Raw genomic sequence first — 52854 nt, 5'->3', positions numbered from 1 at the left:
TTTTTTATTAACCCGCTAAATACGCGGCTCGGGTTTCGGGTTCGAATTTCGCGCGAAATTCGAATCCCACCTCGAAAGCTGCTGCTCAGAGGTGGTTCTCGGCCAGCGTTGCGGCGAGGGTCGTCAGGATGGGGGCCGGGTCGGCCATGCAGCGCTGCGGGTCGGGTTCGACGTCGAGGAGGGCGTAGGCCGCGTCGATCCCCGCCTCCGCCAGCCGCTCCCGGGTGAGATCGCAGCGGCCCGCGATGGCGATGACCGGGATTCCCGCTTCGATGGCGCGAGCCGCGACCCCGGCCGGGGCCTTGCCGTGCAGGGTCTGCTCGTCCAGCGCGCCTTCGCCGGTGATGACCAGGCCCGCGCCGTCGAGCTGGGAGTGGAAGCCGACGAGGTCGAGGACGACGTCCACGCCGGGCCGCATCGTCGCGCCCAGCGCCGCCAGAGCCGCGAAACCGACCCCGCCTGCCGCGCCCGCGCCGGGCTGCTCGGCGACGTCGCGTCCGCCTGCGTCTCGCATGACCTGCGCGTACCGGGCCAGAGCGGCGTCGAGCAGCTCCACCTGCTCGGGGTTCGCGCCCTTCTGCGGGCCGTAGACGTGGGCGGCGCCGTCCGGTCCGGTGAGCGGGTTGTTCACGTCGGACGCGAGGATCAGCTCGACCTCACCGATCCTGGGGTCCAGCCCGGACAGGTCGATCTCGCCGACGTTGGCCAGCGGGCCGCCGCCGGGTGCGACCGGATTCCCGTTCGCGTCCAGGATTTTCGCGCCGAGGACGGTGAGCAGCCCGGCACCGCCGTCGGTGCAGGCGCTGCCGCCGACACCGAGCACGATCCGCCGGGCGCCGGTGCTCAGCGCCGCCAGCAGCGCCTCGCCGGTCCCGTCGCTGGAGGCGCCGAGGGCGTCGAGGTCGTCGGGGTCGAGCAGCGCGAGGCCGGAGGCGGAGGCGAGTTCGACGACGGCGGTCTCCCCGTCGTAGGCGATCTCGGTGTCCACCGGGTACCCGGTGGGGCCGCTGACCGGCACGGTCATCCGGGCGTACCCGGCGGCCAGAGCGGCGTCGACGGTGCCGTCACCGCCGTCGGCGACGGGGGCGAGCCGCAGTTCCAGGTCGGGGCGCGCCTGGCGCAGCCCGGCGGCGACCGCCTCGGCCACTTCCGGTGCGGTGAGGGTGCCTTTGAACTTGTCCGGTGCGATGAGGACGGGGCCGGGCAACGTGACGCCTCCTTGGTTCAGCTCGCGATCCAGCCGAAGGATTCGGTGCTGGCGCCGCTGGGTTTGTATTCGAGTCCGATGTGGCCGGTGTAGCCGACCTCGTCGAGCCGGCTGAAGTAGTGCGCGAAGTCGATCGATCCGGTGCCGGGTTCCCCGCGTCCCGGTGAGTCGGCGATCTGCACGTGCCCGATCGCTTCCGGGCGTCGGTCGAGCACCGAGTTCGGATCGTCGCCGTTGGTGACCAGGTGGTACAGGTCGAACAGCAGGTGGACGTCGTCCACCTCGCCGGCCTCGCGCACCCGGTCGACGACGGCGAGCCCGTCGGCGGAGGTCCGCAGCGGATAGCTCGGGATCCCGCTGACCGGCTCGATGAGAACGGTACCGCCGATCCGGGCGACGGCGCGGGCGGCGCGCACCAGGCTCTCGGTGGCGGCCTCGTCCTGGGCGCGCGGGTCCACGCCGTCGATGCGGTTGCCGTAGAGCGCGTTGAACGCGCGGCAACCGAGGCGCTCGCCGATCTCGCAGAGCACGTCGATGTTGGCCGCGAACTGCCCGGCCCGGTCCGGATCGGACAGCACTCCTCGCTCACCCGCGGCGAGGTCGCCGCCGTAGAAGTTCAGTCCTACCAGCGACACACCTGCGTCGTCGATGGCCCGGATGAACTTCTCCACGTCGGCTTCGGCGGGCACGGCGGTCTCGAAGGGCCACCAGAACTCCACGCGGTCGAACCCCGCGGCCTTGGCGGCTGCCGGTCGTTCCAGCAGATCCAGCTCGGTGAACAGGATCGACAGATTGACGTCTAATCGGTCGGTCTTCATCGGCTTCCCGTCTGGGTCGTGGTTGCACGCGGACGCTACCGTCTCGGTCAGGGAGGTCGGTCCGATGATGCTGCGCGCAGAGTTCACCACGGAACCGTTCGAGGGCGAGGGCGAGCCACCGGCGCACGCGCTGGCGGCCCGGGACTGCCTGTTGGCGGCGGGCCTGGATCCGGACTTCGGCCCGCTGGGCACGGCGATCAGCGGCGACCGCGAGCGGCTGCTGCCCGCGCTGGCGGAGGTGCTGGACAAGGCGCTGGCGGCGGGAGCGAGCCGGATCACCCTGCAGGTCACCGCCGAGGACGACCGGGTCTAGGCTGGTCACGATGCATCCGCTGGCCAACGCGATCGCCCCGCTGCTGGAACACATCGGGGCCACAACCGTGCCCGTGGACCAGCGGGAACCGGGCGACATCGTGCTGAACTGGGAAGGTTCTCCGGCGGTCGCCGTGCGCGTGCCGGGCCAGGAGCTCACCAGCGCCCTGGACCGCCTGATCCGCGAGGTGGAGTCCGAGCTCGGCGCGAAGCTGCCCGACCTGCCCCGCCCGGAGAAGCAGAAGGCGGTCCGGCTGCTGGAGGAGCGCGGCGCGTTCAGCATGCGCAAGTCCGTCGAGACCGTCGCCAAGGCCCTCGGCGTCAGCCGCTTCACGGTGTACAACTACCTCAACCGCGACCAGGCGCGGGACTGACCTCACGCCTGCCGCTCAACTCCCAGGGCAGTGCTGACCTGGCTCTTTCAACAAACTGTTGACACCCCGTCGGGGTGGTCGTAGCTTTTTGCGCACCGGACCGGACCTGCGGTCACCGAGTTCTCTCGGCACGATCGAACCGGCATGTGAACCACTTCAGCGGAGAAGCGCATGGCTACCACCACCGGTGTGCGACGGCTCAACGAATCACCTCGGGCCGAACTCATCGACAGGCTGCTGAACTGCCTGGACATCACCCGATGGGCGGCCGACATCGCCGATGCGCGCCCCTTCGCCGACGCCGAGGCCGTTCAGCGGACCGCCGCGAACGCCGCCCCGGACCTCACCGACTCGGAGATCTTCCAGGCCCTGGCCGCTCACCCCCGCATCGGCGAACGACCCGCCGACACCGGCCGCGGCGCCGAGTTCTCCCGCCGCGAGCAGGCCGGGGTCGGCGACGACCTCGCCGAGGAGCTGCGGGCCGCCAACCTGGAGTACGAGCGCCGCTTCGGGCACGTCTACCTGGTGTGCGCCAGCGGACGCAGCGGCGAGGAGCTCCTGGAGATCCTGCGCTCCCGGCTGGACAACAAGCCCGACGACGAGCTGCGCATCGTCGACTCCGAACTCCGCAAGATCGCCGCGCTGCGGCTGGCGAAAGTGATCGAACCATGAGCGCTGTGACCACCCACGTCCTCGACGCCGCCCTGGGCAAGCCCGCAGCGGGCGTCGCCGTCCGACTGGAGACCGCCGACGGGGAACCCCTGCCGGGCGGAGCTCCGTCGGCGACCGGCCGGACCGACTCCGACGGCCGCTGCCGCGACCTCGGTCCCGACCGCCTCGACGCGGGCGACTACCGGCTGACCTTCGACACCGGCGCGTACTTCGACCAGCGAGGAACCGCCGCGTTCTACCCGGAGGTGTCCATCACCTTCCGGATCACCGATCCCGAGCAGCATCACCACGTTCCACTGCTGCTGAGCCCGTTCGCCTACTCCACCTATCGAGGGAGCTGAATCATGGGCATCTCCATGGGCCCGAACCAGTACGGCAAGGCCGAGGTCCGCATCGTCACCGTGGACCGCTCGACGCCGCGCCACTCCATCAAGGACCTCAACGTCAGCACCTCGCTGCGCGGCGACCTCGACGAGGTGCACCTGTCCGGCGACAACGCCAGGGTGCTGCCGACCGACACGCAGAAGAACACCGTCTACGCCTTCGCCAAGCAGCAGCCGATCGGTGAGATCGAGGACTTCGCGCTCCGGCTGGGCAGGCACTTCGTGTCCTCCGCCGAGGGCATCAACGGCGCGCGGATCCTCATCGACGAGTACGGCTGGCAGCGGATCCCCGTCGAGGGCACCGGTCACGACCACTCGTTCTCCCGGGCGAGCGACGAGAAGCGCACGACGGCGGTCACCATCGACGGCGACCAGGCGCACGTGGTCTCGGGGCTGAAGGACCTGGTGGTGCTCAAGTCGACCGGCTCGGAGTTCTGGGGCTACCCGAAGGACCAGTACACGACGCTGGCCGAGACCACCGACCGGATCCTGGCGACCGCGGTCACCGCCCGCTGGCGCTACCTGCACACCGACGTGGACTGGGCCAAGAGCTTCGAGTCCGTCCGCGCCACGATGCTGGAGGCCTTCGCCACCACGCACAGCCTCGCCCTGCAGCAGAGCCTCTACGAGATGGGCAAGGCCGCGCTGGAGGCGCACCCGGAGCTGGCCGAGGTCCGGCTCTCGCTGCCGAACAAGCACCACTTCCTCGTCGACCTCTCGCCCTTCGGGCTGGAGAACGACAACGAGGTCTTCTTCGCCGCCGACCGCCCCTACGGCCTCATCGAGGGCGTCGTCCGCCGCGACGACGTCGATGACGCGCCGATGGCGTGGTACAGCACCGCGGAGTTCTGAGAACTCCCCGCTGACGGGATCGCCGTGCGCAGCGGTGCGGGCTGCGGTCGTGGTGCCCACGACTCGCGGCCACGCCGCTCACCCAACGCGGATCCGTCGAAATCCCCTGAAGTTGAAGGCGTTCCTGGTGGGACGCCCGGTCCATCGTGCCCAAAAGTCCATCGTGGACCGAAATAGCGTTGCAACACAACGAAAACCGGGAAAGAACAACTCGTGCCGATAGTGACGTGACGACGTAGCCCTGCGGGTTTGGGAGCGAAGAACATGGCCACAACCGACAGCACCACGCACCCGTGCGACGAGGTGCTACCGCCAACCCGGATGATCGCCTTCGGCATCCAGCACGTCGCGGCGATGTACGCCGGCGTCGTGGCACCACCGCTGATCGTCGGCGAGGCCATCGGGCTTCCACCGCTGCAGATGACGTTGCTGATCGGCGCGAGCCTGTTCACCGCAGGCCTGGCCACCGCCTTGCAGGCACTGGGGGTGTGGAAGATCGGCGCCCGGATGCCGTTCGTCAACGGTGTGACGTTCGGGTCCGTGGCGCCGATCCTCGCCATCGTCGCCCAGCAGAGCGGATCGCAGAACCCGCTGTCGGTGGTCTACGGCTCCGTGCTCATCGCCGGAGTGCTGGCGTTCATCGCCGCGCCGTACTTCTCCCGGCTGGTGCGGTTCTTCCCACCGGTGGTCAACGGCACCGTGATCACCCTGATCGGGCTGTCGCTGATGCCCGTGGCGATCAAGTGGATCGCCGGGCAGGACAGCGACGCCCCCGACTACGCGGCACCGCAGAAGGTCCTGCTCGGCGCGGTCACCTTCGTGCTGGTGCTGCTGTTCAACCGCTTCCTCACCGGCTTCCTCAACCGGATCGCGCTGCTCATCGGCCTGCTCGTGGGCAGCCTCATCGCCTGGCCGATGGGCCTGGTCGACACCTCGACCTTCGAATCGGCGCCGCTGTTCAACCTCCCGGTGCCCTTCGAGCTCGGGGCGCCGGCGTTCAGCCTCACCGCCACGCTGTCGATCTGCATCGTGATGCTGGTGGCGATGATGGAGAGCACCGCCGACATGATCGCGCTCGGCGAGATCGTCGACCGACCCGCCGACGAGAAGACCATCGCCGCCGGCCTTCGGGCCGACGGTGCGGGCAGCGCCATCTCGGCGATCTTCGGCGGATTCACCTGCAGCGCGTTCGCGCAGAACATCGGCCTGGTCGCGCTGACCGGCGTGCGCAGCCGGTTCGTGGTCGCCACCGGCGGCGGCGTGCTGGTGCTGCTGGGCCTGTTCCCGGTCGCAGGCGCCGTGGTCTCGCTGGTGCCGCAGCCGGTGCTCGGCGGCGCCGCGCTCGTGCTGTTCGGATCGGTTGCCACCAGCGGCATCCGCACCCTGAGCAAGGCCGGGCTCGGCGACCCGCACAACGCGCTGATCGTGGCGGGAGCGCTCGGCATCGGGCTGATCCCGGTCGTGGCGCCCTCGTTCTACGACCACTTCCCCGAGGCGCTGCGCACCGTTCTCGACTCCGGGATCAGCACCGGCTGCATCGCCGCCCTGCTGCTGAACCTGCTGTTCAGCAAGCCGCGCGAACCGCACATGTCGTAATTGCGGGGCTGCGACCGCTTTTCGAACTCACCTAATTGGAATGATCACATTCCGCATTGCTCCGGCCGAAGGAACTTGGCTCGGTGAACGGTCCAATCACGGTTGCGAGTGAAACTATTCGCCGACCGGCTCGTTGATCCGCCGAACGCCGAGCCAACCCAATGGGAGTCGCAATGCGCATGCGGACCCTGGTCACCGCGAGCCTGGTCGGCTTATCGCTGGTGGCAACGCAAGCGAGTGCCGGCGCCGCCGCCGGTGACCCGCTGATCGACAAGCAGTGGGGCTTGCAGCAACTGCACGCGCCAGAAGCCTGGGCCGGCAGCACCGGCGGAGGGCAGACCATCGCCGTCGTGGACACCGGCCTTGACCTCGGACATCCCGAGTTCAGCGGCAAACTCGTCCCCGGCGCCACCTTCTCCTGCGGCGGAGCACCGGGGCCGTGCGGCAACGGTGACTGGACCGGTGCCGACGGCCTCGGCCAGGAATCCGACGTGCACGGCACGCACGTCGCCGGAATCGCGGCGGCCGCCGCGGGCAACGGCGTCGGCATCGCCGGCGTCGCGCCGGACGCCAAGATCATGCCGATCAAGGCTCTGGAGAACGGCTCGGGCACGTTCGAGGAGATCGGGGCTGGTGTTCGCTACGCCGCCGATCACGGTGCGAACGTCATCAACCTGAGCCTGGGCGCCCAGCCCGGCATCCAGGTCCTGACCCTGCTGGGCCTGCAGTCGGCCACCAAGGAGGCCATCGCCTACGCCCGCGAGAAGGGCGTCGTCGTGGTGGCGTCGGCGGGCAACGAGACCGCGCCGCTGTGCGACACCCCGTCCTGGGAGGAGGGCGCGCTGTGCGTCGCGGCGACCGACGCCGACGAGATGCACGCCGTGTACTCCAACCTCGGCGTCAAGCTCAACCTGCGGGCGGTTTCCGCCCCGGGCGGTTCGTCGCTGGGCGACTGCGACGGCGACGTCTGGTCGAGCGTCCCCCGCGGGATGGGCAGGCCGGAGTGCGGTCAGGCCGACTACGACGCCCTCGCCGGGACGTCGATGGCCGCCCCGCAGGTCGCCGGGGTCGCCGCGCTGCTGGGCGCGCAAGGACGTGACGCCGCCGGTGTCGAGGACGCGCTGATCTCCACCGCGCGCACCCCGATCGCCGGTCTGCGCGGGGTGTACAACCCGGTGTACGGCTACGGCGTCGTCGACGCCGCGGCCGCCGTCGCGTCCCAGGGCTGAGCCCGGAGAACCGGAATACCGCAGTATTCGGGTTCCCGATTACCGCGGTATTCCGGGTCCCGTCCAGGTCCGGGCTGGTTCGGGTTGAGCCGGGTTGGGCCGGGTTGGGCTGAAGTTCTCCTCGAACCGCGGCTGGTGATGGCATTCGCCATTATCAGCCGCGGTTCTTCATTCGCTGTGTGAAGCCCTTTTCATCCGAAACCGGTCGCATCGGCCACTCGATCTACGGAACAATGGTCTGATGGGCTGCCCCCGCGGTGGCCCGAATGATCACCGGACCTTCGGGAGCGCGCAGTGGACCTTTCCAAGCTTTTCCAGATGGTGTCCCCGGCGAAACAGCACCATTCGCGCGGCAGCAGCGACCACCACCGCCGACACCGCGACAGCAGCGACCACCGACGCCGACGGGACAGCAGCGACGACCACCGCCGTCGCCGGCGCGACAGCAGCGACCACCGACGTCGTCGCGACAGCAGCGACGACCACCGCCGCCGGCACCGCAGTCACAGCTGACCGCAGCGGTGCTGACAGATTCGTTGACCTCGTCCTACTACTTCGGCGAACCGGAGCAGAGCTGGGGACCGCCCGGAGCGCCGCTGGCGCCCGGCGACACCCTCGCCTCCGGCTACCGGATCGTCGACCACCTGCGGCGCGGTAGCCGGCTCGATGTCTACGACGTGTGGAGCGAGCAGCGGTCCTGCCGCTGCATCGCCAAGACGATCAGACCGGAGCGCGCCGCCGACGAACGCGCGATCGCCTGGCTCCGCAACGAGGGCGTGCTGCTGACCCAGCTCACCCACCCGCACCTGCTGCGCGGCTACGAGATCGTGCGCACCGCCGAGCCCGAGCGCCCGGCGGTGATCACCGAAACGCTGCCCGGCCACACCCTCAGCTACCTGATCGCCGAGCTGGGCAGGCTCCGCCCGGTCGACGCGGCGGTGCTCGGCATCCAGCTGTGCTCGGCGCTGCACTACCTGCACGGGCACGGCTGGGTGCACCTGGACGTGAAACCGTCCAACGTCGTCGAGATCGGTGGCCGCGCGGTGCTGCTGGACCTGAGCCTGGTGTGCCGGATCGGCGAGAAGAGCTCGGCGGGCACGTTCGACTACCTCTCGCCGGAACAGGCCAGGGGCGAGCGCATGTCGCCCGCAGCGGACGTCTGGGGGCTCGGCGTGACGCTGTACGAGGCGCTGTCGGGCACCACGCCGTGGGCGTCGGCCTCGCACCGCGAGCGCACCGGCGGCGGCAGCCGTCACTACCCGCAGCGCGACGAGCGGGCCGCACCGCTGCGCACCCACCGGCGGCTGCCCGCGGCGCTCTCGCGCACCGTCGACGAGTGCCTGACGCCGGATCCCAAGTCCCGGCCGAGCATCGCGGACGTCTCCGCGAAGCTGGTGTCCTGGTCAGGCATGGATCCCCGCTCGGTCGGCGCCTAGGAGAAGCAGTTTCAGGAATCGCTTTGCTTGGCGGTGCCAGCGGCAGAACCTGCGGCGGTGCGAGCTGACCGCCCCACACCTGAAACCGCGGCTCCGCCGCTTCTCAAAAGCCTCACCGGCGTCGACGGAAGGCGATGGCGCAGGCCACCACCGCTGTCGCCAGTGCGAGCTGACCGCCCCACACGATCCGGTTGACGTTCACCGCCGGGTGCCAGGAGACCGTCCCGTCGGCGGCGAGGGAGAACGCGCCGATCGCGCGCGCACGCACTCCACCGCCGCCTCCGGTGTCGTCGCCCTGCCCGCCCCAGCCCCCGCCGAGCTGCACCTCGCCGACGGGGACGAGCGTGGTATCGCCCTGGCTGACGGGCTCACCGAAGATCTGGTGATCGCCCAGCTGGTCCTTGAGCTTGTCGAGCGCGTCCTGTTCCATCTCCGGTCCCTTCCACGACGTCCGAGCACAGTCTGCCGCGACCGCGCGGTCGGTGGTGGACGAACGCCGCTGGATCAGAACCGGATGACCTGGCGCATGGCCCGACCCGAGGCGAGCTCGTCCATGGCGTGGTTGATGCCGTCGAGGCCGATGCTGCCGGAGACCAGCTCGTCGACGGGGAGCTTCCCGGCGCGCCAGAGCTCGGCGTACTCCGGGATGTCCTGCTGCGGCAGGCCGGTTCCCAGGAACGAGCCGATGATCGTTCGGGTCTCGCTGACCAGCGCCAGCGGCGAGATGCTGGCCCGCGCGTCGGGCGAGGGCAGGCCGACCGACACCGTCCGCCCGGCGGGTGCGGTCACCTGCACGGCGGTCTCGAACGCTCGGGCGTTGCCGCTGGCGTCGATCACCACGGCGCTGCGGCTCCCGCTGTCGACGGCCTCGTCCGGCGTGAGCGCCTTGGTCGCGCCCAGATCCAGGCCGCGTTCGCGCTTGCTCTGGAGGGGGTCGACGACGGTGACGCTGCCCGCGCCGAGGGCCTTGGCGACCAGCACCGCGGCCATGCCGACACCGCCGATGCCGACGACCGTCACGTCCTCGCCGGGTTGCAGCGCTGCCGCGTTCTTCACCGCCCCACCGCCGGTGAGCACGGCGCAGCCGAGCAGCGCACCGATGTCCGGCGGCACGTCGTCGGGCACCGGGACCAGCGAGTGGCGGTCGACCACGGCGTGCGTGGCGAAGCCGGAAACCCCGCAGTGGTGGTGCACTTCGCGTCCGTCCCAGCTCAACCGGCGTTCGCCGGACAGCAGGGTTCCCGCGCCGTTGGCGGCCCACCCGGGCGTGCACAGCCGCTTGCCGCCCGCTTGGCACGCCTCGCACTCCTCGCAGCGCGGCACGAAGAACAGAACGACCCGCTGACCGGCGGAGACATCGGTGACGCCGGGCCCGACTCGCTCGACGCGGCCGCACGCCTCGTGCCCCAGCAGCATCGGGACCGGCCGCACCCTGTTCCCGTCCACAACGGACAGATCGGAGTGGCAGACCCCGGCGGCCTCCATCCGCACCAGCAGTTCGCCCGGACCGGGCTCGCCGAGCTCGACCTCGGTCACCGCAATCGGTTTCGTCATCTCCCACGGTCCCGAACGACCGCACTCCTGCAGAACCGCACCCCGAATTTCCATGACCTCCATCCCCACACACCGAACCCGCGAGAGCAAGCCCCGGGCCCGCATCGCGTGGGAGAGCGAGCGGCGGTGCCGCTAGCTGACGTCGAGGACGAGGGCCGTGACGTTGTCGTCGGCGTCGGCGGCGAGAGCGGCTTCCACCAGCAGGTCGCAGATCCGCTGCGGGTCGGCGTCGGCGCCCAGCAGTTCCCTGACGTCGTCGTCGTCCAGGGCGTTGAACAGGCCGTCGGTGCACAGCAGCAGGCGGTCCTCGGCTTCGGCGGACAGCTCGGCGTGGTCGATCTCGACCTCGGGACCGACGCCGACGGCCCGGGTCAGCACGTGCCGGTGCGGGTGGTTGCGCGCGTCGTCGTCGCTGACCTCGCGGCTGCGCAGCAGCTCGGCGAGCACCGTGTGGTCGGCGGTGAGCTGCGCGAGCTCCCCGCCGCGCAACCGGTACAGCCGGGAGTCGCCGATGTTGACCGCGACGGCACCCGCGTCGGTGGTCATGGCCACGGCCACCAGGGTGGTGCCCATCGACGTTCCGTCCGCGTTGGCTCGCAGCCACACGGCCTCGTTCGCCGCACGCGCCGCCCCGAGCAGCCCGGCGACCGTGCGGTCGGCGGCGTAGGCGCTCTCCAGGGTGTCGAGGGCGAGCCTGCTGGCGACGTCGCCGTTGACGAATCCCCCGATGCCGTCGGCGACCGCGAACAGCCCTTCGGCGACGAGCATGGAGTCCTGGTTGTTGTCCCGGCCGCCGACGTGCGTCGCGGCGCCGGACAGCAGAGTGCTGGTCACAGCGGTTCCCTTCCTCGGAAGGTCCCCTGGCGTGGTGTCGGCGACAGGGCCGCGCGGGCGTCGGCCAGGGCTTTCCGACGCTCCTCCGAGGACTCCGCGAGCTCGCGGTCCCGGCGTTCTCACGGTGTCAACGCTGGGATCGGCGAAGTAGTTCACGAAGTCGTCGACGCAGTCAACAACGCCAAGGCCGTTCGATGGGGCAGATCGCTCCGCGAGTCGGGCAGTTTTGGTCCGAACCGACCGATGTTGATCAAACAGCCCGTCCACCGCGAAGCTCCCGGCGCGACGCGCGGCGCCGCGCCGAGAGCGCGGGTCAGAGGCGGCCGAGAGCCCGGAGGTCGGCTTCCGGGAGACCGGTGAGGAGCTTGACCTCGTCGGCGTCGGTGGCGCCGTTGTCGAGCGCCCGGACGAAGGAGGCCGCCAACGCGCGGGCGGTGGCCGGCTCGTCGAGGACCGCGGCGGAACCGGTGCCGGTGTAGGCCGCCAGCCGCGCCGCTTCGGCGGGCGCCGAGTCGCGGAAGGCCGCGAAGACCGCCGCGTAGCGGGTCACCAGCTGCGCCGGGTGCAGGTCCCAGCCCTGGTAGAAGCCGTGCGCGAGCGAACGCCGCACCAGCTCGTAGTGGGTCTGCCAGCCCTTGACGACCTGGTCGCCCACCGGCAGCACGTTGGTGGAGCCGTCGGAGAGGAACACTCCCGTGCCCGCCGCGGCCACCTGCATGGCGTGCCGCGCGTAGTCACAGGCGCGGTGCGCGAGGTGCTGGTGGGCGGCGGTGAGACCGCAGGACGCCGTGTAGTCGTAGGTCCCGAAGTGCAGCCCGGTGACCCGGCCCGCCCCGGCGCGCAGGAAGCGCGGCAGCGCGAACCGACCCTCGGAGTCCACGACGGACTGCGTGGTCTCCACCTGGATCTCGAAGCGCAATGCGCCTTCGTCGAGCCCGAACCGCTGCTCCAGCAGCCCGAGGATCTCCACGAAGACCTCGACCTGCGCGACGTCGACGACCTTCGGGAAGGTCAGCACGAACCCGTCCGGGACACCACCGGTCCGGGCCAGCAGCGCGGTCAGGAAGACGTCGAGCGTGCGCACCGAGCGCTCGCGCAGCTCGGGCGTGTCGTAGGACTTCACCCGCAGCCCGAAGTTCGCCGGGGCCACGCCGTCCCGCAGCCAGTCGGCCACGACACCGGCGGTGCGCACGGCGTCGTCGTCCTCGGCGTCGGCGCGGTAGCCGTCCTCGAAGTCGATCCGCAGGTCCTGGACCGGAGAACCGGCCAGCTTCGCCCGCACCCTGGGGTGCACGGCCTCGGCGATCTCCGGGGTCAGGCCCAAGATCTCGGCCAGCCGGGACGGGGTGGCCGCGTGCTCGTCGAGCGCCGCCAGCGCCTGGTCGGACCAGGACCGCAGCACGGTCGCGTCCACCCGGTCCGCGGGCACGTAGCAGGTGTGCACCGGTTGCAGGTCGGATCTGGCGCCGGGGTAGGTCCGCGCCATGTGATCGTCCACAGTGGATAAACGCGCGAGTCGTCGAGCGACCTCAGCGGAGTCCAACGAGGTTTCAGCCACTTGCACCCTCCCAATAGACCAAAGCGGGGGCGCCGGAGTTCTCCGGCACCCCCGCGATGACGAATCAGTCGATCTGCTCGTAAGCGGGCAGCGTCAGGAAGTCGACGAACTCGTCGGCCACCGCCACCTGCTCGAACAGCTCAACCGCGCTGGAGAGGTTCTCGGTCGGGAAACCGGCCTCCCCGCGCAGCGCCTTCTCCGTGTCGGCCAGGACCTCCCGCACCAGCTCCAGGGTGACCGTCTGGCCGTCGGCCAGCTGCACGTTGTTGTGCAGCCACTGCCAGATCTGCGAACGCGAGATCTCGGCGGTCGCGGCGTCCTCCATGAGGTTGTGGATCGCCGCCGCGCCGTTGCCGCCGAGCCAGGACACGATGTAGCGGACGCCGACGTCCACCGCGCCGCGCAGGCCCTCGATGGTCTTGTCACCGGGGGTCTCCGAGACCGCGAGCAGCTGGTCGGCGGTGACGTTGACGTCGTCGCGCTTGCGCTCGATCTGGTTCGGCTTGTCGCCGAGGACCGCGTCGAACTCCTCGAAGCAGATCGGCACCAAGCCCGGGTGCGCGACCCACGAGCCGTCGAAACCGTCGCCGGCCTCGCGCTTCTTGTCGGCGTGGACCTTCTCCATCGCCGCCGCGTTGGAGTCGTCCTTGGTCGGGATGAACGCGGCCATGCCGCCGATGGCGAACGCACCGCGCTTGTGGCAGGTGCTCACCAGCAGCTCGGTGTAGGCGCGCATGAACGGCGCGGTCATGGTCACCGCGTTGCGGTCCGGCAGGACGTACTTGTCGGAGTCGCGGAAGGTCTTGATGACGCTGAACAGGTAGTCCCAGCGACCGGCGTTGAGACCCGCGGAGTGGTCGCGCAGCTCGTAGAGGATCTCCTCCATCTCGAACGCGGCAGGGTAGGTCTCGATCAGCACCGTGGCGCGCACCGAGCCGTGCGGGATGCCCAGCTCCTTCTGCGCGTGGGTGAACACCTCGTTCCACAGCCGCGCTTCGAGGTGGCTCTCCATCTTCGGCAGGTAGAAGTACGGGCCGCTGCCGCGGTTGATGAGCTCACGGGCGTTGTGGAAGAAGTGCAGGCCGAAGTCGACCAGCGCGGCCACGACCGGCTTGCCGTCGACCTCGATGTGCTTCTCGTCGAAGTGCCAGCCGCGCGGGCGCACCAGCGGCACCGCGTGGGTGACGTCGTCGCGCAGCGTGTAGGACTTGCCGCCCGGGACGTGCAGCTCGATCTGCTTGCGGACGAGGTCGTAGAGGTTGACCTGACCGGAGACGACGTTGTCCCAGTGCGGGGTGTTGGCGTCTTCGAGGTCGGCCAGCCAGATCTTGGCGCCGGAGTTCAGCGCGTTGATGGCCATCTTGCGGTCGGTCGGGCCGGTGATCTCCACGCGGCGGTCGGCGATGTCGGCCGGCGGCGCGGCGACCTGCCAGTCACCCTCGCGGACGTGCTTGGTCTCCTCGAGGAAGTCCAGGCGACCCTTCTCAGCGGCCTCCGCGCGACGCTGCTTGCGACGTTCGAGCAGCTCATCGCGCCGCGCGCCGAAAGCGCGCTGCAAGCCGGCCACGAACTGCAGCGCCTCGGCGGTGAGGATCTCATCGCCGCGCTCGACGGCGCCGCCGAGGACCTTCACCCCTGCCGTTTCGGACATGAATCGTCCACCTCTTTCTGCTGCCGGATTTCAGACGGTGGCTGATGGCTCACCTTGCCGCGTGACGAGCCGGCGCGCACCCGCGAGCAGGTTCGTCACAAGCGAAGAACATCCACATGAAATTCTGCATCGTGGATGTTAGTTTCCACATAGCGTCGAAAGCAACATGAGCTGGCGCACGCACCACGAACTAGACTCCGACTGGATCCGGGAGAGGGAGTTCTGCGATGACCACTGGCCCACGGCGGGCGAACCAGGGCGGCGGGGTGCAGTCGGTCGAGCGCACCTTCGAGCTCCTGGAACTGATGGCCGATGCCGGCGGTGAGGTCGCGCTGTCCGATCTCGCGGAGCGGTCCGGTCTACCCCTGCCGACCATCCACCGCATCATCAGGACCCTGGTGAACAGCGGTTACGCCCGGCAGCAGCCCTCGCGGCGGTACGCGCTGGGACCGCGGCTGATCCGGTTCGGCGAGACCGCCAGCCGCGCGCTGGGCTCCTGGGCGCGGCCGTACCTGGCGGAGCTGACCGAGGTCACCGGCGAATCGGCGAACATGGCCGTGCTCGACGGCGCGCAGATCGTCTACGTCGCCCAGGTCCCCTCGCCGCACTCGATGCGGATGTTCACCGAGGTCGGGCGCCGGGTCGACGCCCACGCCACGGCCGTGGGCAAGGCGGTCATGGCCACGATGCCCAGCGACGAGGTCACCCAGCTGCTGTCCCGCACGGCGATGCACCCGCAGACCGAGCGCACCATCACCGACGTCGAGGCGATGCACGAGGAGCTCAGCCGCATCCGCAAGCAGGGCTACGCCATCGACGACGGCGAGCAGGAGGTCGGCGTCCGCTGCTACGCGGTGGCGGTCCCGGGCGCCCCGGCGGGCGCGGGCATCTCCATCTCAGGACCGGAAGGCCGCATGACCCGGATCACCACCGACGAGGTCATCCCGCTCATGCAACGCCTCGCCAAGGACCTCTCCACCGAGCTCAGCGCCACCGCCTGACGCGGTTCCCCTCCCGGACTCACCGACGCCAGGTCACCTCATCGAGCGGTGTTCCGGATTTCAGTGGAAATCGGACCCCTGATTTCCACTGAAATCCGTCCCCCGATTTCCACTGAAATCGCGGCGACGGCGGAACCACCAGACCAGGCCGAGGACCACTGCGGCGAGGGCTACGAGGGGAAGACCGAGGAGCCCCACGGCGGTGTGGACCCGGGTGTACGCCTCACCGGACCAGGCGCCGAGGAGGGTGAGACCGATGCCCCAGAGCGCGCCCATCGGGATGTTGCAGGCCGTGAAGTGCAGGTGGGGCATGCCGGAGCGGGCCGCCAGCCGTGGCACGAGAGTCCGGACCACCGCGAAGCACTGGGAGATCGCGGTGGCCGGCTTGGCGCGTCCGTCCATCGCGGACTCGATGCGCTTCATGCGCTGCTCACCGACCCGGTCGACCAGGTGCCGGTTCAGCGCACCGGGATGGGCGCCCCGGAAGAAGCCGTGCTGGCAGCCGGCGATGGTGGCCAGCGACGCGGTCAGCGCCGCCGCCCAGACGGGCAGCGCGCCCTGCCCGGCGAGCCAGCCCAGCGCCAGCACCGTCCCCGATCCCGGCAGGAAAACACCGATCAGCAAACCGGATTCGGCGAACAGCACCGCGGCGGCGATCGCGAGCGCGAGCAGACCGGGGAACCCGGCCAGGAATTCCGTCACCCGGTGAGCTCGCCCAGCCGCTCCGTCCAGCCCTCGCCGTGCGGCTCCAGGGTGAGTTCGCGGACGTCGTCCTCGCGACGCCGCAGCCGCACCATCAGGTGGGTGTCGGAGAGCTGGTCGGCCAGGCCCTCGCCCCACTCCACGACCACGGCCGCGTCGGTGAGGTCGGTGTCCAGGTCGAGGTCGTCGATCTCGTCGAGCCCGCCCAGCCGGTAGGCGTCGACGTGCACCAGCGCGGGCCCGTCGCCGTCGGGATGGTGCACGCGGGCGATGACGAACGTCGGCGAGGTGATCCTGCCGGTCACCCCCATGCCTGCCGCGACGCCGCGGGTCAGCACGGTCTTGCCGGCGCCCAGCGGCCCGTCGAGGAGCAGCAGGTCGCCCGCCCGCAGCGCGGCGCCGAGACGGCGGCCGAACTCCAGGGTGTCGGATTCCTGCGGCAGTTCCACGGTTTTCAGCGCGGCGCTCAACTCCCGGTTCCCTTCTTGAACTTCAACCCGGTGGCGCGCCGCAGCATCGCCACGATCTCATCGGTGACCAGCTCGGGGCGTTCGAGCATCACCGGATGCCCGGCGCCTTCGACCTTCACCAGCGTCGCGTCCGGCAGCTCACCGGCGAGCACCTCGGCGTGCGGGGTGAACGGCGTGAGCTTGTCGAGATCGCCGCTGAGCACCAGCACCTCGCAGGTGTTGAGCGCTGCGAGGGCCTTCTTGCGGTCGTGCAGGCCGATCGTTTCGAGGAAGTCGGTGACGACCTCCACCGTGGTGGCGCCGATCATCTCGGCCATCAGGTCCACCACCGCCGGGGACACCTTGCGGTCCCCGAAGGACAGCGCGCGGATGATGCTCCACGACAACCGGTCGCCCATCTTGCGGGTGCGCTCGACCAGGCCCGGGTTGAGCTCGGACAGCAGCGCGAGTCCGCGAGGGACGGGGTTGGCGCGCGACAACCAGGTGCGCGGCAGTCCCGCTTCGCCGAGCTGACCGGCGGAGGTGCCCACCAGCGCCACCGCGCGGACCCGGTCGGCGAACAACCGGGGGTTCTGCTCGGCCAGCGCCATGATCGTCATGCCGCCCATCGAGTGGCCGACCAGCGCGATCGGGCCGCGCGGGGCCGCGGCGCGCAGGACGGCGTCGAGGTCGCGGCCGAGCTGGTCGATGGTGCTGTTCTTCTTGCTGGAGTGGCCGGAACGACCGTGGCTGCGGTGGTCGAACAGCACCAGTCGCACCTTCGGTCCGAGCAGCTCGGGCAGGTCGCGGCGCTGGAAGTGCCAGCAGCGGGAGTCCAGCGCGAAGCCGTGCACGAACACCACGGTCAGCGCGGGATCGCCGCCTGCGGCGGGGCCGATCTCCTGCACCGACAGCGGCACGCCGTCGTCGGCGGCGACGGTGGAGTGCCGGTCGGGGCGGAGCCTGCCGAGGGGTTCTTCCACGAAGGCGTCCTCACCCTTGCGCTGCACCGCAGCACGCGTGCTGTGCGCGGCCACACCCACGGCGGCGCCGGTGACCGCTGCCCCGATCACCCCGCTCGTCCAGGCCAATGCCTGCCACACCGGTTTCACGTCGCCTCCACTCGGCTCCGGCGGCGGAACGTGAAGATCGTTACAGAACGCAGCCCCGGTTGCACAGCGCTCTGTGCGCTGCGCCCCACTTCCCGGACGCCGATCTGCGCGAAACGGCCCATTTCAGTCATGGCGTCCCCCGTTCGGAGTCCACGACCGTTCTGGTCACCCGCGGCCGGTACATGCCGGTGACGATCTCGTAGTGGATCGTGCCGAGCTCGTCGGCCCACTCGGCGGCGGTCGGCTCTCCTCGATCGCCCGCGCCGAAGACGATGACCTCGTCACCTTCGGAGACCTCGTCGTCGCCGCAGTCCACCACCAACTGGTCCATGCACACCCGGCCGCGCACCGGCCGCCGCCTGCCCGCCAGCCACACCTCCATGCGACCGGACAGGCTGCGCGGCACCCCGTCGGCGTAGCCGACCGGGACCAGCGCCAGGTTGGTGGGCGCCGCCGCCGTCCACGAGTGCCCGTAGGAAACGCTCTCGCCCGCGGGAACGCGCTTGGTCAGCGACACCGAGGAGCGGAAGGTCATGGCCGGGTGCAGGTCGTGGTCACCGGCCTGCGGGACCGGGTCGAGGCCGTAGGCGGCGATGCCCGGGCGGACCAGCTCGAAGTGCAGGTCGGGCCGGGTGAGCACGGCGGCGGAGTTGGCCAGGTGCCGGATCGGGTCGAGCCCCGCGGCCCGCGCCTGCTCGTAGGCGCGGTGGAAGCGCTCGGCCTGCATGTCGATGGACGGGTGGCCGAGCTCGTCGGCGCAGGCCAGGTGCGACCACACGGCTTCGACGCGGACGTGCCCGTCGGCCTCGGCCTTCGCGGCGGCCTCGACCAGCGCGGGCCACAGCTCGGCCGGGCACCCGCTGCGCGCCAGCCCTGTGTCGATCTTGAGGTGGATCCGCGCGACGCGGTCCTGCGCGGCGGCCGCCGCGACGATGCGGGCCAGCGTGGACTGCGACGACGCGGACAGCTCGATGTCGGCGGCGATGGCGGGGCCGAACTCGTCGGCCTCGGTGAACAACCAGCACAGCACCGGCGCGGTGATCCCGCCTTCGCGCAGCTGGAGCGCTTCCCCGAGCGCGGCGACGCCGAGCCGGTCGGCCCCGGCCTGCAGAGCCGCCCTGCCGACGGTGAGCGCGCCGTGGCCGTAGCCGTCGGACTTCACGATCACCATCGTCCGAGCACCGGAAGCTTCGGCACGACCCGCCAGCACCCGAACGTTGTGGCGGATCGCGTCGACGTCGATCCGCAGGTCGGCGCGATGCGCGTGCTGGTCACTCATGGCTGGCCCATGGTCCCACATCCGGCTTCCCACCCTTCGCCCCACACCGCCTTTGCGCAGCTCAACGCACTGACGAGACGCAGGCGAGCGGAAACACCCACGCGACTTCCCACCATCGAGTGATCGACGAGGTGTCAGGAGGGCAGAGCGGCGTCCCGAACCGCTCGGATGGCGTGCGGAACCGCCGCCAGCAGCGCGGAGGCGCCGATGGGCGCTCCGGCCTCGGAGCGAGGTCCGTCACCGGTGCCGCCGTGCGCGGCGAGTTCGGCCGCCAACGAGTGAACGTGGGTGGCATGACCGCAGGCCCGCAGCGGCTCGACGCCAGCGGCGAGCAGGGCCGCGATCAGCCCGGTGAGCACGTCCCCGGAGCCCGCCGTGGCGGGCCACGCCTGGCGGGCGTCGTTGACCACGACCCGCCCATCAGGTGCGGCGATGACCGTCGTGTTGCCCTTGAGCAGCAGGAACGCGTCGTAGCGGGCGGCGACCTCGCGGGCGGCCGAGACCCGGTCGACGCCCGGACGTTCACCGGCCAGCCGCGCGAACTCCCCGGCGTGCGGGGTCAGCACCAGCGGAGCGTCGGGATCGCGGGAGTCCCACATGGTCTCGTCATCGGCCAGGATCGTGATCGAGTCGGCGTCGGCGCACACCGGGCGCCCGGACTCCAGGACGAACCGCAGCACGTCACGACCGCTCGCACCCAGCCCGATGCCCGGTCCGACCGCCCACGCCTGCACCCGGCCGGCGTCCCCGACCGAACCGGTGGCCACGACCTCCGGCCAGCGGGCGCGCACCTCGTCGGCGGCGGGACCGGCGTAGCGCACCATCCCCGCGGTGGCCTGCACGGCGGCGCCGGTCGCGAGCACCGCAGCACCCGGGTAGGTCGCCGAACCGGCGGCGATGCCGACGACCCCGGTGCTGTACTTGTCGTCCGCCGGGCCGGGGATCGGCCACTCCTCGCCGATCTCGGCCGCGTCGAGCAGCGCGATCTCCGGTTCGGGCAGCTCCTCGGTGATGCCGATGCCAGCGACGGTGACCTCGCCGGAGTGCACCGCACCGGTCCCGAGCACGTGGCAGGGCTTGAGCCCGCCGAAGGTCACGGTCACATCGGCAGACACCGCAGGTCCTTCCACGGCCCCGCTCACCGGATCGACGCCGCTGGGCAGGTCCACGGACACGATCGGCACGAGCACCCGCCGCACCAGCTCGGCGGCGGTGGGGCGCAACGGCCCGCGCGCAGAGAGGCCCACGATCCCGTCGATGACCAGGTCCGCCCGCTCCAGTGCGTCGGCGGCCTCGGCCCCGATCCCGGCGGTGTCGGCGTTCGCGCCCTCGGCGGCGACCGCCCGGCCTCCCGCGCGGCGGAGCCCCGCGAGACCGGCCTCGTGGGTCTTGTCCGGTGCCAGCAGCACCGCCGTCACGCCGACCCCGCGCCGACGCAGGAACGCGCCCGCCCACAGGGCGTCGCCGCCGTTGTTCCCGGCCCCGACCAGCAACGCGACCCGCCGACCGGCAACGCCACCGGTCTGGTCGGCCAGCATCCGGGCGCACTGCCCCGCGACCGCGTAGGCGGCCCGGCGCATCACGGCGGGCTCGGGAGTCCGCGCGAACAACCGCTGCTCGGCACCCCGGATCTGGTCAGGAGTCCACACGCCCTGCATCACGAGCCCTCTCGCCGAACGGTCAGCCGTTCCCGAATGGTGTCATTCGACGGTGACGGACTTGGCGAGGTTGCGCGGCTTGTCGACGTCGTAACCGCGAGCGCGCGCGATCTCCGCCGCCAGGACCTGGAGCGGGATCGTGGACACCAGCGGCTGCAGCAGCGTCGGCACGGCCGGGATGGTGATGAGTTCGTCGGCGAAGGGCTTGATCTCCTCGTCGCCCTCCTCCGCGATGACGATCGTGCGGGCACCGCGCGCCTGGATCTCCCGGATGTTGGACACCATCTTGGCGTGCAGCAGCGCCCGGCCGGTCGGCGACGGCATCACGATCACGACCGGGAGCTTGTCCTCGATCAGCGCGATCGGGCCGTGCTTGAGCTCGCCGGCCGCGAAGCCCTCGGCGTGCATGTAGGCGAGCTCCTTGAGCTTGAGCGCGCCTTCCAGCGCCACCGGGTAACCCACGTGACGGCCGAGGAACAGAACCGCCTTCGATTCCGCGAGGTCATGGCCGAGCTTGCGGACCTGGTCGACGGTGGACAGCGTCGCGCGCACGGCCTCGGGCATCGCGGCGAGCTCGTCGAACTCGCGCGCCACCTCGTCGGAGTACTTGGTGCCGCGAGCCTGCGCCAGGGCCAGCCCGACCAGGTAGTTCGCCGCGATCTGCGCGAGGAACGTCTTGGTGGCCGCCACGCCGATCTCCGGGCCCGCGTGGGTGTAGAGCACCGCGTCGGACTCGCGCGGGATCTGCGCGCCGTTGGTGTTGCAGATGGCCAGCACCCGCGCCCGCTGGGTCCGCGCGTGCCGCACGGCCTCCAGGGTGTCGGCGGTCTCGCCGGACTGCGAGATCGCCACCACCAGCGTGTCGCGGCCCAGGACCGGGTCGCGGTAGCGGAACTCGCTGGCCAGCTCGACCTCGACCGGGATGCGGCACCAGTGCTCGATGGCGTACTTGGCCAGCAGACCCGAGTGGTAGGCGGTGCCGCAGGCGACGATGAACACCTTGGTGATGTCGCGCAGGTCCTGCTCGGTGAGCCGCTGCTCGTCGAGGACGATCTGACCGCCCGCGAAGTGCCCGCGCAAGGTGTCGGCGAGCGCTTCCGGCTGCTCCTCGATCTCCTTGAGCATGAAGTAGTCGTGGCCGCCCTTCTCGGCGGCCGACAGGTCCCAGTCCACGCGGAACGGCTTGGCGTCGACGTCGGTGTTGTCGAAGTCGCTGACCCGGTAGCCGTCGCGGGTGATGGTGACGACCTGGTCCTGGCCGAGCTCCACCGCGTCGCGGGTGTGCTCGATGAACGCCGCCACGTCGGAGGCCACGAAGTGCTCGCCCTCGCCGACACCCACCACCAGCGGGGAGGAGCGGCGGGCCGCGACGATCGTGCCCGGCTCGTCGGCGTGCGTCACGACCAGCGTGAACGCGCCTTCGAGGCGTCGCGCCACGGCGCAGACGCTGCCGGTGAGATCGCCGGCGGTCGGTCCTGCCGCGTAGGCGGCGGACACCAGGTGCGCGGCGGTCTCGGTGTCGGTCTCGCTGGCCATCTCGACGCCGTCGGCCTCCAGCTCGGCCCGCAGCGCGGCGAAGTTCTCGATGATGCCGTTGTGCACCACCGCGACCCGGCCCGCCGAGTCCCGGTGCGGGTGGGCGTTGCGGTCGGTGGGTGCACCGTGGGTCGCCCACCGGGTGTGCCCCATGCCGCCGTTGCCCTCGAACCGGGAGCCGTCGCTCTCGGCGAGCTTCTTCTCCAGGTTCGACAGCGCTCCGGCTGCCCGCTCCACCGCGAGGCCGCCCCCACCGTCGAGCAGCGCCACGCCTGCCGAGTCGTAACCCCGGTACTCAAGTCGCCGAAGTCCGCCCAGCACGACTTCCAGCGCCTGGCGATGTCCTACGTAACCCACGATGCCGCACACGCGAGTCAGGGTAGCCATTCCGGCCGAGAGGAACATGACGGAGCCCGGGTGACCCACGTCGCTCCGGCGGGCGCCCGGATCCGCTGAGATCACCCGCCCGGGACCGCGGAGCGAATGGATCACGGGTGCGAGCTCGTGACGCGCGCCTCGGCGTAGATCCGCTACCGTTGTCGACCATGGCGCGCAAAGCCAAGAAGCTGCCCTCCGCGAAGCACGCGTTCGTCGAGCTGTCCCGTCGTGGCCCGCACGACGTGCTGCACGGCGACCTGGCCCTGGTCGGCCTGCCCGGCATCGTCTGCACCCCGCGCACGGGCACCAACCTGCCCGCGGTCGTGTTCGGGCACGGCTTGCTGCAGCCGCCGCGCCGCTACCTGGCCCTGATGAGGCACCTGGCCAGCTGGGGGATCGTCGTGGTCTCCCCGGCGACCCACCGCGGCCCGCTGGCCTCCCACCGGCTCTACGCCGAGGACATGCGCACCGCCCTGGACATCGCCACCGGAGTCCGGCTCGGCGACGGCCGGATCAGCGTCGACCCGGACAAGCTCGGCGCGGCCGGTCACGCCATGGGCGGCGGCTGCGCGGTCCTGGCCGCCGCCGGAGACCCGCGCATCAAGGCCGTGGCGACGCTGGCCGCCGCCGAGACCCTCCCGTCGGCCCTCGACGCGGCCGCGAAGGTCAAGGCCCCCGCCCTGCACCTCGCCGCGGGCGAAGACCTGCTGACGCCCCCGGTGGCCAACGCCGAACCGATCTCGCGCGCCTGGGGCGGACCGGTGCAGATGCGCACCATCAAGAAGGCCACCCACCTGGGATTCACCGAAGGTGTGCACTGGACCCAACTCCTGCTGCACGGCAAGCCGGAGTACCACACCCAGCGCATCGCCAAGGGCCTCCTCACGGCATTCTTCCTCCGCGCCCTCGCCAACGACCGCCGGGGCGACCTCCTGCTCAACGAGAACGTCAAGGGCGCCACCATCGACCAGGTCAACACCCACGGAAAACTCGCCGCCTAGAGCTGCCGGTTCCGGCTTTGCCGGAGGTTCGGGTACGACAGAATCTCGTCCATGACGTCCCCGGGACAGCCATTCGGCCAGTCGCAGCAGCACGGCTACTCCGCCCAGCAGGGTTACCCGCAATATCCACAGGGTTATCCACAACCCCCGCATGCCCAGGCGCCTCCGCCGTTCGTCCAGCAGACGCCACCTGGCAACGACGGGCTCAGGATGACCTCCGCCATCCTGAACATCGTGGTCGGCATCTACCTCGCCGTCGCAGGGGTCTTGATCATCGACTCGGTGATCAACATGACCAACGAGGACGACGACTACATTTCCGTCACCGGAGTGGCGCTGCGCCTCAGCGGCTCGTTCGCCTTCATCGCGGCAGCGGTGCTGTTGATCATCGGTGCCGTGTTCCTGCTCCGGAAACGCCGTGCGGGAAGCACTTTGACCTGGATCGGTTGCGCGCTGGCACTCCTCGCCTTCGTGCTCGACTCGACGGGCAACATCGTCTGGTCCATGGAGTTCGCCAAGAACGACCCGTACCTGCCCGAGAAGAGCTTCGCCGAACTCCTCGAGCAAATTCGGAGCACGACCATCATCGCCGCGATCGTCGCCGTGATCCCGTTCATCTTCGCGCTGATCCCATCGATCAAACGAGGTCTCCGCTAGAACGCATCTCGATCGCTCATGGCGAAGGGCCCGGATCCAGCGGATCCGGGCCCTTCAACGTCTTTCACCTGAGCCAGCTCTGGTTCTCGTAGTCATCGTCGTCGTCGAACGTTGGCTTCTTACGTCGCGGTGCGGGTTTCGGCGGCGCAGGCGGTTTCGGAGCTGCGGGCGGTGACGCCTGCTGCTGGTCACGGCGCCCGAAACGGCCCGCTTGAACCTGCCAGCGCGGGTCCTGCTGCGGAGGTTCCGGAGGCGGTGCGGCGACAGGTGCCGGGCCACCCGGAATCGGGCCAGTGGTCTCGGCGGCTTCGGGAGTCGTCGCCGCTGGCTTGATCGGGTAGTTCTCGATCAGATCCTTGAACTCGAGAGCGACCTCGTCCTGCGGCTCTTCGTCGTCCTCGCCACCGACCTGGATCTCGTTGGTGTGCGCGGAGTTCTCCGCGTTCGCGCGCTTCTCGATCAGCTCGCGCACCCGGACGTCGATCTTCTTGACCTTTTCGCCGAGCTCTCTCGACGATTCGTCGGCCTTCTTCGTCGCTTCGATCGAGCGCTCCGCGCTCTCGCTCAGCTTCGCGGCTGTGGCAGCGCTGGTCTCCTGGAACTTCCGCCGCGCGGCGAGAACCGCTTCACTCGGGGAATCGCTCATCATCCCTACTGTTCCTTGTCCTCACCCAGCACCGACCGGAACCGCACGTTGGAGGCGTCCACCCCGTCGTCGAACAGCTGGCCCTGAGTCCGCCACGGGCTCGAGTTGGTGCGCTCCTGGTCGCCGCCCTGCTGACCGCCCTGGCCGCCGCCCATCATGCCGCCCATCATGCCGCCGCCCATCGCCGAAGAACCGCCCTGGCCGCTCTGCGAACCGCCAGGTTGACCGGCGGGGGCCGAATCTCCCCCGATGGACGAAAGACCGGTCGAACCAGCGCCCTGGGAGTTTCCACCTGCCGGGTCGTGCCCACCGAGGGACGACAGGCCCGGCGAACCAGCACCGGGTGCAGCAGGTTCTGGTCCGCCGAAGAGATCACCGGAGATGCTGCCGAAGGAGTTCTGCACGCCGTCCCCGCCCGGAGCGGACGCGGGCCCACCGAGGCCTGCGGCCTGAGCGGTCGTCGCAGCCGGAGCACCAGGAACCGGGGCTCCTTCGGTGTCAGCCGCCGGCATCGTCGTGAAACCGGAGGTGTCCGGTGCGGGCATAGTCGTCGGACCGCCCGCCGGACCGCCTCCAGCGAGGTCGGGCGCAGGCGCAGCCGGAGGAGCAAAGGGTTCAACCGGAGGGGCGCCCGGCGCCATTGGGGCTGCAGGCGGCGGAGGCTCAGCAGGGTAGGGACCACCGACGATTCCACCACCTCCCGCGGAACCGGGTGCCCCGAGAGAGGGCGGTTGCGGCTCGCTGCCGAAGGTGACCGTCTGGTTGAGAGGGGGCTGGCCGCCGCCGTTGTCGACGTTGACCTTCATCTCACCGCCGGGTCCCTGCTCCAGCGTGATCGTGCGGCCGCCTTCTTGGATGACGGCACGTCCATCCGGACCGGCCTCGACCGGAATCGACTGCTGACCAGTGGGAGCACCGGGCATCTGGCCTGGTGCGGGCATGGTCTGCACACCACCAGGTGGCTGACCGGGCATCGGCTGACCAGGCATCTGACCAGGAGCGCCCTGGCCGAAGTCGACCGCGTAGTTCTTGGGCTGGCCGTCCGGTCCGGTCAGCTGGACCTGGGTCTTGCCGTCCGCGCCCGGTTCTTGGACGGTGACGGCGTTCTGCCCCTCGCCGAGCGTGACCTTCTCGCCCGCACCGGGGGCACCCGGTCCGGGCATTCCCGGAACCTGCGGCATCTCCGGGGTTGGTGGCATCTCCGGCGGCTTCGGCATCTCCGGCGCAGCGGGCATCCCGGCACCACCGGCGCCCGCGCCACCACCAGCGCCCGCACCACCACCTGCACCAGCGCCCGCACCACCACCTGCACCTGCGCCGGCACCGCCGCCGGAGCCCGCACCGCCCTGCTGGCCTCCACCCTGTTGACCGCCGCCCTGCTGGCCACCGCCCTGCCGCTCCGGGTTGGCGAACGGGTCTTCCTTGACCTTCCCCAGGTGGTCGTTCAGCGTCTTCCAGTGCTCGTTGACGGAAGTCTTGGTGTCGTCACAGATCTTGATGATGCCTTGGTGCTTCTGCTCGAAGTCGGGCACGAAGGTGGTTTGCACCCACTCGATCGACTTCTGGATCACCTTGTCCTTGTAGTCGTCGGTGTCGCAGCCGCTCGTCTCAATGCCGAAATAGCCGCAGCACTCGTCGACCTGCTCGTCCGAGGGATCTTTTGCCGCGCAGTCGATGATGTTGCGGATCTGATCGGAAGTCAGGCCACCAACGGTGTCCCGATTGGGCACTGCTTCGAGTGACTTCGTGGCCTTGTTCACCACGTCCTCGGACACGTGGTGAATGGCTTCGGTGATGATGTCGGCGGTGTCATGGAGGTAATCGCCGACCGTGGTCGCACCGGCGTTGATGTCCGCGAAGTTCTTCTGAGATGCGCTGGAAGCCGCGCCACTCCAGTTGTTCCAGACGCCCTTCATCTTGTCGGCCATCTGCTGGGACTGCTCGCGCTGCGTCTTCCCGGCCTGCTTCAGCTCGTCCGCGTCGGCCTTGAAGTTCGCGAAGTTGATGTCACGCTGCTCGTTGTAGCGCTTCTCAACGCCGTCCTTCGTGAAGTCACCCTTCGGCGGGTTCTTCCGCATGTAGGCGGGAACGTCCTTGTACAACGGCGCGAAATTGCCGAAGTAGTCGAGGAACGGCTTGCCCTTGTCGAGGATCTCGTTGGAGTTCGAGCACCCCGCACCGCCGGCCTCCGCCTTACGGCTGATCTCCTGCAGCGCACCTTTGTTCTCGTCGACCGTCTTGGCGTAACCCGCCTGGTTCTCACCGGCCTTCTTCGCAGCGTCGAACGACTCCTGTGCTGTGTTGTCGTCCGTCGCATCGGCGGCGCCGTCGTAGCTGGCGTGGTACTTCTGCTCGTACTTCTCGAGGTCCTCGTCGAACTTGTCCCCGGCGCCGGATTCCCGCCGGTCCTCCTTCGCCGAGTAATCGGTGGAATTGCGCCCTGCCTGCATGACCAGGTCTTTTTTGTGCGCCTCGGGCACGTTCGGGTCGTCGAGAAGCTTCTTGACCTCGGGCCAAGAGGGTAGGTTCGCCCCAGCGGTCGAGGCACGCGTGTCAGCACCGGAAACCATCAGCGACCACCTGCGTTCTTGACGCGCTCAGCGTTGTTGCTGTCGTCCCACTCGTAGCCGCGAGCAGCGTCGTTGAGGTTTCCGCTGAAGCCCTCGGTGACCTCGGCGTTCTTCTCCAGAGCCTTGGAGATCTTCTTCAGGCCCTCGAAGTAGGGATCGGCGGCTTCGGTGTGCTCCCGACCGAAGTCGTTCTTCCCCAGCTTGGAATCTGCGACACCGTTCTTCAGGTCCCCAATGGCCTGTGAGAATCCCTTGATCGAATTCGCAGCTGATGCAAGCTCGCCAGTGTTGGCGCCAACCCCGGTCACCGTTCCCCCTCCACCTCTTCGGAACTCAAGCACCCGTTCCGACGCGAACCAAGACTGTCTGGTTCCTCATCTTTGCAGGATTGCGCCGTTGAGAGGCCGGAACGGCCCAGGTACTTGCATCCGCGAAGGGGGCTCACTGCTGAGGCGGGTACTGCCCGTAACCCTGCTGAGGAGGTTGCTGACCCCACTGCTGTTGCGGCAGTGGGGGCATCTGGCCCCACTGCTGCGGAGGCTGCTGCGGGTACTGCTGGCTCCAGGGCTGCGGCTGCTGCGGGTAGCCCTGCTGACCCGGCCGTTTGCGGAAGATCAGGAAGGCGACGAGGAACCCGACCCCGAATCCGATGGGCAGGAAGATGGCAACTGAGAGCAAGGCTTTCCTTCGGTGGTGCCGACGACGCTGACGATCGCGCAGGTCACTGGGGAGGGCGTGGCGGCTGGCCGAAGCCCTGCTGAGGAGGGAACTGCTGCGGCGGCGCCTGCTGCCACTGCTGGGGCTGGGCGAACTGCGGCTGCTGGCCGTGCCCGGTTCGCCCCTTGTTGCGGAACACCAGGAATCCGACGAGGAAGCCCAGCCCAAGTCCGAGAACGAGCCCGAACAGCGTCACCGTCAGATCCATCGCGCCCCGCCTCCGTCCAGCCGTGATTGCACCGCGAACCTACCGAACGCGAGCGGCGGACGGGATGGCGCTCAGTGCAACAGCGTCGGCAGGCCCCAGCCTTGGGCGAGGACGACCGCGAAGATCAGCGCGCCCAGGAGCATGCAGACGAGTGGGACGATCAGGACCGTCCAGAGGTCGCCGAGCAGGCGCATCGGATTCTCACACCTTGTGATGGCGTCGGTTGACGTACCAGGAACGGCCCTCGTGGGCTGCGTTGACAGCCTTGAGAGCTCCGAGCATCAGCGCACCGAGCGCGATGATCCCGAAAACGAGTCCGAAGGCGATGAGACCGACAACTATGGCGACGACGATGGCACCCATGTGAGCAGGGTCTCACAGATCGAGGCCCTGTGGAGACTCAAATCACAAAGATCACCGAATAGCGGAAACAATCTTTGCCAGTCTGTCCGCGATGTCCTGCGCGTTCTGCTCGCTGGCCGCCTCGACCATGACCCTGACCAGCTGTTCGGTGCCGGATTGGCGGAGCAGGACCCGGCCGGTCTCGCCGAGTTCGACCTCCGCGTCGGCGACCGCAGCGGTCACCTCGGGGGCGACCACGGCCGCGGCCTTGTCGGCGACGCGGACGTTCACCAGGACCTGCGGCAGCCGGCGCATGACCTTCGCCAGCCCGGCCAGCGGGGTGTCGGTCGCCGCGACTCGGCCCATCAGGCGCAGCGCCGTCAGCAGGCCGTCGCCGGTAGTGGCGTGGCCGGGCAGCACGACGTGACCGGACTGCTCACCGCCCAGCGAGTAACCGCCCGAGCGCAGCTCCTCCAGCACGTAGCGGTCGCCGACGGCCGTGGTGCGCAGGGACACCCCCTGCTCGCGCATCGCCAGGTGCAGGCCGAGGTTGCTCATGACCGTCGCGACCAGCGTGTTGTCCGCCAGCTCGCCGGACTCGCACATCGCGACCGCGAGGATCGCCATGATCTGGTCACCGTCGACGACATCGCCCGCGGCGTCCACCGCCAGGCAGCGGTCGGCGTCGCCGTCGTGGGCGATGCCCAGGTCGGCGCCGTGCTCGAGCACCGCGGCCTGCAGCACGTCGAGGTGGGTGGATCCGACGCCGTCGTTGATGTTGAGGCCGTCGGGCTCGGCGTTGATGGCCACGACCTCCGCACCGGCGCGGCGGTAGGCGTCGGGAGCCGCTTCGGAGGCGGCGCCGTTGGCGCAGTCGACGACCATCTTGATGCCGTCGAGCCGGGACGGCGCCGCGATCAGCAGGTGGTCGGTGTAGCGGCGCAGGGCGTCCGGGACGTCGCGGACGCGCCCGACGTGCACGCCCGTGGGGCGCTCGAGGTGCTCGTGGAGACGGGCCTCGATCTCGTCCTCGATCGCGTCCGGGAGCTTGTTGCCGCCCGCGCTGAACAACTTGATGCCGTTGTCGGGCATCGGGTTGTGCGAGGCGGAGATCATCACGCCGAGATCGGCGCCCAGCTCCTTGACCAGGTAGGCCACCGCCGGGGTCGGCAGGACTCCGATGCGCAGGACGTCGGCACCCGCCGAGGTCAGACCGGCCACGACGGCCGCTTCGAGCATCTCGCCGCTGGCCCGCGGGTCACGACCGACCAGCGCCACCCGGCGCCGGGAGTCGTCCCGGTCGTAGAGCACGCGCGCCGCGGCCGAGCTCACCGACATCGCCAGCTCCGGCGTGAGATCGCCATTGGCCAAACCGCGCACACCGTCGGTGCCGAACAACCGAGCCATCAGCAGCAAGTCCTCCTCGTGTCTGCGACCGGTTGGTCAAGCGTCGCACAACCGGTCATCCGGCACTCCACAGCGTCCCCCGTGCGCGGGTGACGTTCGCGGCTCGAACCGCCATGATCGAAGTCGCTTCCGCCACCCACGACCCCTGAAACGACTGCGGGAGCAGGTTCGCCCGAGTGGGGCGAACCTGCTCCCGCAGGTAATGCTGGGGTTCGCGTCAGCGCTTGCTGTACTGCGGCGCCTTGCGGGCCTTCTTGAGGCCGTACTTCTTGCGCTCCTTCTCCCGCGAGTCACGGGTGAGCATGCCGGCCTTCTTCAGCGCCGGGCGGTCCTCCGAGTCGAAGGCGGTCAGCGCGCGGGCGATCGCCATGCGCAGCGCACCGGCCTGGCCCGAGGGGCCGCCACCGCTCAGGGTCGCGAGCACGTCGAAGTTCTCGAGGCGCTCGACGGTCACCAGCGGCTCCTTGATGAGCTGCTGGTGGACCTTGTTCGGGAAGTAGTCCTCGAGGGTCTTGCCGTTGAGCTTGAAGCCGCCGTTGCCCGGCACCAGCCGGACGCGGACCACAGCTTCCTTGCGGCGACCAACGGTCTGAACCGCGCCACCGGTCGGAACCGGAACGGGAGCGGGAGCCGGGGTCTCGTCAGCGGCGACGGCCGCAGCCGTCTCGTCAGCGGCGACGGCCTCGACCGTCTCCTCCGCGGCAGCGGTCACTGCCTCTTCCTGCTGCAGTTCGTCAGTCACTTCTCGACCTTCGCCTTAATCTCGAACGCCTGCGGGTTCTGGGCCTGGTGCGGGTGCTCCGGACCGGCGTAGACCTTGAGCTTCTTGCCCATGGCCCGGCCGAGCTTGTTCTTCGGGAGCATGCCCTTGATCGCCTTCTCCAGCAGCCGCTCGGGGTGCGAGTCGAGCACCTGGCCGAAGGACTGCTTGCGCAGACCACCCGGGTACCCGGAGTGCCGGTAGTGGAACGCCTGCTCGCGCTTGTTACCGGTGAGGGCCACCTTCTCGGCGTTGATGATGACGACGAAGTCACCGGTGTCGACGTGCGGCGCGTAGGTGGGCTTGTGCTTGCCGCGCAGCAGCGTCGCGGCCTGAGTTGCCAACCGGCCGAGCACCACATCCTCGGCGTCGATCACATGCCAGGCGCGGGTCACCTCGCCGGGCTTCGGGCTGTACGTGCGCACGGGTCTACCTCGTCGTCGTTCGCGTCGGAATCTCAGTGCGGAGCCCGTCTCGATCACGCCGGACAGTTCGCACGAGGTCTTCTCGTGGAACCGGCACGTCCGCCAGTACCGCCGCCGGGACCGTGACCCGCTTTCGCGAGTCCGTTCCGCTGGCGCGAACTGCAGCCGCGCACCGCACAACAAAGAATGAGGGTACTTGGTGGCTTCTGGCCCGGTCAAAACGGGTCCTCGTTTGCTAATTCGAGGTTCTGACCTGGCAGATTGCCGAAACCAGCATAGCAATGCCCGCTGGTGCCCGGCGGGGACCCCGGCAAAGCCGATCGGACCTCCGCAAATGGAGATCAACCGCCGGACGCGTTGATGGCCCCGGCGAAAACACCGGAGCCATCAACGCGGAAATCAGTGCGAGGTGAGCTCAGCCACCGAAGCGGCCGGCGTTCTTCTTCTCACCGGCCTGGAAGGACTCGTTGGCCGCACCCACGGCCATGCCCATCTTGGCGGCGGTCTCCTGCATCTTGGCGGCCTCCTGGTCCCAGGACTGCTGAGCCTCCTGGTACGCGGCCACGGCCTCGCCCTCCCAGGTGGAGACGAGCTTCTGGATCTTGCTCTCCAGGTCGTCCAGCTCACCCTGGATCTTCTGGGCGGCGGCCTGCAGGTCGTCGGAAGCCTGCTGCAGCTCCGCGAAGTTGACGTTGATCTCGCTCATTACCTGTCCCCTCGAATGCGTCTAGATCAAGAAATGTGGAATCTGCGAAGAAAGCGGAAGCGAAATCAGCCGTCGAGCATGCTGGTGATCTTGGAGATCTCCTGCGCCTGCTCCTCCTGGACCTGCGCGTAGTCCTGACCCGAGGACTGCACGTTCTGCCCCAGCTCGTCCAGCTTCTGGATGATCGTCTTGCCGCTCTGCTCGTACTGCTCCATCAGCTTGCGGAAGACGTCGGCGGCGGCACCCTTCCAGTTCTGCACCGGGCCCTCGAGCTGACCCTGCAGCTGCTGCAGCGCCTGCTCGACCGCGTTGCGCGCCTCGTCGATGTCAACCGACGCCTGCTGGATCGCCTCGGTGTCCGCACCAATTCCAGCCATCTCTGGATGACCCCCTTCAAACTCGGTATCAAGCTCTGATGAACCTGCGACGCAGACATTGCCACGTCCGGTTCCCTGTTGTCCTGGATTTCTCGGCAAGCCGTTGCTGTTGTAAACGCAAAAACGGGAACCAGCAGGTCAACACGGGTTTTGCGGTTGCGAAAACCTGAAACGTGGTTCGGCCGAACGGAGTCCGTTCGCAAATGCATCAACCGATCCCGAGTGATCCCACGACCTGTTCGCAAGCGCGAACGACATCGTCCTTCCCCTGCGGTCCGTACTTGCAGCCCACGCTCACTTTGAATTGACCTTTGTACAGCGTGTACCACTCGACGGTCGCCTCCGGCAGCGTTTCCCGGTAGTACACGACGTCCCGGCCCGCGAAGCTGGTGGACGGCGTGAACAGTGAGAACTTCTCGCCCGCCGCAACGCTTTTCTCGTACTCGCCGCGCAACAGCTGCACCGCCCGATTGCGGTCGCCGTCGGTGTCGAAGGTCAGCCGCCCCTCCTCGACGGCGACCAGCGATCCCTGCGGCCCGTCGCCGGGCGCGACCAGCGTCTGGAACTTCGCCGGGTCACCGCCCGCCGGACGCCAGCTCCCCGGGTAGGAGAAGTGGTAGTCGTAACCGGACATCTGCTGCGCGGGCACGAGCGGATCGGCCTGCGGCCGGTTGCCGGTGAGCAGCAGGGCGGCCGCTCCGGCCGCCGCCACCAGCACCACGGCCCCGGCGCCGACCAGCCACGGCGCCTTCCGCTTGCGCTTGAGCTTCGGGGGCTTGGTCACCGGGCGGGTCGGTTCGTCGCCGGTCATGACCGCCGGCCTGGGGCGGCTCGGCGCCTCGCCCCTGGTGGGCTGGTGCCCCGGCAACGGGTAGTCGCGGACGGTCGTGCCCGCCCAGGTGCCGGTGGGAGCCAAGCCGCCGCTGCGCCCGGGATCGAGCCGCACGGCGCGCAAAGCGCCTCGGGCGACCACGGTTTCGGGCTGATCGAGGGTCGCCGGAACGACGCCGGTGCGCTCGTGGATCAGTCGCGCCACCATCGGGATCCGGCTGGAACCGCCGACGAGGAACACCCCGGCGAGCTGCCCGCGCGGGACGTGCCCGTCGCGCAGCGTCGCCAGGACCAGCTCTGCTGCCTTCGCCAGCGGTGCGGCGGTGAGCTTCTCGAGGTCGGCGCGGGTGACGTGGGCGTCGGCGAACGGCGGCGGCATGGGGACGTCGGTGTAGGCGTGGCGGGACAGCGTCTCCTTCGCGCCGCGCACGTCCTGCCGCAGCACGCGGCGACGTCGCCGATCGGGCATCTCGCGGCCCTCGACGAGCTTGCGCCACGCGTCCGGATCAGCGGTGCCGACGAGCTTGCCGACGTGCTCCAGCAGCAGCTGGTCGATGTCCGCGCCGCCGAAGTTCGGTTCGCCCTTGGTGGCCAGGACCTGGAAGGACGCGCCCTGCTTGCGCACCACGGATGCGTCGACGGTGCCGCCGCCGAGGTCGAGGACGGCCAGCGCGCCTCCGTCGGGCAGGCCGTTGCCCGCCGAGTGGAAGACGGCCGCGGCGACCGGTTCGGGCACCAGGACGATCTCCTTGCCCAGGCCGGCGGCGGCCTGCCGGAGTTCGGCGGCGCGCACGGAACCCCAGTCGGCGGGGTGGGTCAGGACGAGGAGGTCGACGGCGGCCCCGCCCGCGAAGCGGCGGGCCTCACCGACCGCGCGGTGCAGCACTGCCCTGATGACGTCGCCGACCTTGAGCACGGTGCTGCCGAGCAGCAGTTCACCCTCGTCGATGCGACGTTTGGGGTGCGGTTCGAAGCGAGCGGGATCGACCGCGGCCTGGCGTTCGGCTTCGTGACCGACGAACAGCGTGCCGTCGGCTGCGGCGAACACCGCGGAGGGCACCAACGGCTGCCCGTCGATGACGACCACCTGTGGCTCGGCACCGCCGACCGAGACCACCGTGCATGTGCTCGATGTGCCGAAGTCGATCGAGACGTGCAGGGACACCCAGAACTCCATTCACCGTCGCCGAAGCGCGCGTCGGCGGCGACGTCGTCATCCGGCCCGCCGTACCGGCGGCACCGTCCCCCCGGGGAAGCACCCTAGAGCCACCCGCCACCGCCGCACCAACATCCTCCCGCAATCAGCCGACGACGTTGGGTGATCGACCGGGTGAGAGGCAACCCACCACACCTGCGAACGCAGACCCGACCTGACCTGACGCGGACAGACCCCGCCCCCGCACCACCCACGACCGCTCCACCACCAACCCCGGCCGTTCCCCACGTCCCCGACACACCACCCGGGCCCACCTGAGCGGGTGAAGTCTCGGATTTCAGTGGAAATCAGGACCCCGATTTCCACTGAAACCCCGTCCCCGATTTCCACTGAAATCCGGTCCCTGAACGCCCGGTCCCTGAACGCCGGGGCCCGAAGCCTGGTGCCCGAGTTCCACTGAAGCCCGGTGCCTGATTTCCACTGAAATCCGGGGTCCGAGTTCCACTGAAATCCGGGGTCTGGGTTCCGCTGGAATCCGGGGTCTGGGTTCCGCTGGAATTTGGGGTTCGGAGGGAAACCGCTGGTGGGAGGGTGGGGGGTTCGGGGGTGGGTCAGTTCTTGGCTTGGGTGCGGACTTCTGCTACTCGGTTTTCGAGGGCTGCGGTCAGTTCCGGGGCGCCCAGGCCTGCTAGGACGATCTCCGGGCCGACGCCTGGGCGTTGTTGTTGGGTGAGGCCGTAGCGGCCGTCCGGTTCCGGGGCGTCGAACCACTTGAGGACCGTGGAGCGGTGGGTCCTGCCCAGGCGGTCCCGGAGGTTGGCCGTGAACTGGCCGTCCCGGTGGTGCTTGGCCTCGACGAAGGCGCGGAGGGTCTCGGCGGCCGGTGCTTTGCGCGGACCCGCGGACTGCATGTGGTCGATGTTCTCGAAGTCGTCCGACGGCTTCTGAGCAGCCAGATCGGCCGACGGGACCGCCAGACGGGGACGTTTGCCCACGGGCGCGGGCGGCATGCCCTGCACCGCGGCGGCCCCCACCGAGGTTCGCGGCAGCACCGAGATCCGCAGGTCACCGCCGTAGTTCTCGGTGTCGCCGGACTGCTGGACGAGCAGCAGAGCGCCCTGCTCAATGGCCACCGACAGCAGCCTGAACGGGGATTCGGCGGTGTCGTCGGGCATCCACAGCCCTTCGATCCACAAGCCCGGTTTCGCCAGCTGCCCGAGGACTTCGGCGAAGCGCTGGGTCAGGCCGTTCTGCCCGAGCAGACCGGCTTTCTGCAGCTCGGGAAGGCTGCGCTGACGCAGCACGGCACGCTCTTCGAGCGTCTCACCGTGCGAGCGGACGGAGATCGGGAACGGGTACTCGTCGAACCCGCCGATCTCCCAGCACAGGTCGAACCACAGCGGTGGCAGCAGCCAACGCTCGGACACGCTTTCCTCCCCCAGCTACGCCGGAACCGCTCGTCACTCGCCGAAAACGGGAGGCGCGGTCTTCGGCATGTCGTCCATCCAGATGTCTTCTTGCTCTTCGAGCCAGGAGGGACGCTCGTGCTCGTTGTCCTCTTCGCCTTGGCCGCGCTGACCCGCACCGGCACCGGCTCCGGGGGCACCCGCGGCACCACGACCAGCGGCACCCGCACCCGCAGCGCCCGCACCGGCACCCGCGCCGAGACCGCCCATCCCGGCCCGGCCACCAGCGCCCATGCCGGCACCGGCCTTGCCACCGGCACCCATGCCTGCGCCCGCACCGCGAGCACCGCCCATGCCGCCGGCACCACGACCGCCAGCACCCGCACCGGCACCCGGCGGCATCCCACCGACGAACCCGGCCGACGGCCCGCCCGGACCGGGATTCGCCCCGGGCGGCGTGCCGCCACCGGCACCAGGACCGTTCGGCGTCGACGGAGCCCACTGCGAACTGCTCTGAGCAGGAGACGAACCACCGGAGGAGCCCCCGGCGGAACCACCGACCGACGAGCCGGAGTAACCGCCGCCACCGGACCCCGAACCGGACCCGCCGGGTACACCACCGCCGGGATCACCCGAACCAGGCGGAGGCGGCGGAGGGGCCAGCGGGTTCACCGGCGGCGGGAACGTAGGAGTGCTCGTGTCGACGGCCTGGTAGCCCTTGCCGTAGACGTTCTCCGCGACCTGCCGAGCCTGCTGATCGGCTTCCTGCTGCTCGCGCATCTGCGCGGCGCCGTCCATCAGACCGCCGGCCGGTCCCATCGCGGTCGCGATCACACCGCGAGTCGTGTCGTACCCGGCGGGCGGCTGCAGCGACGCCTTGGTCTGCTCGGCGGCGACCCCGGCTTCCTGGATCTTCAGCCCCGTTCCGCGCACCGAGTCGCCGAAGGCACGACCCCACTCCTGCAGCGGCTTCGACGCGTTGAACCCGGCCTCGGCCGCCTGACCGCGCATCCCGTCACCAGCGGCGGCACGAGCCTTCTGGTCGAGGTCACCGAGCGATTCTGCGATCTTCTGACCGAGCTTCTCCCAGCCCTGCCCAGAGCGGTTGATCGCCTCAACGTTCAGCGAGGGCTTCAGCTTCTCGGCAAGACGGGCCTGGTCCCAGTTCTTCCAATTGTCCTGCTGAGTGATCGACGCGGGGTCGTGGCCACCACCGAGATCAAGGTTCCGCTGTTCCTTGGTGAGCGCCTTCAACTCCTGGCGCCCGTTCTTCGCAGCTTCCTCGCGTGCCAGCCGAGCTTCCTCCTGCGCGGAGGTCTCACCACCGACAGCGCCGACGAACACATCACCGGCTGACGAGGCGACGCCGCCGACGAATTCGGTGAACCCGTTCCCCATGTCGTTCCCCCTGGACAGTGCCTATTTGGGCAGCTTCGATTCGACGGCCTGCGCGATTTCCTTGGCCTTGCCACAGGTTTCCTCATCGCTCGGCATCTGGTCCGAGCTGTAGGTGATGTCGACGATCACAGAGCCAGAACCGACGTACATGATCTGACGGCAGCCCCCCAAGCCCTTGCCTCCGATGGCGATACCGGCGAACCCGCTGTGCGAACCCACTTGGTTGGGCGTGAACTGGTCGAACTGGTCGCGCTGGCCTTGCCAGAACGCCTCGCCGTTCGTCTCGGCCTTCAGCACACCGAACTCGAGGTCTTCACCCTGGAAGTCGCAGCCGACTTCACCGGTCCCGAGGTCACTCGGTTGCCCTGGGACGGAAGCGCCGAAAGCCTGCACCTGGTCCGGGGACAACGCCGTGCATGGATCAAAGCTCTTCAGAGCGCCGCTGCCCGCCTCCCCAGTCGGCTGGCCAGGGGTGCTCTGACCACCCGAGCATCCAGCGATCAACAACGCCGTCGCAGCGAACAGCACGCTGCTCATAGTCGCCTTGCGCATACCCACCATCAGATCAGACTTTCGGAAGATTTCGAGCGTTCTCGTCGTCGGTATTCTGCATCTCACGCGCGGAATCCCGGTACGCCTGAGCCATATCGCGAAGGATCTCCTCCATCTTGCGGAGGATCGGCAGGAGTCCTGCGTCCGAGCCTGCCTGCCCTCGAACCTTCTCGTTGAACTTCTTCTCCAAGTCGCGCCCGATGAAGCAATCGCCGTAGGCGTTGGACGTGATCAGACGTTGCGCGTCTCGGAAGAAGTGGCGGAAGTCGTCCGCCTTCTCCTCGTAGACCTTGGCGACCGCTTCGGCTCGTTCCGGGTCCATGACGAGTTGACCGTTGTCGACCGCAGCACGGAGACCCTGCGACTGCCCCTGCAGCGCTGAGGCGCCGGCGGCCAAGCCTTCCATCCCGGTGGTCATCGAGAGCCCCCTCCACGTTCGTGATCATGAACGTCACTCAACCGAGCGATCACGAACGCAGAGGGTACAAGTCAGTGACATGCCGTGGGGCGGGATTCACGGGAGGTAGCTCACACAACAGCCGATCAGCCCAAGCGGTCAACGAGAACGGCGTAGTCCCGCGAGGAAGTCGGCCCACCTCTGCTGGGGAAACACCAGCACATCGCCGTCTCGATCCTTGGAGTCCCGGACCCCGACGATCTCCGGCGCCGCCGCGACCTCGACGCAGTCCCCTTCGACCCCGCTGTAGGAGGACTTCTTCCAGCCGACTAACTCGCTAGTCATGTCGCCTCGCTCTCGTACTTCTCCAGGTACGAGAGAATTATCGCGCGCGAGGCGCCCGGATCAGAGGCCTGAGATTCCAACGTTTCGACTGAACCAAGGAAGAGGCCGACGTCCTCCGGGGCGTCGATGAACGCACCTGACCTGCGGGCCTCGATGTGGACCACGGGCCTCGATCGATCGAACTCGAACAGCAGGAACGCACCGCTCATCCCCGCGTGCGCTCCGATCGTCCGCGGCAGAACGCGGATCTCGACGTTGCTGCTCTCGCTGACCTTGAGCAGGTGGCGCATCTGCTCGGCCATGACGAGCGATCCTCCGATCGGCCGGAAGAACACGGCCTCGTCGAGGAAAGCGCGCAACCGAACGATGTTGCGTCGATGCAGGACTTCTTGCCGCTTCATGCGGATCTCGACCCGAGCGTCAGCGGTGTCGTCATCCAGCTCGGACGACGTCATGATCTGCCGGGTGTACTCGCGGGTTTGCAGAAGCCCGGGAACGAGGTTGAGCTGCACGCTCGTGATGCGCTTCGCGCGCTGTTCGGCGTCGAGGAGCGCGGTCAGCTGTTCGGGAATCTCGCGGCCGACCTCCCACCAGGCGGGCTCCCGGATCTCGCGGGCCAGCTTGACGAGGCGTTCGCGCTCGGAGCGGTTCACCTTCAGGGCTTTGAGGATCGCCTCGACGCTCTCGACGTGGATGCCCCGGCGGGCTGTTTCGAGCCGGCTGACCTTCGCCTCGGACCAGCCCAGCATTCGCGAGAGCTCTCGCGCGGTCAGTCCCGTCGCGAATCGTGCGGCGCGGAGTTCCTTCGCGAGCGCGCGTGCCCTTGGTGTGTCGGCCATAGCGACAGCTTACGAGCGACGAAGGGCCTTTCTGACCTCCCTCTTTCGTGTAATTGATCAGTTGGAGCACCACTGGCAATCTTGCCAAAATCCAACTCACTGGGGAGTTCCGATGCCTGAATACCTGACCTACGTGTGGCGGCCCGTTCCCGGGAAGCGACACGCCTTTCCGGTCGCCGCGACCAAGCTCGACGCCGAGGAGACCGCGACCGCCTACTGCGGGGCCGAAGTCGAGGCGGCGAAGCTCCACGACCTCAACGAGATCGCCTGGATCCTCGAACCCACCTGCATGGACTGCTGGAAGCACCTCACCGACAACCCACCCGCAGCCGCGTCACGCCCCTAGCGCAGCAAGAAGCCTCCCCTCGAAGCTGGTTCGGGGGGAGGCTTCTTCAGCTTCTGATCACTGCTGCTGTTCGGTGATCATGGCTGTTTGGATCATCTGCGGGCCGCCGCGGAGGGTGCGGCTGACGAGGGTGCCTCGACCCGGGGGCAGCTGGCGGGACTTGATGTTGGCGACCAGCTGACCGTCGTCCTTGTTCGCGCTCATCGCCAGGCCGGGGGCCGACGTTTCGCGCATCTTGCCGATCAGCGGTTCGTACAACGCGCGTCCCGCACCGCCGGAGTTGCGGGCCAGGATGACGTGCAGACCCACGTCGGCGGCCTGCGGGATGAACTCCGCCAGCGGGGCCAGCGGGTTGTTGCCCTGCGGTGCGACCAGTTCGTAGTCGTCGACGACGACGAACAGTTCCGGGCCCTTCCACCAGGAGCGGTCGCGCAGCTGTTCCTGCGTGACGTCGGGTCCGGGCAGTCGCTTCTTCAGCGAGGCGCAGACGTCCTTGACGTTGCCCTTGAGCTGATCGGCGCCGACCGAGTACTCCAGCAGGTGGGAGTTGAGGAAGCCCAGCATCGAACGCCGGTAGTCGACCAGCAGGATCAGCGCTTCCTTGGGGGTGTAGCGCTCGGTGATGCCGCGCACGATCGTCTTGAGCAGCGCGGTCTTGCCCGATTCCCGCTCGCCGAAGGCGTAGAAGTTCGGCTCGGCGCGGAAGTCCAGGTACACCGGGTGCAGGCCGTCCTCGTTGATGCCGATCGGCACCAGCTTCGGGTTCGGCTGCTGCTCCGGACGCGGCAGCTGCTGGTAGGGCAGCAGTTCCGGCAGCAGGCGCACCTGCGGGGCCGGACGCCCCTTCCAGGAGCTCTTGACCCGGTTGACCAGGTCGGCCACGCCCTCGGAGACGTCGTCGTTGTAGAGCTCCCAGCCCATCCGGGCCGGACGCCGCTCGTCCTCGGCGGCCTGCACCTCGACCGCGATCCGATCGCCGATCTTCTCGCTGTCCACACGCGGCAACGCCGTCAGGAAGTGCAGCTTCGACTCGTGCATACCGCGACCCGGACGGCCCTGCGGGACCTTCACCGCCGCCTTGCGGTCGATCTCCGACTCGCTCGGGTCACCCAGCCGCAGCTCGATGCGCGTCTGGATCAGGTCCTTCATCGCCGGCCGGATCTCCGCCCACCGGGTGGCCGTGATGAACACGTGCACACCGAAGGCAAGACCGTTGGACGCCAGGTTCAGCACGTCCTGCTCGAGGGTCTCGAACTCCTCGCGGAACGCCCGCCACCCGTCGATCACCAGGAACAGGTCACCGTAGGGGTCGTCGTCGAACTCACCGCGACGCTTGCGGTTGCGGTAGTCGTTCATGCCCTCGACGCCGTGCTGCTGGAACCGGCCCTCTCGCTCGGCCAGCACCGCCTTGAGCTCGGCGATCGACCGGCGGACCGTGTCCGGGTCACGACGCGAACCGTAACCACCCACGTGCGGCAGACCCCGCAGCGTGGTCAGCGAACCACCACCGAGATCAACGCAGTAGAACTGCATCTCCTGCGGCGTGTGCGTCAACGCAGCCGAAGCGATGATCGTCCGGATCGTGTTCGACTTGCCCGAACCCACACCACCGACCACAGCACCATGACCACCCTGACCCGACAGGTCCAGGGTCATCGCGTCCTGGCGCTGGTGGTACGGAACGTCGATGATGCCGATCGGGATCTGCAACCGGGAGCTTCCCGAGTAACCGGCGGCGGTGTAGCCGCGGTCGTCGGTGGACTGCAGCGGCGGCAGCAGGGTGTCCAGAGTGGCCGGAGCGTCCAGCGGCGGCAGCCAGACCTGGTGCGCCGGAGGCGCGGCCAGCTTCTTGAACTTGTCGACGATGATCTGGAAGTCGGTGTACTCCGGCTCCTGCGCCTCTTCCTTGACCTCCGGCTCGTCCGACGTCTCCGGTTCCGGGGGCTTCTCGATGAAGTCCGGGATGAAGTAGCGCGGCATCTTCTCGCCGGTCACCGGCGAGGCCCCGCCCAGCATCGTCGGGCGACGACCACTGGTCTGGTGCAGGTGGCCGGAGACGTAGGCCGCGCGGAAGCGGTCCATGCCGTTGGGGTGCTTGAGGTAACCGTGACCACCGGTGGCCGGCAGGTCGGCGGCGTCCGGAACACCGATGGCCGCACGGGATTCCGCGGCGTTGAACGTCTTCAGACCGATCCGGTAGGACAGGTGCGAGTCCAGACCGCGCAGCTTGCCCTCTTCCAGGCGCTGCGAAGCCAGCAGCAGGTGGACCTGCAGAGAACGACCCAGTCGACCGATCATCACGAAAAGCTCGGCGAACTCCGGCTGCTGCGAGAGGAGCTCGGAGAACTCGTCGATGACCACGAACAGCGCCGGCAGCGGCTCCTGCGCGTGCTCATCGCCCGCCTCGGCCATCTTCCGGTAGTCCCAGACGTTCTTCGCGCCCGCCTTGTTCAGAACCTCCTGGCGGCGGTTCATCTCACCGGCCAGCGCGTCCTGCATCCGGTCGATCAGCGAGCCGTCGCCCTCCAGGTTGGAGATCGACGCCGACACGTGCGGGGTGTCGAACCCGTTGAACGTCGCGCCACCCTTGAAGTCGACCAGCACGAAGTTGAGCATCTGCGAGGAGTGCGTGGCCATCAGGCCCAGCACGATCGTGCGCAGGAACTCCGACTTACCGGAACCGGTCGCACCGATGCACAGACCGTGCGGACCCATACCGCCCGAGGCGGTCTCCTTGATGTCCAGGTGCACGATCTCGCCCTGCTCACCAGGGCCGATCGCGACCTTGTAGAGGTCGTCGGTGGGACGCGGGCGCCACGCCTCGTTGAGGTCGAAGGTGACGACGTCACCGGCCAGACCCAGCTGCTCGATGTAGTTCAGCGGCGTGGTCAGCGGCTCGTAGCTGCCCGAGTCGGTGTCGAGGGCCGGACCGCCGGCGACCCGGTACGGGGCCAGCTGGCGGGACAGCGACGTCGCTTCTTCCTCGGTCAGCGTGTCCGGCTTGCCGAACCACTCCACACCGGAACCACCGCGGGCACCGATGCGGTCCTCCTCCACGACCATCCGCATGCCGCGGCGAGCCGTGAGCGGACCCAGCAGATCGGACAGGTCGATCATCGTGACACCCGCCAGGCCGCCCTCGACGTAGAGGGCTTCCTCACGGCTGATCTCGGCGTCGTCGATCAGGATCACCACGTGCGGCTGACCGTCCGGCGGAGCCGCGTTGCGCTGGAAGCGCGGACGGTCGGCCAGCTGCTCGGAGAGCATGCTCTCGACCGTGGCCAGCGAACCCGCCATCAGCCGCATCTGGCCGATGCCATCGGTCTCGGTGGGGTGCTGCGCGTGCGGCAGCCACTTCACCCACTCCCACTCGCGACGCGCCTGGCCGGAGCTGGCGACCGCGATGATCACGTCCTCGGGCGTGTGGAACGTGGCCAGCTGGCAGATCATCGCGCGAGCGAGACCGCGCACCTGCTCCTTGTCGCCCTGCAGGCCGACCGCGGCGAAACCGCGCAGCGACGTCGCGATCGGCAGGTCCTGCACCAGCGAGTGCGCGCGCACGAAGCGGCGCAGCGCGAGCGTGGTGATCGGCTCCAGCTCGTCGACCGGGCCGGTCTGCGGCGGGACCAGACGGGTCTCCAACCGCTGCGAACCGCGGCCGACGCGGACCTGGCAGAAGTCGTTGTCGTTGGGGCGGCGCTCCCACATCCGGCGGCTGCCGGCCGCCAGCGACCACAGGGTCTGCGGATCGGGGTGCACCCACTCACGGGCCAAGCGCTGCTCGTCCGCCGCCTCGCGGGCGCGGTCGCGCATCTGGCCGAGGTACCGCAGGTAGTCCTTGCGGTCCTCGTCCATCTCGGCCTTCTTCTGACTGCCGTCCCGGCCACCACCGGCCATCATCCCGAATGTTGAGATGAGCATCATCATCGGCATCATCATCATCATCGGGTTGTTCTGGGCCCGCGTGAACATGAAGGCCATCATTCCCAGGGACGCCACGATCATCAGGCCCGGCAGGACCTTCTGAACGATGTTTCCCGGGATCGCCCGCGGAATCTCCGGCGGTGGTTCGAGGTGCACCTCCCCGCCCGGTGGCCTGGGAGCGGCCAGGCGTGGCGTTCGCTTGAACTGCAGCGTGCTCACCGGACGCAACAACCTTTCTCAGACGTGCCTGAAAACACCAGAAGACCTCCGGTGCTCGTCGAACTCGCAGCCAGCATTGTTCACTGCCGCGCAGCTCTGGATAACGGGGTCCGGCTCAGCGTGACCAACCAGATACCAAGTAGTTGACACGAGTTCCGCCAAACCCGTCACCCGTGGACGGTCGGTGTGGCCATACTAGGGGCGCTCTCCGATCGGGCGGGTGGGTTTCGACAAGAAAACCCGGCCTTGGTTGGATCGAGCCCTCGACAAACGAATGCAAGGCAATCAACTTCAGGGAGTAGGGGGCCCAAGTGGCGACCGGGACCACGGTGTTCAGCCGCGTGACGGTGGTGGCGCCTACAACTCGTATCGACCTGGCGCTGCCTTCAGACGTATCGGTGGCGGACCTGCTGCCGATGCTGCTGGATATGGCCCGCGAGATGACCCCGGACGGCGGTTCGCGGCACGGCGGCTGGGTGTTGGCCAAGCTCGGTGAGAGCGCGGCCCTCGATCCGAGTCAGTCGCTGTCCTCGCAGGGAGTTGTCGACGGCGACATCCTGCAACTGCGCCGCCGGTCTGACGACCCGCCGCCGCCGCTCTACGACGACGTCGTCGACGCGCTCGCGGAGGCGGAACCGGGCAGCTACCGGCCGTGGACCAAGGAGACCTCCGCGAAGGTCGGCCACACCGCCGGCGCGCTGGGCCTCCTCACCGCAGCCGCGGCTCTCGGGCTCGCAGGTCCCGCCGGGATGCTGCACCCGACCACCATCCAGGGCACCACCGCGGTCGTGTTCCAGCTGGCGGCGGCCGTGACCGCGATGGTCATCGCGATCTTCGCGACCGGCATCGGCTCGGTGGTCACCCGCGCCTACGCGGCCTCCACGACCGGAACCGTGATCGCCGGTGCCGGTGGTCTGCCGATGGCGTTCGTGGCCGGCTTCAACATGGTTCCCGGCAACACGCTGGAACCGCGGTTGCTGCTGGGCAGCGCGCTGGCGTTCATCTTCGCCTCGATCTCGATCATGGTGATCGGCGCGGGAATCGTGACCTTCATCGCAGCTGCCACGGCCGGTGCTTTCGGCACCATCGCCTTCGCCGTCGCGACGATCTTCACGCAGGTCAGCGCCTCCAGCGTCGCCGCAGGCGCCGGTGCCGTTGCGCTGGCCGGGATCTCCCTGCTGCCGCGCATCACCATCCAGCTGTCGAAGCTGCCGCTGCCGCACGTTCCGGGCAGCGCGGAGGACCTCAAGGAGGACTCCGGGTTCCCCGACTACCGGATGATCGAGCGGCAGACCGGACTGGCCCACCAGTACATGACCGGTCTGATCATCGGTTGCGGCGTCGTCGCGGCCATCGGTGCCATGGTCGCCGCCGCGACCAACCCCATCTGGGGCTCGGCGTTCGCCGTCGTCGTCGCCGCGGTCCTGCTGCTGCGCGGCCGCAACTACGCCAACGGCAGCCAGGCGCTGGCCCTGCTGTTCAACGGTCTGCTGGCCTCGGCGGGCATCGCCGTCGGACTGCTGGCGCAGGTCGCCGACAACCCGGTGTACGTGGCGGCCGTGTTCCCGCCGCTGCTGATCCTCGGCGGCCTCGCGGTGATCTTCGGCGTGGTGTTCCCGAACCGCCGGTTCTCGCCGGTTCAGCGCCGGATGGTCGACATCCTCGAAGCCGTCCTGATCGCCCTGGTGCTCCCGCTGGCGCTGGCCGCGATGGACCTCTACATGGCCATCCGCGACCTGAACCTGAACTTCTAAGAGGGACCTCGCACATGGGCTTCAAGCACCCGCGCTCTCGCGGCGCACGGCGCGGACTCGCGCTGTGCGCCGCGGTGGGCGTCCTCGGGCTCAGCGGACCGATGGCCCCGGCCATCGCGCAGCAGGTGGGACCGCCTCCACTGGATCCGAGCCAGCAGACCGGGACGTCGCTCAAGCCGCAGAACTTCCCGCAGAAGCAAGGCTGCATGAACGGCAGTCCCGGCAGCACGATCCCCGAGAAGCCCTGGAGCCAGCTGGTCCTCGGCTACGAGCGGGCGCACGAGCTGGGATACACCGGGGCCAACGAGACGGTGGCCGTGATCGACACCGGGGTGAACAGCCACCCGCGGCTGGGCGCGGTCGTGCCCGGCGGCACGTCGATCACATCGGACGGTCGGGGCACGCAGGACTGCGACGGGCACGGAACGATCGTGGCCGGCGTCATCTCCGCCGATCCCGACCCGAGCGGTGAAACCGGCTATGTCGGTGTGGCGCCGGACTCGACGATCCTGTCGATCCGGCAGACGTCCAACCTCTTCGTCGACGACCAGACCAACGCCACGGTCGGCACCACCGAGACCATGGCGCAGGCGATCAACCTCGCGGCCGCGCGAGGTGCGAAGGTCATCAACATCTCGCAGTCCTCGTGCCAGCCGATCGCGCAGGCGAGCAAGTACGACGACTACGGCAACCAGATGTTGCACAACGCCGTCAAGAACGCCTACAACCAGGACATCGTGATCGTCGCCGCTGCGGGCAACGTCGGCGGGAACTGCCAGAAGAACTCGCCCGGCAGTCCGTCGACGGCCGTGCTGCCCGCGTGGTTCGACGACGAGGTGCTCACCGTGGCCTCGCTGAACCAGCAGGGTGCGCCGTCGGAGTTCACCGTCCCTGGCCCCTGGGTCGACGTGGCGGCTCCCGGCGAGAACCTGATCGCGCTCGACCCCGGCAACGGCGGGAACGGTCTGGTCAGCCAGATCTCCGAAGGCGAGCAGGGGAAGATGGCCCCGATCCAGGGCACGAGCTTCGCGGCTCCGTACGTGTCCGGGCTGGCTCTGCTGATCAAGCAGAAGTTCCCCACGATGTCGGCGGCCCAGGTCATGGAGCGGATCAAGACCACCGCTCTGCACCCGGGCGGCGTCAACGGGCGCAACGACATCGTCGGCTACGGCATGATCGACCCGATGGCCGCGATGCAGGACGTGGTCCCGGCCGAGCACGGCAAGCAGGCGCCGCCGAAGAAGCAGACGCGTCTCGCGGCGGATGCCCTGCAGCAGAAGGACTTCCCGGCCATCATCGTCGCCATCGGCGGTGCGGGAGCGGGAATCGCGGGCATCGTCTTCACTGCGTTCCTCGCCAACGCGGTCCGCAGCGTGCGCGCTCGGGCCCGCCAGAACCGCTGAGGCCGAACCTCCGCTTCGCACGACAGAGAAAGGGCCGTCTCCCCTTGGGGAGACGGCCCTTTCTCACATCCACACTGCGCGCCCCATAACGTACATCCCGCCCAAACATCGCAACACCCCCCACTTCTCGGCGGGGGTGTTGCGGCAGCGGGCGGTTTTGGTCTGAACCGGCCATGATCAAAGCCCGTTTTACCTGGTCAGTTCAGACCAGAACCGCTCGCTGCCCTCGGGGACGACGAGCGGATCAGCCTCGGGGTTTCGGGGGTGGGGCGTCTCCGACGCCCGCGGTGCCCGCTTCCGGCTTCGGCTTGGAGTCCGCCTTGGGAGCCAGGACCTCATCGATCGAGGGCTTCGGCGGTGCCGGTTGCAGGGTCGAGGGCAAGTCCAGCTTCCCCGGGGCCGCCTGCGGCTCCTGGGGCTTCTGATCCGCCTGGGGCTGCTGGGACTTCGCCGGCTCGCCGAAGACCGCCGGGGGCACCTCCGGTTGGGCACCGAAGAGCTCGTCCGGGTTGGACTTGAGGCGGGAGGAGTTCTGGCGCTCCTGGTTGCCGCCACCTCGCTGCCCCATCATCCCGCCCATCATGCCCATCGGCATCATGCCCATGCCGACGCCTGCCGCTCCCACGGCAGCGCCCGCGGCGATCCCGCCCGCAGCGGCACCGGAACCGGACTGGTCCTCTTCGGACTCCGCCGACGCCGCAGCGGTTCCGGCGGGCGCCGTGGCCTCGGTGGGATCCGCCGTCCCCGCGCTCTCGGAAATCCCCGGGGCGACCGGAGTTCCAGCGGAGACCGCGGCCGGGGCCTGGGCCTCCCAGCGGCCGGGTTCGCGGGTCGCGACTCCGGCCATGTCGTCGCAGAGCCGGGTGAAGGCCATGTAGTAGTCCGCGATGGACTCCAGGAGCTCGCGGGCGGGTTCGGCGAGGTCAGCCAGGTGCTTGCGGGCGCGCTCGGCGTCGGCGGCGGTCATGGCCGCCCTGACGTCGTCGGCGGTCCTGGCGACCAGCTCGTTCAGGCGTCGTTCCTGCGCACCGACGCCTTCCGCGGTGTGGTCCAGGGCGTCGGCGAGTCCCGTCATCGCATCGGCGAGGTCCTTGCCCGCCAGCCCGGCGTCGCGGACGTGCGCGACGAACGCCTCCGCGTCCGCGCCCTGCCACGCCGTGTCGATCCCGCCCAGCTTGCCGTCCACGTCACCGGAGGACTGCTCGACGACCGCGGCGGCCTCGCGCCACACCTGGGCCGCCGCGCGGAAGTCCTCCGGCCTGCCGACGAGTTCGTCGACGGCCCTGGGCGAGAAGTACGGGACGTCGAGCTCCTCGGCGATGCCCGCGAGGTAGTGCTGGTGCTCGGTCGACATCGTCACGCCTCCTGTCTGCGCAGGCCAACAGCGCTGTCGTCGTCGCCGACGGAGTGGTGGTCGACCACCGCGCGCAGCTCGTCGCCCGCGCCGGTCAGCGTCTCGGCGGCCTTGCGGTGCCGGTCGAGCAGCTGCTCGCACAGCTGCTGATACGCCTCGGGCGCACCGGATTTCCGGCCGATCTCGCCGAACGACGCACCGGTGAGCTCCGCCTCCGCCAGCTTCGCCCGGCCGGTCGTGATGTCCTCACCGGCCTCCTTCACCTGCCGCGCGTGGGTCGACAGCCACTCGATGTCGATCCTGATCCCCGACATCCGCCCACCTCCAAGATCGGATCTCGCTTCCAAGACAAACCGCCCGCAGCTCACCGTGGCTGCGGGCGGTTTGCTCGTTCCCTCGGACGTTCGAAACCGGCGGTTCGGTTCCCGGGGGAGGTGAGAGGTTTCCGCTGAAACTCCCCACCTCACCCGCGCGAATCAGCCTCCGGCGGCTCCTCCGGCCTGCGGCTTCGGGGCGGGGCGGTTCACGCCGCCCGGCATGACCGGGACCGAGTCGTAGGTGACGCTCGCGGCGGCCGGGTCGAGGAAGTCGCCGCGCGGAAGGCTCCGCATCAGCCACGACGGACCCGCCTTGATGTCACCGGCGCTCTTGGCGATGCCCAGACCCTGCGCGGTGGCGAGGTCCTTGACGCCGTACTGCACGCCCTGGTCGGAGACCAGGAAGATCGGGCCGCTCTCGGCACCGGCCTCGTTGGACGTACCGCGCACGACGGCCGCCTTGCCCGCCGCGCCGTAGTAGTAGTCGACCTGCGGGCCCGAACCGTCGAACTGGGCCAGCTTCACCGCCGGCTTGGTCGCCGGGGTGCCCTTGTTCAGCGTGATCGTGATCACCTGCGAACCGCCGACGTTCTTCCAGCTCAGGCAGGACGTGTCGGCCTGCTGGAAGGAAACGGGCTTCGGCACCGACATCGGGAAGTAGTCGAGGTTGAGCGGGTTCTCCGTCGGCTTGGCGTCGGTGATGGCACCGGTGACGTTCGGGATGTCCCGGCTGGAGACCTTGCCCGCGTGCAGCACGGCGGCCGCACCTTCGGCGCTCAGCTCCTGCTTGCCGTCCTGCAGCAGGACGAAGAACTGCTCCCGCTCACCGGGAACGCTGCGCTTGACCACGTCACCGACCTTGTAGCGGGTCAGGTACGAGGCGGGCTGCCCCTCACCCTCGATCTCCGGAACCGACAGCTCCGGGACGCTCGGGATGGCGTTGAGCGTGTTGGTGCTGATCGTGCGCGGCGTCACGCCGTTGAGACCGAAGACGTCGCGGACGACGGTCTCGCTCTTGGCGATCTTCGACTTCACCGCGTGCGTGTTGGGCTCGTTCTCCCGATGAGCCCGGTAGACGAGGTACTCCTCGCCCGAGCTCTGGTCCTTGACGAACAGCGACTGCTTCGGGTCCAGCTCGGTGCCGTGGTTGCCGTCACCGCCGATGACCGTCGTCTCGACCTTCGTGGCCGCTTCCACGCGCGAGGAGCTCAGATTCCCCTGCACCTGGCCGATGTCGCAGATCGCCCACGACGGTTCCGCCGGGTTGTCCGCGCTCGGCACGTAGGTCGGAGCGTTGACCATGCCGGTCACCGGGCCGCGCGGGAAGTCCGCCAGCGCCGCTTCCTTGACCGTGGTCGTCGGCACCGCCGCGCTGCCCTGCTTGCCGCCCTGCTGCATCACCAGGAGCTTCGCCGATGCCATGTTGAGCATCGGGACCAGCCGCTTCTGCGCCTTGTCGTCAGAGGTGACGACGAAAACGCTGCCGCTCTCCTTCGCTACGACGATGTTCCCTGGTTCGGGAACCGTGCCCTTGCCGCCGAACAGGCCCCAGACGAGGAACCCGACTACGCCGACGGCCGCCAGCACCGCACCAGCGACCGTGGCCCGCTTGTGCGAGCCCATCGGATCGTGGAGCATCACCGCGTCTTTCCGCACCAGCGCCGACTCCATGCGGCGAAGCACGAACCGATAGGCCTGAACCTGTGACTTCGTTGTGGGTGTTGATGCCATTCTTCGCCTACAGCTCTCCCGTCCGAGGTACGGTTTCGCAGGATAGTCGCTGAGATATACCGAATGGGTGCGGTTCGGCGGACTCCGTCAGTATTCTCTGCACGCGGCCCAACTCCGACGAACGCGTCCGCCGCACCTACCTGCGAGGGGGAGAGACCGAACGGATGTCCGTGCCCACACAACATCCGGCCCAGCCGAAGGCTCCCGGGGCCGTCAACCCGACCCGCGCCCGGATTCGCGCGCGCCGTCGGCGGATCAACGGCGTGACGCTCGCCGGGATCCCGGCGGCCAACATCGTGCTCATCGAAGTCGGCCTGGGGATCGGCGCCGGCGTCTTCTTGATCAACCCGCGAGACCCGGTCATGTGGTCCATCGCGGGCGGAATCGCCTTGCTGGCCTTGATCATCGCGCTGCTTCGCCGTCGTGGCCGCTGGTTCACGCAGTGGTTCGGGCTGGTGCTCGAGTACCGCGGCCGCAACCACACCCGCGCCTCCCAGCCGGCGAACGTCGACGTCGCCGAACCCGCTGAGGACAAGGACGGCGACGGCATCATCGGCCCGGACGAGAACCACCGGGTGGCGCTGCTGCGCTTGGTCGTCGAAGACCTCGTGATCGCCCGCACCCAGGACCACGACCGGAACCCGGTCGGAATGTCCTGGCACAACGGCAAGTGGACCGCGGTGCTGATGGTCGAGCCGACCCCCTCGCTGCTCAACCCCGTGGACAACGCGCCGAACCTGCCGCTGGGCGTTCTCGTGCCGTGCCTCGAGGACCGCGGCGTGGTGCTCGACGCGATCCAGGTCATCTGGCACTGCTACCCGGGAAGCGCGGCCCTGCCGTCGAACTCCCCGGCGCTGAACTCCTACCTGGAGGTGCTGGGCCGGCTTCCCGCCGCAGCCCGGCGCACCACCTGGATCGCCGTGCGGCTCGACCCGCAGCGGTGCGCCAAGGCCATCGGTGAGCGCGGCGGCGGCGTCCTCGGCGCCCAGCGCGCGCTGATCGGCGCCCTCTCCCGCGTGCGCTCCTCCTTGGAGCAGCGCGGAATTCCGGCCCGCCCGTTGGACCCGGACGAGCTGCTGCAGGCGGGCATCTCGTCCGCCGAACTGCACAGCGTGCTCGGTTCGCAGCGGCCGGTGGGCCTCAAGGAGCGCTGGGACGGCGTCACCGCCGGTGGCGTCGGCCACTCCAGCTACGCCATCACCTCGTGGCCGAACCAGATGAACGACAGCCTCAACGCGCTCACCGGCATCCGGGCGCTGTCCACCAGCATCGCCCTGTCGGTCTCGCCGGTCGGTGAGGAGAACGAGGTCGGTCTGCGCGGTCTGGTGCGGGTCTCGGCCCGCACGCCCGCCGAGCTGGACACCGCCGACGCGCGGTTGAAGGCCATCAGCAACCGACTCGGGTTGACCCTCACGCCGCTGCGCGGTTCGCAGCTGGCCGGTTACGCAGCGACGCTGCCGCTCGGAGGTGCGGCATGAGCCGAAGCAGGACGATCGACGTTCCGGGAAGCCAGGGCGTCGCACCGGAGTTCCTCGTCACACCGGAGACCCTGGACGCGATCAGCCCGTCCGGCGACCGCGGTGGCGTGATCATCGGATCCGACCCGCAGGGCGAGGCCCAGGCGGCGTCGATCCTGCGCTCGCTGCCGACCCGCATGGTCACCGTCGGCGGTCTCTACCTGGCCCGCCAGCTCGCGCTGCGGGCCATGGCGACCGGTGCGTGGGTGATCATCGCGACCGGCCGTCCCGCCGCGTGGAAGATGCTGGAACGCGCCGCCGGTGAAACCCCGGACGGCAAGCCCGTTCCGCTGGTGCAGATCCGCCGGCTCGCCCCGTTCGACCTGCCGCGGTCCTCCGAGGACACCCCGCTGCTGGTCATCCACGACGGCGGCGCCGTTCCGCAGGAGCTGTTCCCGCCGCGCGCGCCGTGGCAGACGACCATGTACGTGCTGCCGTACCTGCACCCGCAGGTCAGCAGCGGCACGGCGGCCAACACCGCGGACCTGGTCCTGCTGCAGCGCCTGCCGCTCAACCAGGCCCAGCTCGCCCAGCGCATCTGGAGCCTGCGCAACCACCAGGTGCAGCCGCTCACGCAGCTCCAGGACGACCAGCTCATCGCGCTGGGCAACATGACCTGGACGATGATCCGCCTGGTGACGAACCAGAAGGAGAAGGAGATCCTCGGCCCCATCCGCCGAGGCGACTGACCTGCACAACTCCGGGCCGCGCACCGCTCGCCCCGGAAACCCACTCCAAGAAGCCCCCGGGCCCTACTCAACCCAGGCCCCGGGGGCTCCTCCTTTCTCCACCTCAAGCCGCCCACACCGGGTGACGTCCCCGACGTGGGTTTCGAATTTCGCGCGAAATTCGAGTCGTGCGCGCGGCGTTCAAATTTCGCGCGAAATTAGAAAAAGGGCCCCCCACGGGGGGGGTGTGTTTTTTACAAGTTGGGGTGGTGGTTTTAGGGTAAGGACAC

At 69.1% G+C, this 52854-nt stretch carries 53 protein-coding genes; 16 read left to right on the top strand and 37 right to left on the bottom strand.

Annotation, left to right across the window (positions count from 1 at the left end):
* Positions 1-85: 85 nt before the first annotated feature.
* Together AB0J91_RS27770 and AB0J91_RS27765 are read right to left on the bottom strand one after the other, a co-directional pair.
* Positions 86-1207, bottom strand: a complete 1122-nt coding sequence (locus tag AB0J91_RS27770) for a glycerate kinase (protein ID WP_363874610.1) — start codon at positions 1205-1207, stop codon at positions 86-88.
* A gap of 17 nt (positions 1208-1224) precedes the next feature.
* Positions 1225-2025 (bottom strand): TIM barrel protein, encoded by an 801-nt coding sequence (locus AB0J91_RS27765; RefSeq protein ID WP_363874607.1) that lies wholly within the window; start codon positions 2023-2025, stop codon positions 1225-1227.
* A gap of 64 nt (positions 2026-2089) precedes the next feature.
* Between AB0J91_RS27765 and AB0J91_RS27760 the strand changes: the two genes are divergently transcribed.
* The 7 genes from AB0J91_RS27760 (at position 2090) to AB0J91_RS27730 (ending at position 7443) form a co-directional block, all read left to right on the top strand.
* Positions 2090-2338: a hypothetical protein gene (locus AB0J91_RS27760; RefSeq protein ID WP_363874604.1), complete on the top strand. Its 249-nt coding sequence runs from the start codon at positions 2090-2092 to the stop codon at positions 2336-2338.
* Positions 2339-2348: 10 nt separating this feature from the next.
* A complete protein-coding gene (locus AB0J91_RS27755) occupies positions 2349-2711 on the top strand; it encodes a helix-turn-helix domain-containing protein (protein WP_363795920.1) in 363 nt (120 codons plus the stop codon).
* A gap of 171 nt (positions 2712-2882) precedes the next feature.
* Positions 2883-3383: a 2-oxo-4-hydroxy-4-carboxy-5-ureidoimidazoline decarboxylase gene (uraD, locus tag AB0J91_RS27750; RefSeq protein ID WP_363874601.1), complete on the top strand. Its 501-nt coding sequence runs from the start codon at positions 2883-2885 to the stop codon at positions 3381-3383.
* Positions 3380-3724 (top strand): hydroxyisourate hydrolase, encoded by a 345-nt coding sequence (gene uraH / locus AB0J91_RS27745; protein ID WP_363874598.1) that lies wholly within the window; start codon positions 3380-3382, stop codon positions 3722-3724. Before uraD ends, uraH begins: the two co-directional genes overlap by 4 nt.
* 3 nt (positions 3725-3727) lie before the next feature.
* The gene (pucL, locus tag AB0J91_RS27740) at positions 3728-4618 is read left to right on the top strand and encodes a factor-independent urate hydroxylase (RefSeq protein ID WP_363874595.1); all 891 of its coding nucleotides are present in this window, start codon (positions 3728-3730) and stop codon (positions 4616-4618) included.
* Between the two features lie 264 nt (positions 4619-4882).
* Positions 4883-6214 (top strand): nucleobase:cation symporter-2 family protein, encoded by a 1332-nt coding sequence (locus AB0J91_RS27735; RefSeq protein WP_363874592.1) that lies wholly within the window; start codon positions 4883-4885, stop codon positions 6212-6214.
* A gap of 173 nt (positions 6215-6387) precedes the next feature.
* The gene (locus AB0J91_RS27730) at positions 6388-7443 is read left to right on the top strand and encodes a S8 family serine peptidase (RefSeq protein WP_363874589.1); all 1056 of its coding nucleotides are present in this window, start codon (positions 6388-6390) and stop codon (positions 7441-7443) included.
* Positions 7444-7713: 270 nt separating this feature from the next.
* Here the strand turns inward: AB0J91_RS27730 and AB0J91_RS27725 are convergent, their stop codons facing one another.
* Positions 7714-7929, bottom strand: a complete 216-nt coding sequence (locus tag AB0J91_RS27725; protein ID WP_363874586.1) for a hypothetical protein — start codon at positions 7927-7929, stop codon at positions 7714-7716.
* Between the two features lie 35 nt (positions 7930-7964).
* On the opposite strand from AB0J91_RS27725, the gene AB0J91_RS27720 reads away from it, so the two are divergent.
* The gene (locus AB0J91_RS27720; RefSeq protein ID WP_363874583.1) at positions 7965-8879 is read left to right on the top strand and encodes a serine/threonine-protein kinase; all 915 of its coding nucleotides are present in this window, start codon (positions 7965-7967) and stop codon (positions 8877-8879) included.
* Positions 8880-8991: 112 nt separating this feature from the next.
* Here the strand turns inward: AB0J91_RS27720 and AB0J91_RS27715 are convergent, their stop codons facing one another.
* From AB0J91_RS27715 to aceB, 5 genes are all read right to left on the bottom strand, one after another.
* Entirely contained in the window at positions 8992-9309 is a 318-nt protein-coding gene (locus AB0J91_RS27715) for a hypothetical protein (protein ID WP_363795905.1), read from the bottom strand.
* A 74-nt stretch (positions 9310-9383) separates the two neighbouring features.
* Positions 9384-10433 carry an alcohol dehydrogenase catalytic domain-containing protein gene (locus AB0J91_RS27710; protein ID WP_363874580.1) on the bottom strand — a complete coding sequence of 350 codons (1050 nt, stop codon included), beginning with the start codon at positions 10431-10433 and terminating at the stop codon, positions 9384-9386.
* Between the two features lie 132 nt (positions 10434-10565).
* Positions 10566-11267: a protein phosphatase 2C domain-containing protein gene (locus tag AB0J91_RS27705; protein ID WP_363874577.1), complete on the bottom strand. Its 702-nt coding sequence runs from the start codon at positions 11265-11267 to the stop codon at positions 10566-10568.
* Between the two features lie 313 nt (positions 11268-11580).
* Complete coding sequence (locus tag AB0J91_RS27700; protein WP_363874574.1) at positions 11581-12753, bottom strand: aldolase/citrate lyase family protein; 1173 nt, start codon at positions 12751-12753, stop codon at positions 11581-11583.
* A 136-nt stretch (positions 12754-12889) separates the two neighbouring features.
* A complete protein-coding gene (gene aceB / locus AB0J91_RS27695) occupies positions 12890-14476 on the bottom strand; it encodes a malate synthase A (protein ID WP_363874571.1) in 1587 nt (528 codons plus the stop codon).
* A gap of 227 nt (positions 14477-14703) precedes the next feature.
* Between aceB and AB0J91_RS27690 the strand changes: the two genes are divergently transcribed.
* Positions 14704-15477: an IclR family transcriptional regulator gene (locus AB0J91_RS27690; RefSeq protein ID WP_363874568.1), complete on the top strand. Its 774-nt coding sequence runs from the start codon at positions 14704-14706 to the stop codon at positions 15475-15477.
* A 60-nt stretch (positions 15478-15537) separates the two neighbouring features.
* Here AB0J91_RS27690 and AB0J91_RS27685 read toward each other — a convergent pair whose 3' ends face one another.
* From AB0J91_RS27685 to glmS, 6 genes are all read right to left on the bottom strand, one after another.
* Entirely contained in the window at positions 15538-16179 is a 642-nt protein-coding gene (locus AB0J91_RS27685) for a hypothetical protein (RefSeq protein WP_363874565.1), read from the bottom strand.
* Complete coding sequence (gene tsaE, locus AB0J91_RS27680; protein ID WP_363874562.1) at positions 16176-16649, bottom strand: tRNA (adenosine(37)-N6)-threonylcarbamoyltransferase complex ATPase subunit type 1 TsaE; 474 nt, start codon at positions 16647-16649, stop codon at positions 16176-16178. Before tsaE ends, AB0J91_RS27685 begins: the two co-directional genes overlap by 4 nt.
* Positions 16646-17740 (bottom strand): alpha/beta hydrolase, encoded by a 1095-nt coding sequence (locus AB0J91_RS27675; RefSeq protein ID WP_363874559.1) that lies wholly within the window; start codon positions 17738-17740, stop codon positions 16646-16648. The genes tsaE and AB0J91_RS27675 overlap by 4 nt, the downstream gene beginning before the upstream one ends.
* 127 nt (positions 17741-17867) lie before the next feature.
* Complete coding sequence (gene alr, locus AB0J91_RS27670) at positions 17868-19019, bottom strand: alanine racemase (RefSeq protein WP_363874556.1); 1152 nt, start codon at positions 19017-19019, stop codon at positions 17868-17870.
* Between the two features lie 134 nt (positions 19020-19153).
* Positions 19154-20677, bottom strand: coding sequence for an NAD(P)H-hydrate dehydratase (locus tag AB0J91_RS27665; protein WP_363874613.1), 1524 nt, complete (start codon positions 20675-20677; stop codon positions 19154-19156).
* A gap of 42 nt (positions 20678-20719) precedes the next feature.
* Positions 20720-22582 (bottom strand): glutamine--fructose-6-phosphate transaminase (isomerizing), encoded by a 1863-nt coding sequence (glmS, locus tag AB0J91_RS27660; RefSeq protein ID WP_363874553.1) that lies wholly within the window; start codon positions 22580-22582, stop codon positions 20720-20722.
* 176 nt (positions 22583-22758) lie between these two features.
* Between glmS and AB0J91_RS27655 the strand changes: the two genes are divergently transcribed.
* Both AB0J91_RS27655 and AB0J91_RS27650 read left to right on the top strand, forming a co-directional pair.
* Complete coding sequence (locus AB0J91_RS27655) at positions 22759-23592, top strand: dienelactone hydrolase family protein (RefSeq protein ID WP_363874550.1); 834 nt, start codon at positions 22759-22761, stop codon at positions 23590-23592.
* A gap of 51 nt (positions 23593-23643) precedes the next feature.
* Entirely contained in the window at positions 23644-24249 is a 606-nt protein-coding gene (locus tag AB0J91_RS27650; protein ID WP_363874547.1) for a hypothetical protein, read from the top strand.
* Between the two features lie 64 nt (positions 24250-24313).
* On the opposite strand, the gene AB0J91_RS27645 is transcribed toward AB0J91_RS27650, so the two are convergent.
* From AB0J91_RS27645 to AB0J91_RS27555, 19 genes are all read right to left on the bottom strand, one after another.
* Entirely contained in the window at positions 24314-24895 is a 582-nt protein-coding gene (locus AB0J91_RS27645) for a hypothetical protein (protein WP_363874545.1), read from the bottom strand.
* A gap of 5 nt (positions 24896-24900) precedes the next feature.
* Positions 24901-27465: a WXG100 family type VII secretion target gene (locus AB0J91_RS27640; RefSeq protein WP_363874542.1), complete on the bottom strand. Its 2565-nt coding sequence runs from the start codon at positions 27463-27465 to the stop codon at positions 24901-24903.
* The gene (locus tag AB0J91_RS27635) at positions 27465-27773 is read right to left on the bottom strand and encodes a type VII secretion target (RefSeq protein WP_363874539.1); all 309 of its coding nucleotides are present in this window, start codon (positions 27771-27773) and stop codon (positions 27465-27467) included. The genes AB0J91_RS27640 and AB0J91_RS27635 overlap by 1 nt, the downstream gene beginning before the upstream one ends.
* A gap of 133 nt (positions 27774-27906) precedes the next feature.
* Positions 27907-28143, bottom strand: coding sequence for a hypothetical protein (locus AB0J91_RS27630; protein ID WP_363874536.1), 237 nt, complete (start codon positions 28141-28143; stop codon positions 27907-27909).
* Between the two features lie 43 nt (positions 28144-28186).
* Entirely contained in the window at positions 28187-28390 is a 204-nt protein-coding gene (locus tag AB0J91_RS27625; RefSeq protein ID WP_363874533.1) for a hypothetical protein, read from the bottom strand.
* Positions 28391-28461: 71 nt separating this feature from the next.
* Positions 28462-28584 (bottom strand): hypothetical protein, encoded by a 123-nt coding sequence (locus AB0J91_RS27620; RefSeq protein WP_363786308.1) that lies wholly within the window; start codon positions 28582-28584, stop codon positions 28462-28464.
* A gap of 7 nt (positions 28585-28591) precedes the next feature.
* Entirely contained in the window at positions 28592-28753 is a 162-nt protein-coding gene (locus AB0J91_RS27615) for a hypothetical protein (protein ID WP_363874530.1), read from the bottom strand.
* 51 nt (positions 28754-28804) lie between these two features.
* Positions 28805-30139, bottom strand: coding sequence for a phosphoglucosamine mutase (gene glmM, locus AB0J91_RS27610; RefSeq protein WP_363874527.1), 1335 nt, complete (start codon positions 30137-30139; stop codon positions 28805-28807).
* A gap of 217 nt (positions 30140-30356) precedes the next feature.
* The gene (gene rpsI / locus AB0J91_RS27605; protein WP_363786401.1) at positions 30357-30869 is read right to left on the bottom strand and encodes a 30S ribosomal protein S9; all 513 of its coding nucleotides are present in this window, start codon (positions 30867-30869) and stop codon (positions 30357-30359) included.
* 8 nt (positions 30870-30877) lie between these two features.
* The gene (rplM, locus tag AB0J91_RS27600) at positions 30878-31324 is read right to left on the bottom strand and encodes a 50S ribosomal protein L13 (protein ID WP_132624452.1); all 447 of its coding nucleotides are present in this window, start codon (positions 31322-31324) and stop codon (positions 30878-30880) included.
* 415 nt (positions 31325-31739) lie between these two features.
* Complete coding sequence (locus AB0J91_RS27595) at positions 31740-32030, bottom strand: WXG100 family type VII secretion target (protein ID WP_363874524.1); 291 nt, start codon at positions 32028-32030, stop codon at positions 31740-31742.
* Between the two features lie 65 nt (positions 32031-32095).
* Positions 32096-32407, bottom strand: a complete 312-nt coding sequence (locus tag AB0J91_RS27590) for a WXG100 family type VII secretion target (RefSeq protein WP_132624448.1) — start codon at positions 32405-32407, stop codon at positions 32096-32098.
* A 208-nt stretch (positions 32408-32615) separates the two neighbouring features.
* Positions 32616-34415, bottom strand: a complete 1800-nt coding sequence (locus tag AB0J91_RS27585; protein WP_363874521.1) for a type VII secretion-associated protein — start codon at positions 34413-34415, stop codon at positions 32616-32618.
* Positions 34416-35005: 590 nt separating this feature from the next.
* Entirely contained in the window at positions 35006-35821 is an 816-nt protein-coding gene (locus AB0J91_RS27580) for an ESX secretion-associated protein EspG (protein WP_363874518.1), read from the bottom strand.
* Between the two features lie 33 nt (positions 35822-35854).
* Complete coding sequence (locus AB0J91_RS27575; protein ID WP_363874515.1) at positions 35855-37198, bottom strand: hypothetical protein; 1344 nt, start codon at positions 37196-37198, stop codon at positions 35855-35857.
* A 21-nt stretch (positions 37199-37219) separates the two neighbouring features.
* On the bottom strand, positions 37220-37750 hold the full coding sequence (locus tag AB0J91_RS27570) for a DUF3558 domain-containing protein (RefSeq protein ID WP_363874512.1): 531 nt from the start codon (positions 37748-37750) through the stop codon (positions 37220-37222).
* Between the two features lie 13 nt (positions 37751-37763).
* The gene (locus tag AB0J91_RS27565) at positions 37764-38168 is read right to left on the bottom strand and encodes a hypothetical protein (RefSeq protein WP_363874509.1); all 405 of its coding nucleotides are present in this window, start codon (positions 38166-38168) and stop codon (positions 37764-37766) included.
* 138 nt (positions 38169-38306) lie between these two features.
* Positions 38307-38492, bottom strand: coding sequence for a DUF397 domain-containing protein (locus AB0J91_RS27560; protein WP_363874507.1), 186 nt, complete (start codon positions 38490-38492; stop codon positions 38307-38309).
* Positions 38489-39331, bottom strand: a complete 843-nt coding sequence (locus AB0J91_RS27555; protein WP_363874504.1) for a helix-turn-helix transcriptional regulator — start codon at positions 39329-39331, stop codon at positions 38489-38491. Before AB0J91_RS27555 ends, AB0J91_RS27560 begins: the two co-directional genes overlap by 4 nt.
* A gap of 112 nt (positions 39332-39443) precedes the next feature.
* On the opposite strand from AB0J91_RS27555, the gene AB0J91_RS27550 reads away from it, so the two are divergent.
* Complete coding sequence (locus AB0J91_RS27550; protein ID WP_363874501.1) at positions 39444-39677, top strand: zinc finger protein; 234 nt, start codon at positions 39444-39446, stop codon at positions 39675-39677.
* Between the two features lie 57 nt (positions 39678-39734).
* Here the strand turns inward: AB0J91_RS27550 and eccCa are convergent, their stop codons facing one another.
* On the bottom strand, positions 39735-43820 hold the full coding sequence (gene eccCa, locus AB0J91_RS27545; RefSeq protein WP_363874498.1) for a type VII secretion protein EccCa: 4086 nt from the start codon (positions 43818-43820) through the stop codon (positions 39735-39737).
* A gap of 311 nt (positions 43821-44131) precedes the next feature.
* On the opposite strand from eccCa, the gene eccD reads away from it, so the two are divergent.
* Positions 44132-45574, top strand: coding sequence for a type VII secretion integral membrane protein EccD (eccD, locus tag AB0J91_RS27540; protein WP_363786281.1), 1443 nt, complete (start codon positions 44132-44134; stop codon positions 45572-45574).
* Between the two features lie 14 nt (positions 45575-45588).
* Complete coding sequence (mycP, locus tag AB0J91_RS27535; protein WP_363874495.1) at positions 45589-46977, top strand: type VII secretion-associated serine protease mycosin; 1389 nt, start codon at positions 45589-45591, stop codon at positions 46975-46977.
* Positions 46978-47221: 244 nt separating this feature from the next.
* On the opposite strand, the gene AB0J91_RS27530 is transcribed toward mycP, so the two are convergent.
* From AB0J91_RS27530 to eccB, 3 genes are all read right to left on the bottom strand, one after another.
* Complete coding sequence (locus AB0J91_RS27530) at positions 47222-48331, bottom strand: WXG100 family type VII secretion target (protein WP_363874492.1); 1110 nt, start codon at positions 48329-48331, stop codon at positions 47222-47224.
* Between the two features lie 2 nt (positions 48332-48333).
* Positions 48334-48645, bottom strand: a complete 312-nt coding sequence (locus AB0J91_RS27525; RefSeq protein ID WP_363786275.1) for a hypothetical protein — start codon at positions 48643-48645, stop codon at positions 48334-48336.
* Positions 48646-48807: 162 nt separating this feature from the next.
* Entirely contained in the window at positions 48808-50379 is a 1572-nt protein-coding gene (gene eccB, locus AB0J91_RS27520; RefSeq protein WP_363874489.1) for a type VII secretion protein EccB, read from the bottom strand.
* A gap of 164 nt (positions 50380-50543) precedes the next feature.
* Here eccB and eccE point away from each other — a divergent pair, with 164 nt between their 5' ends.
* Positions 50544-51857 carry a type VII secretion protein EccE gene (gene eccE / locus AB0J91_RS27515; RefSeq protein ID WP_363786271.1) on the top strand — a complete coding sequence of 438 codons (1314 nt, stop codon included), beginning with the start codon at positions 50544-50546 and terminating at the stop codon, positions 51855-51857.
* Positions 51854-52585, top strand: coding sequence for a hypothetical protein (locus tag AB0J91_RS27510; protein WP_132624422.1), 732 nt, complete (start codon positions 51854-51856; stop codon positions 52583-52585). The genes eccE and AB0J91_RS27510 overlap by 4 nt, the downstream gene beginning before the upstream one ends.
* Positions 52586-52854: the final 269 nt, after the last annotated feature.

It is taken from the genome of Saccharopolyspora sp. NPDC049357 (assembly GCF_040677225.1).
Taxonomy (GTDB): domain Bacteria; phylum Actinomycetota; class Actinomycetes; order Mycobacteriales; family Pseudonocardiaceae; genus Saccharopolyspora.
The sequence above is the reverse complement of the archived record's forward strand: the minus strand, read 5'-3'. Positions and strand labels throughout refer to the sequence as shown.

Excerpts from the sequence above, each read along its gene's own strand:
- AB0J91_RS27590 (WP_132624448.1), bottom strand. The coding sequence starts at position 32,407 with ATGGCTGGAATTGGTGCGGACACCGAGGCGATCCAGCAGGCGTCGGTT.
- AB0J91_RS27595 (WP_363874524.1), bottom strand. The coding sequence starts at position 32,030 with ATGAGCGAGATCAACGTCAACTTCGCGGAGCTGCAGCAGGCTTCCGAC.
- AB0J91_RS27730 (WP_363874589.1), top strand. The coding sequence starts at position 6,388 with ATGCGCATGCGGACCCTGGTCACCGCGAGCCTGGTCGGCTTATCGCTG.
- AB0J91_RS27560 (WP_363874507.1), bottom strand. The coding sequence starts at position 38,492 with ATGACTAGCGAGTTAGTCGGCTGGAAGAAGTCCTCCTACAGCGGGGTC.
- AB0J91_RS27650 (WP_363874547.1), top strand. The coding sequence starts at position 23,644 with ATGACGTCCCCGGGACAGCCATTCGGCCAGTCGCAGCAGCACGGCTAC.
- glmM (WP_363874527.1), bottom strand. The coding sequence starts at position 30,139 with ATGGCTCGGTTGTTCGGCACCGACGGTGTGCGCGGTTTGGCCAATGGC.
- AB0J91_RS27570 (WP_363874512.1), bottom strand. The coding sequence starts at position 37,750 with ATGCGCAAGGCGACTATGAGCAGCGTGCTGTTCGCTGCGACGGCGTTG.
- uraH (WP_363874598.1), top strand. The coding sequence starts at position 3,380 with ATGAGCGCTGTGACCACCCACGTCCTCGACGCCGCCCTGGGCAAGCCC.
- AB0J91_RS27655 (WP_363874550.1), top strand. The coding sequence starts at position 22,759 with ATGGCGCGCAAAGCCAAGAAGCTGCCCTCCGCGAAGCACGCGTTCGTC.
- AB0J91_RS27615 (WP_363874530.1), bottom strand. The coding sequence starts at position 28,753 with ATGGGTGCCATCGTCGTCGCCATAGTTGTCGGTCTCATCGCCTTCGGA.
- AB0J91_RS27640 (WP_363874542.1), bottom strand. The coding sequence starts at position 27,465 with ATGGTTTCCGGTGCTGACACGCGTGCCTCGACCGCTGGGGCGAACCTA.
- aceB (WP_363874571.1), bottom strand. The coding sequence starts at position 14,476 with ATGTCCGAAACGGCAGGGGTGAAGGTCCTCGGCGGCGCCGTCGAGCGC.
- AB0J91_RS27735 (WP_363874592.1), top strand. The coding sequence starts at position 4,883 with ATGGCCACAACCGACAGCACCACGCACCCGTGCGACGAGGTGCTACCG.
- AB0J91_RS27710 (WP_363874580.1), bottom strand. The coding sequence starts at position 10,433 with ATGACGAAACCGATTGCGGTGACCGAGGTCGAGCTCGGCGAGCCCGGT.
- mycP (WP_363874495.1), top strand. The coding sequence starts at position 45,589 with ATGGGCTTCAAGCACCCGCGCTCTCGCGGCGCACGGCGCGGACTCGCG.
- AB0J91_RS27645 (WP_363874545.1), bottom strand. The coding sequence starts at position 24,895 with ATGAGCGATTCCCCGAGTGAAGCGGTTCTCGCCGCGCGGCGGAAGTTC.
- pucL (WP_363874595.1), top strand. The coding sequence starts at position 3,728 with ATGGGCATCTCCATGGGCCCGAACCAGTACGGCAAGGCCGAGGTCCGC.
- AB0J91_RS27690 (WP_363874568.1), top strand. The coding sequence starts at position 14,704 with ATGACCACTGGCCCACGGCGGGCGAACCAGGGCGGCGGGGTGCAGTCG.
- AB0J91_RS27625 (WP_363874533.1), bottom strand. The coding sequence starts at position 28,390 with ATGGATCTGACGGTGACGCTGTTCGGGCTCGTTCTCGGACTTGGGCTG.
- AB0J91_RS27525 (WP_363786275.1), bottom strand. The coding sequence starts at position 48,645 with ATGTCGGGGATCAGGATCGACATCGAGTGGCTGTCGACCCACGCGCGG.
- AB0J91_RS27715 (WP_363795905.1), bottom strand. The coding sequence starts at position 9,309 with ATGGAACAGGACGCGCTCGACAAGCTCAAGGACCAGCTGGGCGATCAC.
- AB0J91_RS27575 (WP_363874515.1), bottom strand. The coding sequence starts at position 37,198 with ATGGGGAACGGGTTCACCGAATTCGTCGGCGGCGTCGCCTCGTCAGCC.
- AB0J91_RS27510 (WP_132624422.1), top strand. The coding sequence starts at position 51,854 with ATGAGCCGAAGCAGGACGATCGACGTTCCGGGAAGCCAGGGCGTCGCA.
- AB0J91_RS27555 (WP_363874504.1), bottom strand. The coding sequence starts at position 39,331 with ATGGCCGACACACCAAGGGCACGCGCGCTCGCGAAGGAACTCCGCGCC.
- AB0J91_RS27755 (WP_363795920.1), top strand. The coding sequence starts at position 2,349 with ATGCATCCGCTGGCCAACGCGATCGCCCCGCTGCTGGAACACATCGGG.
- AB0J91_RS27585 (WP_363874521.1), bottom strand. The coding sequence starts at position 34,415 with ATGGAGTTCTGGGTGTCCCTGCACGTCTCGATCGACTTCGGCACATCG.
- uraD (WP_363874601.1), top strand. The coding sequence starts at position 2,883 with ATGGCTACCACCACCGGTGTGCGACGGCTCAACGAATCACCTCGGGCC.
- eccB (WP_363874489.1), bottom strand. The coding sequence starts at position 50,379 with ATGGCATCAACACCCACAACGAAGTCACAGGTTCAGGCCTATCGGTTC.
- alr (WP_363874556.1), bottom strand. The coding sequence starts at position 19,019 with ATGAGTGACCAGCACGCGCATCGCGCCGACCTGCGGATCGACGTCGAC.
- AB0J91_RS27530 (WP_363874492.1), bottom strand. The coding sequence starts at position 48,331 with ATGTCGACCGAGCACCAGCACTACCTCGCGGGCATCGCCGAGGAGCTC.
- AB0J91_RS27620 (WP_363786308.1), bottom strand. The coding sequence starts at position 28,584 with ATGCGCCTGCTCGGCGACCTCTGGACGGTCCTGATCGTCCCACTCGTC.
- AB0J91_RS27700 (WP_363874574.1), bottom strand. The coding sequence starts at position 12,753 with ATGGCGCGGACCTACCCCGGCGCCAGATCCGACCTGCAACCGGTGCAC.
- AB0J91_RS27565 (WP_363874509.1), bottom strand. The coding sequence starts at position 38,168 with ATGACCACCGGGATGGAAGGCTTGGCCGCCGGCGCCTCAGCGCTGCAG.
- AB0J91_RS27665 (WP_363874613.1), bottom strand. The coding sequence starts at position 20,677 with ATGCAGGGCGTGTGGACTCCTGACCAGATCCGGGGTGCCGAGCAGCGG.
- eccE (WP_363786271.1), top strand. The coding sequence starts at position 50,544 with ATGTCCGTGCCCACACAACATCCGGCCCAGCCGAAGGCTCCCGGGGCC.
- AB0J91_RS27550 (WP_363874501.1), top strand. The coding sequence starts at position 39,444 with ATGCCTGAATACCTGACCTACGTGTGGCGGCCCGTTCCCGGGAAGCGA.
- AB0J91_RS27760 (WP_363874604.1), top strand. The coding sequence starts at position 2,090 with ATGATGCTGCGCGCAGAGTTCACCACGGAACCGTTCGAGGGCGAGGGC.
- AB0J91_RS27765 (WP_363874607.1), bottom strand. The coding sequence starts at position 2,025 with ATGAAGACCGACCGATTAGACGTCAATCTGTCGATCCTGTTCACCGAG.